The 57671-nt window shown below is 72.5% G+C and carries 53 protein-coding genes, 2 pseudogenes and 2 CRISPR repeat arrays (1 of these 57 running past the window's edge); of the genes and pseudogenes, 21 read left to right on the forward strand and 34 right to left on the reverse strand.

The features are described from left to right. The 8 genes from RKE29_RS01210 to RKE29_RS01245 form a co-directional block, all read left to right on the forward strand. A partial coding sequence (locus RKE29_RS01210; RefSeq protein WP_312003067.1) for a transcriptional regulator occupies positions 1-293 on the forward strand: 293 nt, incomplete at its 5' end. A 2-nt stretch (positions 294-295) separates the two neighbouring features. Continuing rightward, positions 296-1381, forward strand: a complete 1086-nt coding sequence (locus RKE29_RS01215; protein WP_312003069.1) for a hypothetical protein — start codon at positions 296-298, stop codon at positions 1379-1381. Continuing rightward, on the forward strand, positions 1381-2082 hold the full coding sequence (locus tag RKE29_RS01220; RefSeq protein ID WP_312003070.1) for an ATP-binding protein: 702 nt from the start codon (positions 1381-1383) through the stop codon (positions 2080-2082). Before RKE29_RS01215 ends, RKE29_RS01220 begins: the two co-directional genes overlap by 1 nt. A gap of 131 nt (positions 2083-2213) precedes the next feature. After that, positions 2214-2771, forward strand: a complete 558-nt coding sequence (locus tag RKE29_RS01225; protein WP_312003071.1) for a WhiB family transcriptional regulator — start codon at positions 2214-2216, stop codon at positions 2769-2771. Next, positions 2768-3784, forward strand: coding sequence for a DUF2637 domain-containing protein (locus tag RKE29_RS01230; protein ID WP_312003072.1), 1017 nt, complete (start codon positions 2768-2770; stop codon positions 3782-3784). The genes RKE29_RS01225 and RKE29_RS01230 overlap by 4 nt, the downstream gene beginning before the upstream one ends. A gap of 51 nt (positions 3785-3835) precedes the next feature. After that, on the forward strand, positions 3836-4060 hold the full coding sequence (locus RKE29_RS01235; RefSeq protein WP_312003074.1) for a hypothetical protein: 225 nt from the start codon (positions 3836-3838) through the stop codon (positions 4058-4060). Between the two features lie 299 nt (positions 4061-4359). After that, positions 4360-4707: a plasmid mobilization relaxosome protein MobC gene (gene mobC / locus RKE29_RS01240; protein ID WP_312003076.1), complete on the forward strand. Its 348-nt coding sequence runs from the start codon at positions 4360-4362 to the stop codon at positions 4705-4707. Further along, positions 4708-6480 carry a relaxase/mobilization nuclease domain-containing protein gene (locus tag RKE29_RS01245; RefSeq protein ID WP_312003077.1) on the forward strand — a complete coding sequence of 591 codons (1773 nt, stop codon included), beginning with the start codon at positions 4708-4710 and terminating at the stop codon, positions 6478-6480. It abuts the gene before it with no gap. Positions 6481-6535: 55 nt separating this feature from the next. Beyond that, positions 6536-8883: direct repeats of the CRISPR family, unit length 28 nt; unit sequence TGCTACCCCTCGCAGGGGCGATGAGGAC. A 126-nt stretch (positions 8884-9009) separates the two neighbouring features. Here the strand turns inward: RKE29_RS01245 and cas2 are convergent. The 8 genes from cas2 to RKE29_RS01285 form a co-directional block, all read right to left on the reverse strand. After that, positions 9010-9273 carry a CRISPR-associated endonuclease Cas2 gene (gene cas2 / locus RKE29_RS01250; protein ID WP_312003078.1) on the reverse strand — a complete coding sequence of 88 codons (264 nt, stop codon included), beginning with the start codon at positions 9271-9273 and terminating at the stop codon, positions 9010-9012. A gap of 7 nt (positions 9274-9280) precedes the next feature. Beyond that, positions 9281-10261: a CRISPR-associated endonuclease Cas1 gene (gene cas1, locus RKE29_RS01255; protein ID WP_312003080.1), complete on the reverse strand. Its 981-nt coding sequence runs from the start codon at positions 10259-10261 to the stop codon at positions 9281-9283. A 1-nt stretch (position 10262) separates the two neighbouring features. Further along, positions 10263-10760: a CRISPR-associated protein Cas4 gene (locus RKE29_RS01260; RefSeq protein WP_312003082.1), complete on the reverse strand. Its 498-nt coding sequence runs from the start codon at positions 10758-10760 to the stop codon at positions 10263-10265. Between the two features lie 4 nt (positions 10761-10764). Beyond that, positions 10765-13179 (reverse strand): CRISPR-associated helicase Cas3', encoded by a 2415-nt coding sequence (cas3, locus tag RKE29_RS01265; RefSeq protein WP_312003084.1) that lies wholly within the window; start codon positions 13177-13179, stop codon positions 10765-10767. A 64-nt stretch (positions 13180-13243) separates the two neighbouring features. Continuing rightward, entirely contained in the window at positions 13244-13918 is a 675-nt protein-coding gene (gene cas5 / locus RKE29_RS01270) for a CRISPR-associated protein Cas5 (RefSeq protein ID WP_312003086.1), read from the reverse strand. Then, entirely contained in the window at positions 13915-14940 is a 1026-nt protein-coding gene (gene cas7i / locus RKE29_RS01275) for a type I-B CRISPR-associated protein Cas7/Cst2/DevR (RefSeq protein WP_312003088.1), read from the reverse strand. The genes cas5 and cas7i overlap by 4 nt, the downstream gene beginning before the upstream one ends. Further along, on the reverse strand, positions 14937-16415 hold the full coding sequence (locus RKE29_RS01280) for a hypothetical protein (RefSeq protein ID WP_312003089.1): 1479 nt from the start codon (positions 16413-16415) through the stop codon (positions 14937-14939). Before RKE29_RS01280 ends, cas7i begins: the two co-directional genes overlap by 4 nt. Beyond that, positions 16412-17140, reverse strand: coding sequence for a CRISPR-associated endoribonuclease Cas6 (locus tag RKE29_RS01285; RefSeq protein ID WP_312003090.1), 729 nt, complete (start codon positions 17138-17140; stop codon positions 16412-16414). The genes RKE29_RS01280 and RKE29_RS01285 overlap by 4 nt, the downstream gene beginning before the upstream one ends. Before the next feature lie 369 nt (positions 17141-17509). Beyond that, positions 17510-17806: a CRISPR direct-repeat array (repeat unit 30 nt; unit sequence GTCCTCATCGCCCCTGCGAGGGGTCACAAC). A gap of 105 nt (positions 17807-17911) precedes the next feature. On the opposite strand from RKE29_RS01285, the gene fxlM (RKE29_RS01290) reads away from it, so the two are divergent. The 5 genes from fxlM (RKE29_RS01290) (at position 17912) to RKE29_RS01310 (ending at position 27014) form a co-directional block, all read left to right on the forward strand. Then, a complete protein-coding gene (gene fxlM, locus RKE29_RS01290; RefSeq protein WP_312003092.1) occupies positions 17912-19165 on the forward strand; it encodes a methyltransferase, FxLD system in 1254 nt (417 codons plus the stop codon). Between the two features lie 600 nt (positions 19166-19765). Further along, positions 19766-22423: a methyltransferase, FxLD system gene (gene fxlM, locus RKE29_RS01295; protein ID WP_312003094.1), complete on the forward strand. Its 2658-nt coding sequence runs from the start codon at positions 19766-19768 to the stop codon at positions 22421-22423. 87 nt (positions 22424-22510) lie between these two features. Beyond that, positions 22511-22717 (forward strand): hypothetical protein, encoded by a 207-nt coding sequence (locus RKE29_RS01300; RefSeq protein WP_312003096.1) that lies wholly within the window; start codon positions 22511-22513, stop codon positions 22715-22717. Between the two features lie 132 nt (positions 22718-22849). Further along, a complete protein-coding gene (locus RKE29_RS01305) occupies positions 22850-25756 on the forward strand; it encodes a lantibiotic dehydratase (RefSeq protein ID WP_312003097.1) in 2907 nt (968 codons plus the stop codon). Then, the gene (locus tag RKE29_RS01310) at positions 25737-27014 is read left to right on the forward strand and encodes a lanthionine synthetase C family protein (protein ID WP_312003098.1); all 1278 of its coding nucleotides are present in this window, start codon (positions 25737-25739) and stop codon (positions 27012-27014) included. Before RKE29_RS01305 ends, RKE29_RS01310 begins: the two co-directional genes overlap by 20 nt. Before the next feature lie 265 nt (positions 27015-27279). Here the strand turns inward: RKE29_RS01310 and RKE29_RS01315 are convergent, their stop codons facing one another. Both RKE29_RS01315 and RKE29_RS01320 read right to left on the reverse strand, forming a co-directional pair. Then, positions 27280-28167 (reverse strand): DUF1932 domain-containing protein, encoded by an 888-nt coding sequence (locus RKE29_RS01315; RefSeq protein ID WP_312003099.1) that lies wholly within the window; start codon positions 28165-28167, stop codon positions 27280-27282. Beyond that, positions 28164-29537, reverse strand: a complete 1374-nt coding sequence (locus tag RKE29_RS01320) for a hypothetical protein (RefSeq protein WP_312003100.1) — start codon at positions 29535-29537, stop codon at positions 28164-28166. The genes RKE29_RS01315 and RKE29_RS01320 overlap by 4 nt, the downstream gene beginning before the upstream one ends. A gap of 289 nt (positions 29538-29826) precedes the next feature. On the opposite strand from RKE29_RS01320, the gene RKE29_RS01325 reads away from it, so the two are divergent. The 8 genes from RKE29_RS01325 to tgmC all read left to right on the forward strand — a co-directional run bounded on the left by RKE29_RS01325 (position 29827) and on the right by tgmC (position 37324). Next, the gene (locus tag RKE29_RS01325) at positions 29827-30261 is read left to right on the forward strand and encodes an ATP-binding protein (protein ID WP_312003148.1); all 435 of its coding nucleotides are present in this window, start codon (positions 29827-29829) and stop codon (positions 30259-30261) included. A 124-nt stretch (positions 30262-30385) separates the two neighbouring features. Continuing rightward, positions 30386-30781: a DUF3307 domain-containing protein gene (locus RKE29_RS01330; RefSeq protein WP_312003101.1), complete on the forward strand. Its 396-nt coding sequence runs from the start codon at positions 30386-30388 to the stop codon at positions 30779-30781. Between the two features lie 236 nt (positions 30782-31017). After that, positions 31018-31530: a helix-turn-helix transcriptional regulator gene (locus RKE29_RS01335; protein ID WP_312003102.1), complete on the forward strand. Its 513-nt coding sequence runs from the start codon at positions 31018-31020 to the stop codon at positions 31528-31530. Further along, positions 31521-32123 carry an NUDIX hydrolase gene (locus tag RKE29_RS01340; RefSeq protein WP_312003103.1) on the forward strand — a complete coding sequence of 201 codons (603 nt, stop codon included), beginning with the start codon at positions 31521-31523 and terminating at the stop codon, positions 32121-32123. Before RKE29_RS01335 ends, RKE29_RS01340 begins: the two co-directional genes overlap by 10 nt. A gap of 388 nt (positions 32124-32511) precedes the next feature. Beyond that, the gene (locus RKE29_RS01345; protein WP_312003104.1) at positions 32512-33879 is read left to right on the forward strand and encodes a S8 family serine peptidase; all 1368 of its coding nucleotides are present in this window, start codon (positions 32512-32514) and stop codon (positions 33877-33879) included. 127 nt (positions 33880-34006) lie between these two features. Beyond that, positions 34007-35164 (forward strand): hypothetical protein, encoded by a 1158-nt coding sequence (locus RKE29_RS01350; RefSeq protein ID WP_312003105.1) that lies wholly within the window; start codon positions 34007-34009, stop codon positions 35162-35164. An 11-nt stretch (positions 35165-35175) separates the two neighbouring features. Next, positions 35176-35778, forward strand: a complete 603-nt coding sequence (locus RKE29_RS01355) for a GNAT family N-acetyltransferase (RefSeq protein WP_312003106.1) — start codon at positions 35176-35178, stop codon at positions 35776-35778. A gap of 361 nt (positions 35779-36139) precedes the next feature. Beyond that, positions 36140-37324: an ATP-grasp peptide maturase system methyltransferase gene (gene tgmC / locus RKE29_RS01360; RefSeq protein WP_312003107.1), complete on the forward strand. Its 1185-nt coding sequence runs from the start codon at positions 36140-36142 to the stop codon at positions 37322-37324. Between the two features lie 383 nt (positions 37325-37707). Here tgmC and RKE29_RS01365 read toward each other — a convergent pair whose 3' ends face one another. The 24 genes and pseudogenes from RKE29_RS01365 to RKE29_RS01480 form a co-directional block, all read right to left on the reverse strand. Next, a complete protein-coding gene (locus RKE29_RS01365; RefSeq protein ID WP_312003108.1) occupies positions 37708-39111 on the reverse strand; it encodes a tetratricopeptide repeat protein in 1404 nt (467 codons plus the stop codon). A 245-nt stretch (positions 39112-39356) separates the two neighbouring features. Then, positions 39357-39681, reverse strand: a pseudogene (locus RKE29_RS01370) (transposase); the annotation flags it as partial. A 205-nt stretch (positions 39682-39886) separates the two neighbouring features. Continuing rightward, positions 39887-40132 carry a hypothetical protein gene (locus RKE29_RS01375; protein ID WP_312003109.1) on the reverse strand — a complete coding sequence of 82 codons (246 nt, stop codon included), beginning with the start codon at positions 40130-40132 and terminating at the stop codon, positions 39887-39889. Between the two features lie 5 nt (positions 40133-40137). Then, the gene (locus RKE29_RS01380; RefSeq protein WP_312003110.1) at positions 40138-42618 is read right to left on the reverse strand and encodes a site-specific integrase; all 2481 of its coding nucleotides are present in this window, start codon (positions 42616-42618) and stop codon (positions 40138-40140) included. After that, complete coding sequence (locus RKE29_RS01385) at positions 42608-43813, reverse strand: tyrosine-type recombinase/integrase (RefSeq protein ID WP_312003111.1); 1206 nt, start codon at positions 43811-43813, stop codon at positions 42608-42610. Before RKE29_RS01385 ends, RKE29_RS01380 begins: the two co-directional genes overlap by 11 nt. A gap of 481 nt (positions 43814-44294) precedes the next feature. Next, a complete protein-coding gene (locus tag RKE29_RS01390) occupies positions 44295-44840 on the reverse strand; it encodes a DUF317 domain-containing protein (protein WP_312003112.1) in 546 nt (181 codons plus the stop codon). 112 nt (positions 44841-44952) lie between these two features. Next, entirely contained in the window at positions 44953-45330 is a 378-nt protein-coding gene (locus tag RKE29_RS01395) for a DUF317 domain-containing protein (protein ID WP_312003113.1), read from the reverse strand. A gap of 477 nt (positions 45331-45807) precedes the next feature. Beyond that, positions 45808-46743: a DUF317 domain-containing protein gene (locus RKE29_RS01400; protein WP_312003114.1), complete on the reverse strand. Its 936-nt coding sequence runs from the start codon at positions 46741-46743 to the stop codon at positions 45808-45810. A gap of 30 nt (positions 46744-46773) precedes the next feature. Then, on the reverse strand, positions 46774-47601 hold the full coding sequence (locus RKE29_RS01405; protein WP_312003115.1) for a DUF317 domain-containing protein: 828 nt from the start codon (positions 47599-47601) through the stop codon (positions 46774-46776). A gap of 53 nt (positions 47602-47654) precedes the next feature. Beyond that, complete coding sequence (locus RKE29_RS01410; protein WP_312003116.1) at positions 47655-48425, reverse strand: winged helix-turn-helix transcriptional regulator; 771 nt, start codon at positions 48423-48425, stop codon at positions 47655-47657. 31 nt (positions 48426-48456) lie between these two features. Continuing rightward, entirely contained in the window at positions 48457-49005 is a 549-nt protein-coding gene (locus RKE29_RS01415; protein WP_312003117.1) for a hypothetical protein, read from the reverse strand. Beyond that, positions 49002-49832 carry a hypothetical protein gene (locus RKE29_RS01420; RefSeq protein ID WP_312003118.1) on the reverse strand — a complete coding sequence of 277 codons (831 nt, stop codon included), beginning with the start codon at positions 49830-49832 and terminating at the stop codon, positions 49002-49004. Before RKE29_RS01420 ends, RKE29_RS01415 begins: the two co-directional genes overlap by 4 nt. Then, positions 49829-50491, reverse strand: a complete 663-nt coding sequence (locus tag RKE29_RS01425) for a hypothetical protein (RefSeq protein ID WP_312003119.1) — start codon at positions 50489-50491, stop codon at positions 49829-49831. The genes RKE29_RS01420 and RKE29_RS01425 overlap by 4 nt, the downstream gene beginning before the upstream one ends. After that, positions 50488-51000 (reverse strand): hypothetical protein, encoded by a 513-nt coding sequence (locus RKE29_RS01430; RefSeq protein WP_312003120.1) that lies wholly within the window; start codon positions 50998-51000, stop codon positions 50488-50490. The genes RKE29_RS01425 and RKE29_RS01430 overlap by 4 nt, the downstream gene beginning before the upstream one ends. 58 nt (positions 51001-51058) lie before the next feature. Continuing rightward, positions 51059-51664 carry a DUF4913 domain-containing protein gene (locus tag RKE29_RS01435; RefSeq protein ID WP_312003121.1) on the reverse strand — a complete coding sequence of 202 codons (606 nt, stop codon included), beginning with the start codon at positions 51662-51664 and terminating at the stop codon, positions 51059-51061. A gap of 285 nt (positions 51665-51949) precedes the next feature. Further along, on the reverse strand, positions 51950-52255 hold the full coding sequence (locus RKE29_RS01440; protein WP_312003122.1) for a hypothetical protein: 306 nt from the start codon (positions 52253-52255) through the stop codon (positions 51950-51952). Between the two features lie 336 nt (positions 52256-52591). Further along, positions 52592-52825 (reverse strand): annotated as a pseudogene (locus RKE29_RS01445) (C-5 cytosine-specific DNA methylase); the annotation flags it as partial. Positions 52826-52841: 16 nt separating this feature from the next. Next, positions 52842-53171, reverse strand: coding sequence for a DNA cytosine methyltransferase (locus tag RKE29_RS01450; RefSeq protein WP_312003123.1), 330 nt, complete (start codon positions 53169-53171; stop codon positions 52842-52844). 53 nt (positions 53172-53224) lie between these two features. Continuing rightward, a complete protein-coding gene (locus tag RKE29_RS01455; protein ID WP_312003124.1) occupies positions 53225-53830 on the reverse strand; it encodes a hypothetical protein in 606 nt (201 codons plus the stop codon). Beyond that, entirely contained in the window at positions 53827-55071 is a 1245-nt protein-coding gene (locus tag RKE29_RS01460; protein WP_312003125.1) for a DnaB-like helicase N-terminal domain-containing protein, read from the reverse strand. Before RKE29_RS01460 ends, RKE29_RS01455 begins: the two co-directional genes overlap by 4 nt. Continuing rightward, positions 55068-55313, reverse strand: coding sequence for a hypothetical protein (locus tag RKE29_RS01465; RefSeq protein WP_312003126.1), 246 nt, complete (start codon positions 55311-55313; stop codon positions 55068-55070). The genes RKE29_RS01460 and RKE29_RS01465 overlap by 4 nt, the downstream gene beginning before the upstream one ends. Positions 55314-55364: 51 nt before the next feature. Next, positions 55365-56231 carry a hypothetical protein gene (locus RKE29_RS01470; RefSeq protein ID WP_312003149.1) on the reverse strand — a complete coding sequence of 289 codons (867 nt, stop codon included), beginning with the start codon at positions 56229-56231 and terminating at the stop codon, positions 55365-55367. A gap of 240 nt (positions 56232-56471) precedes the next feature. Continuing rightward, positions 56472-57533, reverse strand: a complete 1062-nt coding sequence (locus tag RKE29_RS01475) for a hypothetical protein (protein ID WP_312003127.1) — start codon at positions 57531-57533, stop codon at positions 56472-56474. Further along, positions 57530-57671, reverse strand: partial view of a TraM recognition domain-containing protein gene (locus RKE29_RS01480; protein WP_312003128.1) — the final stretch only. Its footprint extends 1643 nt past the window's final position; the window shows 142 of its 1785 coding nt (coding positions 1644-1785); the start codon falls outside the window, past its right edge; the stop codon is at positions 57530-57532. The genes RKE29_RS01475 and RKE29_RS01480 overlap by 4 nt, the downstream gene beginning before the upstream one ends.

Genomic DNA, 57671 nt, shown 5'->3' on the forward strand with positions numbered 1-57671 from the left:
GATCACGATCTACAGCTGGAGTACTAGCCTGCCTGCTGGTCGGCATGGTCCCCGGGGCCGCCACCTTCCGGGTCACCCCGTGCGACCCCGCCAGGACCTGGCCGTACCCCCACGCCCGCGCCTACGACACGGCCGGTCGGCCGGTACCGCTGAACCGCGCCCAGGCGCTCACCGTCGCCCGCTGGATCCTGCGGGCCCACCCCGAGGCCGCACGGGGCGAGGCGTACGACTTCGACCTCGCCACCGCCCGCCTGCACCGCGCGGCCTCGACCGCCGCGGGCCGGGGGCGCTGACCGTGGCCAGAATCCGCACCATCAAGCCGGAGGCGTTCCACTCCGAGTCGCTTGCCGAGGTGAGCGTGCACGCCGAGCGCACATTCCTCGGCCTGCTGACCCAGGCCGACGACCAGGGGCGCTTCCGCGACAACGCGGCGATCATCAACGGCCTGCTGTGGCCGCTGCGCGCCGAGCACACCGCCGTCCACGCCGAGGACGACCTCCAGCAGCTCGCCGACGCCGGGCTGATCTGCCGCTACACCGGCTGCGACGGCCGCCGCTACCTCCACGTCGTCACCTGGCACGAGCACCAAAAGATCGACAAGCCCTCGCAGTCCCGGCTGCCCGCCTGCCCGGCCCACCACCACGCCACCGATCGGTGCGGCCCGTGCAAGGGTCCCTGCACCGTCACCCCGCCCCAGCTTCGCGAGGACTCCGCCCTTCCGGCCGGAGCCCACCCCGAGGGTGCGCCCACCTCGGCCCGAGGGTTCGGGGAGGGTTCGGCGAACCCTCCCCGAACCCTCGACCGGCCCGCCCCGGCGCCCGTACCGCCCGCTCCGAAGCAGCCCGAGCGAGCCGACGGCCGTATCGACGGCAGCGCCGAGCGCTCCGGAGGCCCGGGGAGGGCTGCCGCGCCCTCTACGCCGACGGATCACGAATCCGCAGGTCGCAGCACATCTCGCGAGACTCCCGGGAACCTTCCCCGAAGCCTCGGGGAGCCCTCGGCGCCTGGATCTAGGATCTTGGATCCTGGATCTGTTAATCCTTCGGGGCGCGAAGCGCCCGCACCGTCACCATCGGCGCGAGCCTTGATCGGCGAGTATGCCGCCGCGTGTGCGACCCGCCCGCCGGAGAAGGTCCTCGGCCACCTCGGGCGGGAGGTGCGGAACCTGCTGGACGAGGGCATCGACCCGCGCCACGTCCGGGCCGGGCTGGAGCGCTTCCGGGCCAAGCCGATGCACCCCTCGGTGCTGGCGAGCCTGGTGAACGAGGCGATGAACGCCCACGGCGGTCGCTTGGTGCGGCCGGAAATCCGGCCTACCGTGCCCGGACACACGGCCTGGACCAACCACGCCGACGCCGCCGCCTACACCGAGGAGCTGTGATGCGCGACCGCCACCACGATCCCCGGTGCCTCGGCGGCGAGGGCACCATGGCCCGCATCGCCCGCATCCTGGCCGCCCGCGCCATCGACCCGGCCACCGTGCCGGTCAGCGATGCCCCGGAGCCGATCGCCGCCCTGGAAGCGGCCGAGGCCCGCATCCCGGCCCGCTACCGCAGCGCGGTCGCCGACCACCCGAAGGCCCAAGACTGGGTACGCGCCGTCGCCGCGCAGGCTGCCGCGCCGTCCAAGGGCGCCCGGCGGCAGGTGCGCACCGGGCCCTCGCTGTTGCTGGTCGGCGGCACGGGCACGGGCAAGACCCACCTTGCCTACGGCGCGCTGCGCAGCCTGGTCGGCGCGGGAGTCGGCGTGCGCTGGCACGCCACCACCGCAGCCGACCTCTACGCCGACCTGCGCCCGCGCGCCGGGGTGGACACCGAGCAGGACCTGCGGGCGGTGGCCCGCATCCCGCTGCTGATCCTGGACGACCTCGGGGCGGCCAAGACGTCGGAGTGGACCGAGGAGATCACCTACCGGCTGGTCAACCACCGGTACAACGAGCTGCTGCCGACCCTGATCACCACCAACCTCCCCATCCGCGACCTGCGGCAGACGGTCGGGGACCGGGTCGCCTCCCGGCTGGCGGAGATGACCGAGCGCGTGGTGCTCACCGGCGCCGACCGCAGACGCGGCACCACCACCTGACACCCGACGCCTCGCGTGGCGCCGACATCCCCGCGCCACCTCCGCCGCCCCGGCGACGCCTCCCCGACCACGTACGCCCCCTTCACCGCCGCCCCGCCGCGGGGTGAAGGGTCGATCGGAGACACCCGCGCATGCCCGACACCGCGACGCCCCCTGCCCGCCGCCCCCGGACCCTGGGCGACCACACCTGGCAGGACCACGCCGCCTGCCGCTCCACCGAGTACCACACCGTCGACCCCGAGCTGTTCTTCCCCCAGCCCGACGACCTCGACACGATCGCCGCCGCCAAGGCGCTGTGCGCCCAGTGCACCGTCCGCGACACCTGCCTGGACGCCGCTCTGGAGAACCTCGACCGCCACGGCATCCGCGGCGGCCTGACCGAGGAGGAACGCCGCGCCCGACACGCCACGTTCCAGCGCCGCCTGGACCGCGCCCGGGTCGACGCCGTACTCGCCGGACGCGATGTCTACCTCACCGAACGGGAACGCGAGGCCGTCGCCCTGGCCGCCTACCGCCAGGGCATGCCCGCCCGGAACCTGGCGCGGCTGCTGAAGGTCAGCCGGGAGCACGCCGAGAAGCTCTACCGGCGCACCCGCCGCCGCCTGCGCGACCGCACCCTGACCACCACCGGCCCCCAGCAGAAGAAGCAGGCCGTACGGTCCCGGGCGAACCTCGGGGAGGCGGCGTGACCACGACCGCGCCCGCACCGGCGCGCATCACCGGCTGGGACCGCGCCACGGTCGTCGCCCTGGGCGCGGCAGCCTCCGCGCTGTCGTACGCCGCCCTCCAGCAGGTCGCCGCCGCCATCCACGTCCGGGGCCTGCTCACCTACCTCTTCCCCCTGGTCATCGACGGATTCATCGCCTACGGGGTCCGCGCCCTGGTCGTCCTGCGCACCGCCCGCTTCGGACCACGGCTGTACGTGTGGACCCTGTTCGGCACCGCGACCGCCGTCAGCGTCTGGGCCAACGCCCTGCATGCCGTACGTATAAACCAGCAACACGCCGCCACCGGAAGCCTCCGGCTGGGAAGCAGCACGGTCGGCATCCTGTCCACCGTCGCCCCGCTCGCCCTCGCCGGAGCGGTCCACCTCTACATCCTCATCGCCCGCCACGCCTCCGAAGACGCCACCGACGGCAACCGCGCCGGGGACCTCCGGTGCGCACGCGCGGCGGCGCACGCACCCGCGGACACCACCGACCTCAGCTCAACCGACCCCGGACACCGCTTCGTCGCCCTGTCCCGGACACCCGGGCCCGCCGACGGCCACGCGCCGGTCACCGGGGACAAGCCCGGTCGCTCCCCCAGAACCCAGACCGGCCCGAGAACCACCGACCACGCTCCCTCCCCGGTCCCCGGCACGGAACAGCAGGAGGAGCGGCAACCGACCCGTGATCTGCGCGCAAGCGACACCGAGGGGACGCTCGGCGACGGACCCCCGTCCGGTGGCCGGTCGGAGATGCCCGCTCCGGTCACCTGTCCGAGGACGCTGACCGACGCTGACCGGCAGGCCGACACGATCACCGAACAGCTCCTGCCCATCGCCCGGAAGGCGGTCGCTGACACCGGCCGCACCACCCGCGCGGTGGTCGCCCAGGCCATTCGGGGACAGGGCCTGCCGCTGTCCAACGACCGGCTGACCGAGCTGATGCGCACTCTCCGGGACGACCCGGGACAACCGACCGGTCACCACACAGCCTGACAGCCCGCCTTCCACCTCACGTTCGTCCCTCAGCGACAGGAGACGCCCCCCATGCGCACCATCCCCGCCACCGCCGCCGAAGCCGACGCCTGGCTGACTGTCCTGCACACCCGAGGCCACCTGCACCGCCTCCACACCGGACCCGACGGTGCGTGGACCGTGCACCGCACGCCCGACTCCCCGCCCTGGACCCTGCACGACCCGGTCCTCGCGATGGACTACGTCGCCGCCATCCTGCGCGACGTCCGCCGCCGCAGCACGCCGGCCAGCCGATGACGACCGCCGACACGGCGGGCACCCCTTCCCCAGGGGAGCCGCAGGCTCCCACGGCCACCGGCCGAGCAAGCTGTTGCCGTGGATATCCCAACGGGGAATCCACGGCGCCCGCCCCAGCCCCGGGCAGCGAGGACGGGCCGGTTGCCTCCCGAGCGAGGGCGCACGGGAGGCAACCGGACCTGCGGCACCAGGGGGCGCCACAGGAGGAGGAACGACGAGCCGACCGCACCGCCGCGGCGAGTCCGCTGCCCGAGCGCCGCCCGCGCCGCCGCGCCTACCAGCCCTCCCACCGCGAAGACGTGATCGCCGTCCGCTTCACCACCGAAGAGAAAACCGAGATCATCACCGCCGCCGCCCACCGGCACCTGTACGCCTCCGGCTTCCTCGCCACCGCCGGCCTCGCCGTCGCCCGCGGCTCCGCCACACCCCTGGACACCGACGACCGCCTCGACGCCGCCATTGACGAGCTGGCCGCCCTGCGCGCGCAGATCTCCCGCGTCGGCAACAACATCAACCAGATCGCCTACGTCTACAACACCGGCGGCCAGCCCCGCCCCGGCCACCTCGACCACGCCCTCACGATCCTCGTGCACACCCTCGCCCAGGTCGACGCCGCCGCCCACGACCTCACGCGCCAGCGCACGTAGATGGTCCCCGATATCAGCCGGGGATCGCGCACGTACGGGCTGCTGGCCTACCTGTACGGGCCCGGCAAGCGCGACGAGCACACCGACCCGCACCAGGTCGCCTCCTTCGACGGCTTCGCCCCCGACCCCGGCCGCAACCCCCACGCCACCCTCACCGACCTCACCCGCGTCCTGGACCTGCGCGTCAACCAGCTCGGCCACCGCGCACCCAAGGAACACGTCTGGCACTGCTCGGTCCGCACCGCCCCCGGCGACCGCCACCTCACCGACGCCGAATGGGGACAGATCGCCCGCCGCATCGTCCACGCCACCGGCATCGCCGAAGACGGAGACCCCGACGGATGCCGGTGGGTGGCCGTACGCCACGCCGACGACCACATCCACATCGTTGCCACCACCGTCCGAGGCGACCTGCGCCAACCCCGCAACTCCTACGACTTCACACGCTCCCAGGCCGAATGCCGCCGCATCGAAAAGGAACTCGGCCTGCGCCAACTCAACCCCGGCGACGGCACCGCCGCCCCCAACCCCACCAGCGCCGAACGCTTCAAAGCCGAACGCACCGGCCGCGACCGCACCCCGCGCGAAATCCTGCGCGAGACCGTCCGCCAAGCCGTCGCCGGAGCCGCCGACGAAACCGAGTTCTTCACCCGCCTCACCCAGGCCGGACTACGCGTCAACAAGCGCATCGCCCCCTCCGGCGACACCCTCGGCTACACCGTCGCCCTCCCCGGCGACCGCAACCGCGACGGACAGCCCATCTGGTTCCCCGGCTCCAAACTCGCCCCCGACCTCTCCCTGCCGAAGATCCGCAAACGCCTCGCCGCCGGACCCATCGACCACAACGAGGAGCCCGACGCCACCAGCGCCCCCGGCCCGCACCGCCCGCCCGCACAGCGGTCGAAGCCCGCGCAGACACGCCGCCGAGCCGCCCTCGCCGCCGAACGCGCCACCACCGCCCTCGAAGAAGACGACGACGAAGACGCCGCCGCCCAACTCCTCGGCGCAGGCGAACTCCTCGACGCCCTCGCCGCCACCTCAGCCCCCCACACCCGTACCCACCTCCGCGAAGCCGCCCGCGCCTTCGAGCGCGCCACCCGCTCCCACATCCGCGCCGAACACGCCGACAACCGCGCAGCACGCGCCGCCGCCCGCAGCATCCTCCGCGCCGGCGGAGCCCTCGGCCGAGGCGAAGACGGCGCCACCACCGCCATGGTCCTGTCCACCCTCGTCCTCCTGGCCGTCGCCGCCGCCCGCTGGCACTCCGCCCGCGGCCACGCCCAGCAAGCCGCCGCCTCCGCCCAAGCCGCCCACCACCTCCGCGCCGCCTACCGCCAGGCAGCCGCCGCACCCCTGGCCACCCTGATCGACCACGGCCGCGCCCTGCCCGAGCCCGAACGCGGCAAGCACCAGGCGACCATCCGAGCCGCCCTGCCGGACCATCTCCTGCCACCCGGCACCGACCCGAACCACGAGGCCCTGACCGCCACCCTTGCCCAAGCCGAACGAGCAGGCCACCACCCGGAGACACTCCTACGCCAGGCCATCGCAATGCGCGAACTGGACACCGCCGAGGACATCGACGGAGTCCTGGTATGGCGTCTACGCCGCCTCGCCCACCTCCCGGCCCACCCCAGCGGAGCCCCGCGACGCTTCCAGCCGAGCACCAGCCGCTCCGCCACCCCGACTCTCTCGACCGGTATTCGGCCTGCGCCAACGACAACCGGGCGCGCTGAACCTCCTGACCGGCACAATCGACCACCGCGCCGCTGACAAGCAGCCAGTGAGGACCGTTCAGGCGACCGGGCCGAACAGGCACGGCGTGGGTTGCTACCCCTCGCAGGGGCGATGAGGACCGGTGGGAGGGCCTGGCCGACTACCGGCCGCGCGAGCAGTTGCTACCCCTCGCAGGGGCGATGAGGACCCGGGAGGCGGTGGGGAACTGGGAGACCGGGAAGACGTTGCTACCCCTCGCAGGGGCGCTGAGGACCCGGCCCGCCCGCGCCTGCCCGGTTCGCCGCATCGGGTGCTACCCCTCGCAGGGGCGCTGAGGACCCGGCCCGCCCGCGCCTGCCCGGTTCGCCGCATCGGGTGCTACCCCTCGCAGGGGCGCTGAGGACCCGGCCCGCCCGCGCCTGCCCGGTTCGCCGCATCGGGTGCTACCCCTCGCAGGGGCGAGGAGGACCCGGGAGGGGGTGGGGAACTGGGAGACCGGGAAGACGTTGCTACCCCTCGCAGGGGCGATGAGGACGCCGCCGGTGACGGCCGCGCGTGGCTGCTGGTGATGTTGCTACCCCTCGCAGGGGCGATGAGGACCCGGGCGTCCCGGAGCACGGCCAGGGTGCTGGTCCGGAGTTGCTACCTCTCGCAGGGGCGATGAGGACTCCGCCATCGCGGCCTCGTCCACGACCAGGACGTGTTGCTACCCCTCGCAGGGGCGATGAGGACGTGCCCTACCAGCAGGGCGTAGCCGCGGTCGGGGTGTTGCTACCCCTCGCAGGGGCGATGAGGACAGCGGGGCGATGCGCTCAGCCCACAGCGTCTTGGCGTGTTGCTACCCCTCGCAGGGGCGATGAGGACCGGCTATACCCGCGACGGCGAAGTCGAGGAGCTGGTGTTGCTACCCCTCGCAGGGGCGATGAGGAGAGCGGGGCGATGCGCGCAGCCCACAGCGTCTTGGCGTGTGGCTACCCCTCGCAGGGGCGGTGAGGACCCGGGCGTCCCGGAGCGCGGCCAGGGTGCGGGTCCGGAGTTGCTACCTCTCGCAGGGGCGATGAGGAGAGCGGGGCGATGCGCGCAGCCCACAGCGTCTTGGCGTGTGGCTACCCCTCGCAGGGGCGGTGAGGACCCGGGCGTCCCGGAGCGCGGCCAGGGTGCGGGTCCGGAGTTGCTACCTCTCGCAGGGGCGATGAGGACCCGCTACCTGCGGGAGATCTGCGGTCAGACGCTACGGTTGCTACCCCTCGCAGGGGCGATGAGGACGCACATCGGCGGCTCGCAGCCCCAGGCAGAGCCCGCGTTGCTACCCCTCGCAGGGGCGATGAGGACGATGCCGATGGAGGCGTACTTGCCGTCCAGCACCCGCGTTGCTACCCCTCGCAGGGGCGATGAGGACCAGAACCGTCCTGAGAGGGAATTCCGGCGCGTCGGCGTTGCTACCCCTCGCAGGGGCGATGAGGACACCGATGCGCACACGCACCCTGAGCGAACTGACCGCGTTGCTACCCCTCGCAGGGGCGATGAGGACCCCGGTCGGCCAGGCCGGCGGCCAGGATTTCCACGCGTTGCTACCCCTCGCAGGGGCGATGAGGACACCGATGCGCACACGCACCCTGAGCGAACTGACCGCGTTGCTACCCCTCGCAGGGGCGATGAGGACCCCGGTCGGCCAGGCCGGCGGCCAGGATTTCCACGCGTTGCTACCCCTCGCAGGGGCGATGAGGACTTCAGGATGCGGCGGATCGCGGCGTTCTGGTGCGGCGTTGCTACCCCTCGCAGGGGCGATGAGGACTGTCCGCCAGGCGCAGCATGAGCCGCGCGTCCGTAGGTTGCTACCCCTCGCAGGGGCGATGAGGACTCGACGCGCGCACCGGTGAAACGGTGCATACCTTGTTGCTACCCCTCGCAGGGGCGATGAGGACTGCACGACGTCGCGCCGGGTGCAGGGCCCGAGGAGCGGTTGCTACCCCTCGCAGGGGCGATGAGGACCCTGGCGTGGGCCGCGCGGGAGCTGGAGCTGCCCGTGTTGCTACCCCTCGCAGGGGCGATGAGGACCTGCAAGGGGGAGAAGTGCCGGTGGGAGTGGGACTAGTTGCTACCCCTCGCAGGGGCGATGAGGACCGCAGGTCTTCGCCCTGGCCAAGGACCTGGCCAAGCTGTTGCTACCCCTCGCAGGGGCGATGAGGACGCAGTGGATGGAGCGGGAGGCGGATCTCTTCTTCGCGTTGCTACCCCTCGCAGGGGCGATGAGGACCCGAGGATCATGGACACGCCGCCCATGCCCGCGCTGCGTTGCTACCCCTCGCAGGGGCGATGAGGACGCCGTGGTCGCCGGGAACGTGATCTATCCCGCGTTCACGTTGCTACCCCTCGCAGGGGCGATGAGGACGCCGTGGTCGCCGGGAACGTGATCTATCCCGCGTTCACGTTGCTACCCCTCGCAGGGGCGATGCCCACGGTAAAGCCGCAGGTCGTCGGCAGTCCTGGACGAGCGTCGAGGCTTGATTCTTCAGCGACCCTCCGGTCGTGCGGCCGGGCCCGGCGTGGCGCTGAAATGGGCGGGCTGCGGCTGCGACGAGGGGGCTACAGGACATCCGTCGGGGCGGGTTCGGTGGCGCCCCAGGCGTGGCGGATTGGGGTGGTGCCCGGGGGGAAGGTGTAGACGATGACGTTGTCGTAGCTGAGGTCGAGCAGGGTTTCGACGTCGGCCTGGAAGCGGCGGAGTTGGGCCTGGCTGAGTTGGCCTTCGAAGACGCTGCGTTGCACGTGGTGGAGGTATTTGCGGCAGGTGCGCAGGATGCGGGGGTTGCGTTCGGCGGCGGTGTCGTAGACGACGATGACGTGCACGGGTCGGTTACCACCAGATGCGGAAGGGCTTGTACGGGGTGCCTTCGAGGCAGTGGCGGGTGAGGGCCAGGGCGTCGAGGTAGAGGAGTTCGTCGTAGGCGACGGGGCGGCCGAGGCTGCGGTGGGCGACGGTTACGGCGAATTCGTCGCGGACGGTCTGGACGACGAGTTTGCGTCCGGTGTCGCTGAGCATGGCCTGGTTGGTGTCGCGGTCGAAGTGGTGTTCTTTGAGCTGGCCGCGCTTGGCCATGCGTAGGAGGAGTCGTTCGGCGAACAGGGGTTTGAACGCTTCGGAGAGGTCGAGGACCAGTGAGTGGCGCTGGCGTTCCATGCTGCTGTGGAGGAAGGCGATGCCGGTGTGGAGGGGGGTCAGGCGCAGGGCGGTGAGGACGCGGGCGTAGACGATTCCGTTGACGTAGCTGATGAAGGCGTTTCCGGCGTTTTTGGGCGGTCGGCGGCTGCGGCCGTCGAGTTGGAGCCAGTCGGGGAGGTGGGTGTCCAGGACTTCCCAGGCGGAGCGGCGGAAGGTGCCTTCGATGCCCATGAGGTGGGCGGGGGTTTCGGCGGTTTCGAGAGCGTCCTGGAGGACGGTGTACGGGCGGGTGAGGAGTTTGCGGTCTACGACGCGCCGTACGTTGAAGGCGGTGGCGTCCACGATGGCGCGTGCGATGGCGAGGGCGGATTCGGGTTGCTGGGCGATGCGGGCCTGGGCGAGGACCGTGCTGCCGGAGGTGCTGGTGTCGGAGGTGAGGAGTGAGCCGGCGTAGTCGCCGTAGTAGCTGAGCAGGTGGACGTTGATGCGGTGGCGGTTGAGGAGCGAGACGACGGCCGTGTTGATGTCGACCTCGGCGCAGGCGACGATGTCGCGGACGTCGGTGACGGGGATGTGGACGTTGGGTGCGGTTTCGCGCTCGATGACCAGGGACTGGTCTTTGCGGCGGATGCGGCTGGGGCTGGTGAGCCAGTAGGTGCGGGTGGCGGCGGGCACGTCATTCCGTCCAGCAGTAGTCGGTGTAGCTGCATCCGCGGCATCGGCTGCGGGGCAGTCGGTCGGGCGAGGCGGGGGCCTGGGCGACGGCGAGGACGGTGGCGATGTCGGTTTCCGCCTGGCGGGCGGCGTCGTCGGTGTAGGGGTGGCGCTGGGTGCGGCGGGTTTTGGGGTAGTGGAGGATGGCGCCTTGGACGTCGACGCCGAGTCGGCGTAGCCGGTGGCAGTAGTGGCGGCCTTGGGCGGCGTCGGCTTCGCTGGGGCGGGTGGCCGACTTCACCTCGTGCACCCATCGCTGCCCGTCAACGAAGTCGATCTGCGCCGCTCCCAGGTCGACCGGGCTGTTGCGGGTGTAGCTGGTGTCGTGGACGGCCTCGCCGAACTGGACGGTGGCGCTGAGGTGTTCGGGTCGGATGCCGCGCAGGTAGAGCCACAGCTGGCGGTGGCAGTGGTAGAGGTACTTGACGTGCACGCCGCCGACGTCGTCTTCGCTGATCACAGGGTTACAGGACCTCTCCGGGCTGGTAGACCTGCTGGGGCAGGCCGCGGACGGCGGTCAGGCCGTATTCGGGGGTGTAGTCGCCGTCGATGACCCGGATGCGGAGCCGACGGTCGTAGGTGGTGAGCGCTCCGGCCCAGTGGGGCATGGGGATGAGGTGTTCGTCGGCGAGCAGGCGTCCGGCCCGGCCGGGTGCCTGTGCGAGCGCGTCCTCGTAGGTGCCGCGGTCTTCGGCGAGGATCGCCTCGGTGCCCTCGAACATCTCATCGAAGGTCTCCGCGAGCGGGGCCCGGTCGTCGAAGGGGTCGTCGAAGGTGAGGAAGGCTCGGATGAAGTCCTCTTGGAACCGGGTCACCTCCTGCTGCCAGTGCTCTCCCCAGTCCCCGCTGTAGACGGTGTTCAGCCAGTCGGTGGCGTCGTCCTCGTCCAGCGTCCGGCCGTCGTGCGCGGTCAGGATGTCCCAGCCGGCTTCGACCGGCGCGCGGTCGTAGATGCCGTCGGCGTACTCACCGCTGTGGCCGCGTCGGGTGGTCCACACGGGCCGGTGGACGATGACGTCGGTCGGCGGTCGGGCGGCGACGCGGTTGACGCGGCCGAAGCGCTGCAGCAGCGACTCCAGGGGCGCGGCGGCGGTGAACAGCACGTCGAAGTCCACGTCCAACGAGACTTCGACCACCTGGGTGGCGACCAGCAGGCCGGGGCGGCGGGTTTTCCTGGTGCCGTACCGTTCGGTGATCCGGCTTTCGATGCCTGTCCGGTCGCCGCGTTTGAAGCGGGAGTGCAGCAGAAGGGCGGCGTCGGGGCCGTGCCGCTCCCGGACGGCGGGGGCGAGGGTGTCGTAGAGCGCGATGGCGTGGGCGACGTTGTTGGCCACGACGAGTACGGACTCGTCGCGTGCCAGGCGTCGCTCGATCTCTGCTGCCGCCTCGGGGTCGGTCAGGTGGTGGTCGCGGGTGCGCAGCCGGTGCCGAGCGGCTGTGACGGGTGCCTTCTGCTCCAGCGGCCGTACGTGCAGGTGCTCGGCGAGGAGTGCCGAGAGTCGGTCCGAGAGGGTCGCGGACAGCACGGCGACCCGGCCGCCGAGCCGCTGCCACAGGCGGGCCGTGGCGATGAGGTAGCCGAGGCGGCGTGGGTCGAAGGCGTGCAGCTCGTCCAGGATGAAGACGGAGTTGGCGGCGTCCAGCAGGATTCCCGAGTGCGCCGGGCCGGCGAGTGCCGCGCGCAGGAGCTGGTAGGGGGTGCCGACGCGCAGCGTCTCGTGGAACATGCGGGTGGCCGCGGCGCGCGAGACGGCCTTTGCGGCGGCGTCCGCCCGGCAGGGCTCGTCGTCCGCGTCGGATGCCTGACCGGTGTCCGCGTCCTCGGGGGCGATGGCCCGGGCGAGGTGGTAGGAGGCGGCACGCGAGTGGGCCACGCCGACCGCGTCGCGGTCGCCCAGCAGGGCGCCGAGGCGGTCGGCCATGGCGTTGATGGACGCCAGGTAGGGCAGGACGTAGAAGACGCGAGGCACGCCGCCGGTCCGCTCGGCGATGTCGGCGACCTGGGTGGCCGCCCACAGCAGGGCCGCCTCCGTCTTGCCGCTGCCGGTCGGGGCGCGCAGTAGCAGGTCCCCGGTGATCTCCGCGGCGGCCCGCTGGTGGGAGCGCAGGGCAGCGGAACCGCCGCCCAGGTGCCTCTCCAGCCGGGGCCGGAATGCGGCGTCGAGGGGCTGGGCGGGGCGCAGGTGGCGGTGGGCGGAGGACAGGTGGTCGGCCATGGTCACCCCGCCTTGCAGGAGCACCGCCGCCAGGCCGTCGTCCGGCTCCGCGCCGCCCGTCCAGCGGGCCAGGAGGTCGGTCAGCAGCCGGTGGGACGTCTCCACCAGGGGCTGGAGCGCGTGGCCGTCGGCGGGCAGGGGAGCGAGGGGGAGGCTGTCGGCGGCGGCGGTGGACCGCAGCCAGTCCAGCAGTGCTGCGACAGCGGTTTCGGAGGCGGTGCCGAAGCGGTCGTTCAGTTCGTCCTGGTCGGCGTAGGCGTAGAGCGTCTCCAGGTCCTCTGCCTTCTCGCCGGTGAGGGCCCGGTGGTGGGTGGCCACCCCGGTCGCGACCCAGGGCAGCAGGTCAGGGGGGATGAGGCGGGGCAGGAAGCCCAGGGAGAGGACCTCGTGCCGCTCGCCCCAGCGGCGCGTGCGGCCGGCCACCATGTCCTGGAAGCCGTCAGCGACTTTCCCCGCGTCGTGCGCCAGCCCGGCCAGCGCCACCGCCTCCCAGAAGCGACGGTCGATCGCCGCGTCGGCCACTTCGATCCGGCCGACCCTCCGCCGTACCTCCCGGGCCGCTCGCAAGGTGGCCTCCAGGTGCACGGTCAGACGCTCCGGCGTCCCAGCCCGGCCTCGCGAGACGCCGGCACTCTTGGCGAGCAGCGCGGACAGCGGATCCAAGGGTGCTCTCCTCAACGGTCGGTGCAGCGGCAGGTGGCGATCGGCAGCCGGGACGACGGCGGCGTCAGGCCGGGGCGCGGACGACGGTGTCCGGGTGCGGTGAGGGCAGCCGCACCAGGGCCTGGCCCTCAGCGGTGGACCGGCTCCCGGGCACGGGCACGGCCGTGCGGCCGGTCGCGTCGAAGCGGTACGTGCCCCACCGGGTGGCGGCGCGGTCGAGGGCCACCGCCGTCGGAAGCCGCAGCAGCGTCCCCGCCGCGGCCGCGTCCGGCACCACCGCCGAACGCTGCGCACCGGGCTCCTCCCGTACGGCGGCCGTACGCAGGGCGAGGCCGACCAGGTCCTGGCTGCGGCCCAGCCGCAGGGGCCAACGCGGGCGGCGCAGCCGACGGCGCCACAGCTCCAGGTCCTCAAAGAGCCAGATCCGCAGGGTGGCGAAGGCCAGGAAGTCCCGGTTACGGGGCGCGGGGTCCGTCTTGCGGCCCGAGGCGTCCAGCGGGTGGTACGTCTCCAGGTCCGTGCCCCGGCCGCGCGCGTGGAACGCCATGGCGAAGGCCAGGCCGGGATCCACCTGATCCCACCCCCCGGCCGCGGCGGCGAGCAGCCCGCCGACCGTTGCGGGTGACGGGCACGGCAAGGTGACCTGCACCCCCGAGTACAGCGGGTCGCGGAAGGAGACGACCGGCGCGGTGACCGTTACCTCCAGCGCCTCAACCGACCCCGCGCTCGTACCGCTCACGCCCGTACGTCCTCGAACCAGCCGTCCCGCACGCTGCCCTCGATCTCCGTCGCGAGGTCGGTGAGGATCTTCCGCGGGTGGCCGAAGACCACCTTCTCACCCTTGATCAAGTCCTCCAGTTCGTGGCGCGCACGCTCCCGCTGGTCGCCGAGGAAGCCCGGGGCCCAGCCGAGTCGCACCGGGCCGTCCAGCTCGTCCTGCCACACCTCCAGTTCCTCCCGCAGGACGTCAGGGAGGAAGACCGGCTTGCCGTCCCGGGCGCCGACCACGCGGGTGAACGGGTTGACCCCGCCGTACATCGGTGCCAGCAGCACCAGCGCGGGCGTCCGGTCGCCGTAGTGCAGGGCCTGCTTGGCCCCGCCGCGCAGCGCGGCCAGCGTGCGCAGCAGGACCGCCACGCGGCGGCGGCGCTCCGCCATCGGAAGCACGAGCGCCGGGACGTTACGGAAGGTGACCTCCTCGGCCCCGGCAGCCAGGATCTCCTTGGCGACGGCCGGGCTCACCGCCACCCGCAGCCCGCTGCCGCCGGTCTCGAAAACGCCGACCCGGGGCAGGTCCAACAGGAGGTCACCGGCGAGCACCGCCGAGTACAGCTCGTGCTGGTGGATCACCGGGTGCTCGCCGGCCGGGAAATCGCGGCTCATCGTGCCGAAATCGAGCGCGGGACGCTGCGGCGCCACGGCCACCAGGGTGCCAGTGGCCAGCACCGTGTCCCGCTGATAGTTCTCCTTCTTCACCGCCACCATATAGCCGAACAAGTCGTCGTCCAGGAAACGGTCGGGCCGGCCGGCGGTGTACGCCTGCTGGTTCTTCCCCGCTCCGGACCGGGTGACCTCGGAGCGGGGCTCGCCGGCCGGCAGCGAGTCGCGCCACCAGCGCCGCAGCGCCTGAGCGGATACGTACGGATACCGGTCGCGGCCGACGCTCAGCGACTTCACCCGGGCGACGTTGTCCTCGCCCTCGCCGTTGTTGGGCGCTCCGGCGACCACGTCCTGCACGATCTTCCCGGCCAGAAAGGTCACTGGTCGGCCTCCTCTTCCTCAGCTTCGGTCTCGTTGCCCAGGTATTCGCGGTCGTCGGCGTCCAGCGCGGTGAGGAGTTCACCGACCGGCTCGGGCTCGGGGAGCCGCCACCCCCGCCGGGCCAGTTCCTCCAGCACGCCGACCAGCAGCAGGTTGCGGTGGAACCACCCGGGATTGTCCTCCCCGGGATCGAAGAGCAGGACGAACGCGCGCTCGGAGACCAGCGGCCCCGCCTCGCTGTCCTTGTGATCCCGCCCGGCCCAGGCCACGGCGCACCTCGTCAGCCACTGCCGGAGCCGGACCGGATTGTTCACCATGGACCGCAGGTGCTTGAGCGGCCCCGCGGACGTCGCCTCGAAGAGCAGCGTCCCGGTCTTCCGCGCGGTGGCGCGAATCTCCGCAAGATCCTTCTCATCCATCTGCATCACCTCGGTCGCGAACCTCATCAACAGGTCAGCCAGTGCGTGGGCTTCGTCGTGGTCCGGGATACGGCGCACGGACAGCCCGGTCAGGTAACGGACGCCGGTGGAGACGACCCGGGCCGGCTCGCGGAACGCATTCCGCGCCAGGCCCACCACGCCCGGAGAACTCGCCGTAGCGTGCGCCCACAGCAGCGCGGCGAACCCCCTGCGGCGGCCGGGCATCCGACTGGACTTGCGCAACCACTCCGCCAGCGGCTGCTCCAGGCTGTGGCGTTCCAGGAGCTGCCCGCGGTTGTTGTTGTTGAAGACCAGCAGTTGTAGCCCGGCGACGAGACGCTCGCCGTACGCGCGCAGGGCATGGAGAGCGACGACCTCCTTCACCTCGCTGCCCCGCTCCGCCGCCTGCCCCGTCATGGCAAGACGCTGCGATCGCCTGACGCGGCGCGCCACGGCAGCGGTGGCGAACGCGTCGTCCCAGCTGTGCAGGGCGGCCGAGGAACCCCCTGTCAACTGGCAGCCGAACGGCAACGCGTAGAAGCAGCACAGGCAGGGCCAGCACAACGCCATGCCCTCGTGGCCTCGCGGCGTCGTGTTGCGGTAGGCGTCGCTCGCCGCCAGGACGACGTCCCGCTTGCCGTAGAAGCCGACGCTCCGGCGCCCGCACAGGACGCAGCCGACGCCGGGCCAGTCGGCCGGGTCGGGCTGGCGAAGCCAGGCCCGCACGGCGGCCTGCACATCCGCATCCGACTTCGGCCGCCCCTCAGCCGTCTTGCCCTTGCGGCGGCCCGGATGGTTCATCGGAGAGTTGGGGAAGAACGACAGGCTCACCTTCTGCCAGAACCCGTCCGCGTCCTTGCTCTCCCGGACCGACGCGCTGACGGCGGCCCGGACGACCACGTCCATGGCCCGGTCAAGGTCGCCCGGTCCCAGCACCGGATCACGCTGGCCGACCAGGGCGGCAAGGGCGAACGCGCCGACGCGCTGCAAGGGGTGCGCGGTCAGGACGACCCCGGCCGCGCTCCCTTCCGCGGTCTCGGCGGCTCGCGCGGTCACGCGGCCACCCAGCCGAACCCCGCAGCATTCGCCTGGCCCAAACCCCAGCTCCACAAGGCACGCAGCGTCTCCGGCGGCCCGGACAACTCCACCTCGACCGGGGCCCCGGGCTTCGCCCCCTCACCCACCCGGAAGGACCGCTTCGGCCCGACCCAGGTCACCGCCTCCAGCTCCACGCTCGGGTCCAGCCCCAGTGTTTCCGCCTTCCGCCGCAGATTGCCCTGGAAGTACACGGGCCACTCCGGCTCCGAGGGCAGCACCCACGCCTGCCGCGTCGTCCGCACCCCCGACTCGTCCCGCCCCGACCCCTTCATCACCACCGGCGTGACCGTCCGCCAGCGCACCCGACCCGAAGCACACTCCGGCGGCTCGACCGGCGTCAACCCGGTCACCCGAAGGGCGACACCGCCCCAGTCCAGCAACTCCCGCTGCCGTAAACCGCCGGCCAGCGCCTCCACCACCTCCGGCAGCGGACTGCCGAACTCCACCGCCCCACGCCCGCCGACCGAGTACCGCCCACGCCGACGGCGCACCCCGGCGAACACCGGCGCGCCGTAACCGAACGGCGCCATCCCGTGCGGACCCACACCACCGTCGTGCACCCGCTGGCCGAGCGCCGGAGCGTAGCGGCCCATCGCGTCGTAGGCCACGCCGCGCCCGGGCGCCAACACCGCCCCCCACGGCAGTTCCGACGCCGAGGTCACAACACCCAGTCGCAGCCGCATCCCGCCTCCGAGTAGATCTTTCCTACGCGCCGTCATGCGTCATGACGACAAGTGAAGGTGAGCGTAGAGCAGGGCACTGACAACCGACCGGCGATGCGACAGAACGAGCAATCTTCGCCAGAATCGGTCAGATCCGCTCTCAAAGCGCTCCGAATCTGACCGTCGACTCTGGCCCGGACAACCGCGTAACCTGCGACCAGTCGGCATCCGGCACACGACATCGGGCAGCGCTTCGCCGCCATGGGGGGTCCGGGGGTGGGGCAGCTTTTCAGCGCCACGCCGGGCCCACACGCACAACCGGAGGATCGCTGAAGAACTGGACCTCTGAGCCCTTCCAGGAGTGCCGGCGACCTGCGGCTTTACCGTGGGGTCCTCATCGCCCCTGCGAGGGGTCACAACCTTTTACTCGACCCCGAAGGGAGATCCGTGGACGAGAGTCCTCATCGCCCCTGCGAGGGGTCACAACCCCGCCAACCTACCAGAGGGAGACGTCCGCGATCCCGTCCTCATCGCCCCTGCGAGGGGTCACAACACGACGACCAGGAGGACGACGACCAGGAGCTGGTCCTGTCCTCATCGCCCCTGCGAGGGGTCACAACACCGGGGCGATGAGGCCCTTCTTGCGGTGCCAGAGGGGTCCTCACCGACCCTGAGACGGGTCACAACCGGGGGGAATCGGGATTGCCGTGCGTTGGCGAGCCGCGTCTTTCCATGCCGCCGAACGGCCGGATTCCTCCGGCGCCGTCTCCGACATCACTAGGGTCCCGTGAAATGACCACCGCGACGAACGACAGCCCCTCCTCTTTCGCATCTGCCGCCGAACTCCGCGGCAAGCTGGCCGACCGCCTGCGCGGCCAGCCCGTCCGTACGCCCGCAGTGGAGGCCGCCCTCCGCGGCGTACCCCGGCACCTGTTCCTGCCCGGCGTCCCGCTGGAGGCCGCGTACGCGGACGAGCCGGTCTACACCAAGCAGGACGGCAGCGGCGCGTCCATCAGCGCCGCATCCCAGCCGCGGATCGTCGCGATGATGCTGGAGCAACTCCAGCTCGGCCCTGGCCATCGCGTACTGGAACTGGGCGCCGGCACCGGCTACAACGCCGCCCTCATGGCGGCCATCGCCGGGGAGACGGGGCGCGTCACCACCGTCGACGTGGACGAGGACCTGGTCGAGGGCGCCCGCAAGAACCTGGCCGCCGCCGGAGTCGCCACCGTGGACGTCGTCCTCGGCGACGGCGCCCACGGCCACCCCGAGGCGGCCCCGTACGACCGGATCATCGCCACCGTCGGGGCATACGAGACACCCATGGCCTGGCTGGACCAGCTCGCCCCGGACGGGCGCCTGGTGGTCCCCCTGCGCCTGGCTGGCGCCGCCTCCCGCAGCATCGCCTTCGAACGCGGCCCGGACGGGTGGACCAGCCGGGGCAGCGAGATGTGCACCTTCATGCCCCTGCGCGGCATCGCGGACGACTCGCGCGGCAGCATCGACCTCACCGGCACCGGCGAGGTCACCCTGCAAACCCACAAGGACAACAACGACGCCACCGACCAGCAGGCACTCACCGGGGTCCTGGACACCCCGCGCCGCGAGGCGTGGACCGGTGTGCTGTTCGCCTCCATGGAGTCCTTCGAGTGGCTGTACCTGTGGCTGGCCTGCCGCCTGGCCAACCCGATCATGCGCATGAACGTCGAGCGCGCCGCCAAGGAGCGCGGCCTGGTCTCGCCGATGTCCCCCACCGTGGCCATGTCCACCACCACCGCCGACGGCAGCCTCGCCTACCTCACCATCCGCCCCGCCGAACCCGCCGAGGACGGCGGGAAGCGGTTCGAGGTCGGCGTCATCGGCCACGGGCCGACCGGGCAGCAGCTCGCCGACCACGTCGGACAGGAGATCAGCACCTGGGACCGGGGCTTCCGGGCCCGCGCCGTCCATTTCGCCATCCCGCACACGCCACCGGCAGCGGACCCCGACGCCGGGCGGTTCGTCCTGCCACGCCCCCACCACCCCGTCACCGTCACCTGGGAATGACCGGCGTGGACCCCACCGGGCTGATAGCGCGCCGATTCCCCGAACCACCGTGCCACGACCACTACACCAGGGGCTGCTGGGCATGGCGACCTTCCAAGAATCCCGCCACGACTCCTGCTCACCCCGCCCGCTGGAGCAGCGTCCGCGACGGCCGAGGCGTTGCCCGGTTACCAGCTCCTGGCCGTGATCGTCGGAACGTCAGGGAAGGTTTTCGGCCGTCCCTCAGCCTGGAGGGGGCAATTGCGAGCAGCTCAAGGCCGTCGAAAGCAGCCCTGGCGAGACCGTTTTTGTGTACCCGGACTGTAGCTATTCGACTACAGTCCGGTCGGTGGGTGCTGCTCTCCAGGAGACTGCCGGAAGACGCGCGGCGACAGCCTTGCTGGGGCTGCCTTCCGGTGGACGCGCTGGGGGCGAGCGGCCAAGGGTGACCAGCTTCCGAGATCGCGCGCGTCGTCCGCGGGGTTCCACAGTGGCGGTCGGGGGATCTGGTAGCCGCGCAGTGCCAGGTCGACGACCACCGCCGACGTCAAACGCGTCGGTTGGCCAAGACCGATCAGCAGGTGAGAAAGCACCATCGCGGTGCAAGAAGGGGAACGTCCTGTGACTGATCCGACCAGCGACTCCGAGCGTGCCGCCGCCCTGCGGGGGAAGCTCGCGGACGACCTCGTGGCCAAGGGCACGATCGTGTCCAAGGAGGTCGAGGCCGCCTTCCGCACGGTGCCGAGGCACCTGTTCGCGCCGGAGGCGACGCTGGAGGCGGCGTACGCGCAGGCCATCGTGGTCACCAAGCGGGACGAGCACGGCACCACGATCAGCTCGGTGTCGGCGCCGGGCATCCAGGCCATGATGCTGGAGCAGGCCGGGCTCCGCCCGGGAATGCGCGTGCTGGAGATCGGATCCGGCGGCTACAACGCGGCGCTGATCGCGGAACTGGTCGGCGAGCACGGTGAGGTGACGACCGTCGACATCGACCCCGAGGTGGTCACCCGGGCCCGCGACTGCCTGGCGACGGCCGGGTACCCGAGGGTCCGCGTCGCACTGGCCGACGCCGAACTCGGCGTGCCGGAGCACGCCCCGTACGACCGGATCATCGTCACCGTCGGCGCCTGGGACATCCCGCCGGCATGGACGGACCAGCTTGCCTCCGGTGGACGGGTCATCGTCCCGCTGCGCGCGCGGGGCCTGACCCGGTCGGTCGTGCTGGAGGACGAGGGCGGGCACCTGACCAGCCGGGGCTACGAGCTGTGCGGCTTCGTACCGATGCAGGGCGCCGGTGAGAACCGGGTACGGCTGGCCGTACTGCACGACGAGAAGGACGAGGAGGTCGGTCTGCGGCTGGACGACGGGCAGCAGGCCGACATCGACCGGCTGCGCGCGGCCCTGACCCAGCCGCGGGCGGAGGCGTGGCCCGGGGTCACCATCGGGGGCTCCGTCCCCTTCAGCGACCTGGACCTGTGGCTGGCCACGGCATTGCCGCACTACGCCCTGCTCGTCGGCACCCGGAAGGCCCGCGAACGTGGCATCGTCGCCACCGCGTCGCCGCTGGGCACCTCCACACTCATCGACGGCGGCAGCTTCGCCTACCGGGTCGGGCGGCCGGTGCCCGGCGAGGAGGACCTGTACGAGTTCGGCGCCTACGCCCACGGGCCGGACGCGGAGAAAGCCGCGCACCGCCTGGTGGAGGAGATCCGCACCTGGGACCGCGAGCACCGCGCCGACCATGCCACGTACCGGGTGTATCCGGCCGACACCCCCGGCGACCGGCTCCCGGCGGGGCTGGTGCTTGCCAAGCGGCACCGGATCGTCACGATCTCCTGGTCAGCGCCCGACAGCCGATCGGAAGCCAGGAACTGCGCGAGCAGATCCGCTGGCCAACGGGAGGTACGAGAGGGAAGCCGCGGTACCAGCGGTAAGCAGCCCAGCGACCGGGCCGACGCCCGCCAAGATCTGGCGAAAGTGAAAAATCAACGCAAGACGATCACCTGTGGTGACGCTCTCGAACCCACGACTACACTCACAGTTATGAACGCTGAGACGACCGACGAGACAGCACACGCCACGGTGTTACGGGAAAAGCTGCTGGAGCAGCTGCGTGAGCGAGGGGATGTCCTCAGCGACCGGGTCGCGGCGGCCTTCGCCACGGTGCCGCGGCACCATTTCCTTCCCGGTGCCTCACTGGAAGAGGCGTATGTCAACGATGCTGTCGTTACGAAGCGGAATGACCGGGGCCACGCTGTCAGTTCTGTGTCTGCTCCGTGGGTTCAGGCCCAGATGCTGGAGTTGTCGCGGCTCGGCCCTGGGATGCGGGCACTGGAGATCGGGTCCGGCGGTTACAACGCCGCGCTGATGTCTGAGCTGGTCGGCGAGCACGGTGAGGTCGTATCAGTCGATATCGATCCGGAGGTGGTCGGCCGGGCCCGTAGGCTGCTTGCCGAGTCGGGGTACGGCAACGTGCGGGTGGTGTGCGGGGACGGAACGTACGGGGCCGGTGACTTAGCGCCTGACGGCGGCTTCGATGCTGTCCTGGTGACCGCTCAGGCGCCCGATATCCCGCCCGCCTGGAGCGGTCAGCTCGCCGCGCGGGGGCGGCTGGTGGTCCCGCTCAGTTTCCGGGGTATCCACCAGATCTTCGCCTTCGCGCGCGAGGAGGGGCATCTGCGCAGCCGCGGGCAGACCAGGTGCGGGTTCGTCGGGATGCAGGGCGACAACCGACACGGTGGCCGGACCCTCGACCTCCTCGGCGGCGACCTGCGGCTGGGCCTGAACGATGACCAGCAGGCCGACGCCGAGTCGCTGCGTGCGGCGGTCGCCTCCTCTGCGCGGAGTACCGTGTGGACCGGGGTGGTCCTGCGCGGCAGCGAGGGCGTGCTGCCTTCCCTCGACCTGTACCTGGTCAGCACCCTCGTGCCGTGCGCGAGGATCTACGCCAGCTCCCGGGCCGTCGAGCGCGGCCTGTCCGGCTGGACCATCGCCGCCGCGGCCACGTGGGAAGCCGGCTCAATCGCGTTCACCACCATCCGCCCAGACGCCGGGAGCGGCGCGGACGCCTTCGAGCTGGGGGTGCACGCCTACGGCCCTGACCGCGATCTGCTCGCTGCACGGCTCGCGGACGGCATCCGCGCCTGGGACAGCGGCGGCCACCGAGGCTCGGTGGAGCCGACCGTGCGCGCCTACCCGGCCGCCACCCCGGATGACCAACTCGCTTCGGGGCAGGTCATCACCAACCGCTACTCCCGGCTGGTGATCTCCCTGCTCTGACGTCCGGTGCTTCCACACCGGGCCGGCTTCCCGGCCTGTGCGCCGGGGATATCCCCGTCCATCCACCACGAGGAGCTGCGGACAGCCATGACGCCTCAGAGCACCGCCCTGGACGACGTCTTCGACCTCGACGTTCAGACCACGGACCTGTCCACCATCCGCTCCGGGCTCCGTGCGGATTCCGAGCCGTGCACCGCCGACGGATGCGGCCAGTCGCCGACCACCGGCCACACCACGGGCTGCGCGGTGCCGGACGGCCCGGTGGTGCCGTTAGGCGGCTGCGACGCCGTGTAGGTCCCGCCCGCCACGCCACCCCGCAGGGGAACACCCGGCACTGACGGGCCTGCGGGGTGGACGTGCCTGTCCAAAGCCTCGGAGACGGCTTCCGCGCCGCCCCCGGGGTGATCCGACGCTGGGAAGGGCGTGATGGTCCGCAGCCTGTTCAGCCACCAGCCGGTGGCGATGGCCCGCATTCCTCTTCGCCCGGCCGTCTCCGGGCCGGCCGACCACAGTGCGGGCCTGCTGGTCGAGGGCGTGTTCCTGGCGAGCCGGTCCGCCTCGCAGGCCGCCTACACAGCATCGTCAGATCCGCGGAGCGCGGCCACCTGGCGTGCCTACGACCTCCGTTCCCGCACTCGCGCCACTCCGCACGGCGTGTTCTCCGGCGTCGCGCCCGCCACTTTCACCGGCCAGGCCCCCGCGCTTCGCCTTGGCTCTCGGCACCGGGCCGTCACCACCCCGAGCCCGGCGTGGCTGACCGCCGTGGCGGAGCAGCTCCTGGACTCCGGGGAAGTACTGCCGAGCCTGATCTTGACCGCCAACAACCTGGTGCAGCAGCGCGGCGTACGCCTGGAAGCCGAGCACCCGGAACCTGGTGGAAGCACCGCCCAGGTCAGCAGCATCCGCGCGACCGACGTCTCCCGGTGGCTCCTGGACGCCTGCCAGGGCGGAGCCCGCGCGGCGCAGGTGCTCGCCGACCTGGCCGCCCGCTATCCGGCGGCCGGGGCGGCAGCGGCTGCGGCGGTACGGCAGATGATCCGCGCCGGCTTTCTCCTGACCGACCTGCTTCCCCACCATGTGCGGGACGACCCGCTGGGTCACCTCCTTGCCCGGCTCCCGGCGGATGCGGCGCTGCGGCCCGCCCTGGAACGGCTGCGGGACCTGCTGGCGCGGGCCGACGAGATACCGCCGGGCCTGCCGGAACGGCGCGACCTGCTACACGCCGCACAGCAGACGGCGGACGAGGTCGTACGGGTCGAACGGCCGCTGACCGCCGACACGCTGGCCGATGCCACCCTCGCCCTGCCCCGCGCGGTCGGAGAGCAGGCCGCGCAGGCGGCCAGTGTGCTGTGGCAGGTCAGCCAGCTCACCGGCCCCACCACCGGCTACCACGACACGTTCGTCCGCGCCTACGGGCGTCACCGGATGGTGCCGCTGCTGGAGGTCATCGACCCCGTCACGGGTATCGGGCCACCCGCCGACGCCGACGACATCGGAGCCCAGGACGACATCGGCCCTCGCCGGGCGGCCCGGCTGGCCCGCCTGCTGGCCGAGGCCACCGTCCGGGGACAGGCCGAAATCGCCGTGGACGACGCCCTGGTGCAGCAGTTGGCACACGGCGGGGCTCTCCCGCCGCCGACCGCGGAGATCCATGTGCGGCTGCTGCGCCACGGCGACGAACTGCGGGTGGCGGTCTGCCCGGACGGAGGCTCCCAGGAAGCCGGAGCGGCGTGTGGCCGCTTCGCCCGGTGGCTGCCCGAACTCGCCCCTCAGACCGCCGAAGCCGCAGGCCAGGACGGGCCGCTGGTCGCCGAGATCGTCTGCCGCCCGCGCACCGGGCCGACCGCCGCCCTCGCGGTCGAAACCGGCTTCGCCCCCTACCGCATCCCCCTCGGCGTCCCGCCGCGCGAGGGCGACCTGACGCCGGACGACCTGCTGGTCACCAGCGCCCACGGCCACCTGACGGTGTGGTCCGCCCGGCACCAGCGGCCTGTCCGCCCCGTCTTGTTCAGCCGCCTGGCACCGGACCTGCTGCCCCCCGCCGCGCGCGCCCTGCGTCTGATCGGCCACGCCGGAACCCGCCCGTGGCACACCTGGTCGTGGGGACCGGCAGGGTACGCCCCCTACACCCCCCGCGTCCGCTACCAGAACATCATCCTCGCCCCCGCTCGGTGGAGGCTTCCCGATGAACTGACCGACGCCGCGGCCGACCGCCGCCCTTGGGACAAGGCGCTGGCCGCATGGCGCACCGACGCCGTCCCCACGCCCCCGAAGGTGGCGGTGGTCGAGGAAGCCGACCGCCGCATCCCCCTGGACCTACAGCGGGACGACGACCGGGAGCTGCTGCGCCGCAGCGTACGTCGCGGCGCGCGAACCGTCACCGAACCCCTCGGCGACGGCCCCGGCACGCACGACGCGATCCTCCCCGGGCCAAGCGGAGAGCACGTGGTGGAGCTGGTGGTGAACCTGACCCGTCGTACCGCCCCTGACCCGCCGCGCCCGGATCCCCGCACGGCCGTCTGCCACCACCGCGAGCAACGCCACCACCGTCCTGGAGGAGCCTGGCTCTCAGCCGCCCTCCCGGTCCCCGCCGCCCACCAGGACGCCGTCCTTCGGCAGCTCCCCGACGTCCTCGCGCCCGCGGCCGAGCACATCGACCGCTGGTTCTGGCTGCGCTACCACACCCCGGCCCTCGGCGAGCACCTGCGCATCCGCGCCCACGGCGACCCGAGCGCCCTCGCAGCCCGCGCCCTGCCGCTGCTGTCCGACTGGTCCGCCGCGCTGTACGACCAACGGCTCGCCGGCGGGCTGACACTGGAACCCTACGAGCCGGAAACCGCGCGCTACGGCGGGCCGAAGGCGATCAGCGCCGCCGAAGAGGTCTTCGCCGCCGACAGCCTGTTCACCGCCCGCTTCCTCGCTCTCACCGCAGCGAGAGACGACCGGCTGCTGGCCGCGGCCGTCGCCGCGGCGGACATCGCCTGCACCGTGTCCCCCCGCCCCCGCGAGGCGCTGCGCGGTCGGCCCCTGGCCGCACCTGACCGGCGCGCCCGCGACGCGCTGCGACCCCGCCTGCGCTCCGCCGCGCACGAGCCCACCACCCTCATCCCCGAACCCCTCACCACTTCCTGGGCCGCCCGGCACACGGCGCTATGCGCCTACCAGGCGGCGCTCCCCGACCCGCACACCGCCATCCTGTGCGCGTCAGACATGATCCACATGCACAGCAACCGACTGCTCGGCACCGACCCGGCGCAGGAGAGCATCGCCCGGTCGCTGGCCACCGACCTCCTCCACCTCCAGGCTCAGGCCCATGCCGCCCATCAGCGCTGACACCCTGGCTGGACAGGCGATGGCGGTGGCCCGCGCCCTGCTCGACCCCCAACGGGTCGCTGCGGCGCTCACCCCGTCGGCCGCCGCGACACTGAGCGACGGGCTCGCCGGGACCGCGCTCCTGCACGCCTGCCTCTCGCACACCGGCCCCGAGTTCGCCACCGCCGCCGCACACCACTGGGAAGCCGCCGCCCGCCTGTGCGACCGCACACCACCGGACGGCATCTACACCGGCCCCGGCGGCCTGGCCGCCTCCCTGATCATCGGCTCCGGCTACCTTCCCCACACAGACCGGTACCGCGACACCGCCCGCCGCGCCACCGCCTGGCTCTCCGCCCGCGCCCAAGGACTCGCCCGCCACCAGCAACACCGCACCCAAGCCCGCCGCCCCGGCGCGCCCTGGGCGGTGTACGACACGATCAGGGGCCTGGCCGGCATCGGCCGCGTCCTCCTGGCCGCCCACACCGCCGGACACCAAGAAGCGGCCGACCCCGGACTCACCGCCGCGCTGACCACCCTCACAGCACTCATCCGAACCCAGCACGGCACCCGCCCCGGCTGGTGGCTTCCCGCCGACGAACACCCGCCGACCGTCACCGTCCACGCCTCCGGCGCCGCCACCACGGGCCTGGCCCACGGCATCGCCGGCCCCCTCGCCTTCCTCGCGACCGCCCACCTCACAGGCCGCACAGTCCCCGGGCAAGCCGAAGCGATCCACACCGCCGCGTCCTGGCTGCTCACCTGGCAAGAACCCGCCGCTTCCTGGCCGACGTCCATCAACGGCAACGACCTCGACAACCCACCCACACGGCGACCACACCCCCGGCCGCCCGGCAGGCGCGACGCCTGGTGCTACGGCACCCCCGGCATCGGCAGCGCCCTCACCCTCGCAGGACAGGCCCTGGCCGACCCCGACCTCAGCCGCACCGGCCGGACCGCCATCACCACCCTGGCCGACCGAGCACCCCACCAGTGGGACACCGACGGCCCCGCACTCTGCCACGGAGCAGCAGGAGTCCTCCAAACCGCCTCCAGAACCACATGCGCGGCCGTAGCCCAACAGGCCGCCGGACACACCGTCTCCTTCCACGACCCCGGGCGACCATTCGGCTTCCCCCAAACCGAGGCCGGAACCGCCTACGACAACCCCGGATTCCTCACCGGCGCCGCCGGGACCGCCCTCGCCCTCGCCGACTACGCCGGCCTCCTCCCGCCCGACCCACCCGCGCCCTGGGACTGCCTGCTGCTCCTCGCCTGAGATTCCCTAACGCACAAGGTGGCATCGGCCTGACGGCCTGGTCCGCATAAGCTGTTGCGCACAGATTGCGGCGTGAGCGCCGGGCTGTGCATGGTGTCGGGATGCGAGCTACCCCGGGCTTCCTGCTCGGCAGTGGCCCGTGCGCTTGGAGTACTAAGAGCCGAGGTCATGCGCCCCCAGCCTTGATCTGCTACGCGCGACTGGGCGCAGGCTGTCCGAACTGTTCATGTGCTGCCGCGCTCGGCCGTTCCCAGACCTGGAACCGCTATCGGAGTGACCCGGTCGGTCCCGAATCGCCTTCCACCCCGTCTGTCGAACCGGTCGTTCGCAGGCGCTCCAGCACCTGATCCAGCGGAATGTCGAAGCGATCTTTGTCCTTCTCCCAGGAGCGCATCACGGTGGCCGTGGCCCGCGCGAGGTCGTCCGGCAGACCGGCTGCGTCGAGCGTGGCGGCGATCTCTTCCATCTCCGGAATCCACCGCCAGGCCCGAGCCGCGACGCTGGGCAGGTAGCCGGGGTCCGACAGGATCTCCGAGACCATGACCTCGGCCTCCCGATTCAGCGCGTCACCGACCCCGTGAGCCGCCGCCAGGGCGTGCGCGACCGCCGTGAGCGTCCGCGCGGACCTCTGGAAGCTGGTGAAGGCCATCTTCAGCGCCGAGGCCGTACCGATCGGACCGTCCAGCGGGCGGACGTCGACGTTCGTACCGTCGAACGCGGCGCCGAGCACCGCGGTGTCGTCCGGGTCGCCCGCGACGTAGAGCCGGGCCCGCCGCTCGCCGGTCGGCGGCGCGCCGAAGATCACCCCGTCCACCATCGGTGTGCCACGGCGCCGGAAGATCTCGCTGAAGCGCAGGGCGCGCTGCGGGCTGACGGCGTTGGCGTCCACGAAGACGCCGCCGAACGGCTGCCCGGCGACCTGGAGAGCGATGTCCTCCGCGGCCTGGGAAGGGCAGACGGAGATGACGAGGTCACTGTCCAGCAGGGCCTCCGCCAGGCTCGCCCGGCCTTCCAGTCCGCTTCTCTCCGCCCGCTCCGCCGTGGCCGCGCTGCGGCCCGTCGGCACCCACAGGACGCGCGCGCCGCCGCGAACGGCCTGCGCGCCGACGGCGGCCCCCATGGAGCCCGGGTGGAGAAGGGTGATCACGGTCACGAGGCCGCTCCCGGGGGCAGCGCCGCCGCGTGCCCGCGGGCGTTGTGCGAGATGATCGCCTCCCTCAGCCCGAGCGCCGCCTGGGACGAGGCCGCGGGATGCACGGCCAGGTATCGCCCGAACTGCTCGATCCGCTTGGACACGCTCTCGATGCGGCGGCGGGCGGCGACGCCCAGCACCGTGTGGACCTGTACGGCCGTGCCTTCGAGATCGCCTCTGCCGAGCCGGGCCACGGCCAGGTCCATGCGGGCGAGGGAGAGTTCACCGAGGCGGCGCTGCTCGGGAGCGTCGGCCTCGAACAGGGCCACCGCCTCTTCCGCGTGCCCTTCAGCGTCGATCAGGCTCTGGCGCCCGCCGAGCCACAGGTGGGTGGTGCTGGCGCAGTACAGCTGTTTGGCCAGCGGAAACGACATCATGCCGCCGGGGATGTCCGGGCCGTCGGCCCGCTCGCGCAGCTCCTCCGCCCTGCGCAGGCTGGAAAGCGCCTCGTCGGCGTTGTTCATCTGCCCGTGCGCACGGGCCTCGATGCTGGCGAGCCGGATGTGGGCCGTCCCCTCCTCGGGGACGAAGTCGCGTCCGGCGGCGGCGAGCCGTACGGCGTCCTGGGGCCGCCCGTCCCAGTAAGCGATCAGCGCCTGCAAGCCGCGCACCCATGCCCGGAGGCCGTTGTGGCCGGCGAGTTCGCCGCACAGGAACGCGGCACGAGCCTGCGTCTCGGCCGCGTCGTAGCGGCCCAGGTCGAAACTCGCGTTCGCGAGGACCCCGCACAGCGTGCCCGCCGCGAGGTACAGGTCCTTCGTGTACTGCGGAGGCTGCTTTCCCTCCAGCAGCTCGAAGGCGCGGTCCCGAAGTTCTTTCACTTCCAAGAACAGTGGGCCGACGGGCCGATTCGGATACGTGGTCACTATCCGCCGGATGTCGGCGCCGAGCTGTTCCAGGGTGTGCGGGCCGACGTTACTGCGTTCGGCCCTGGCGGCGAAGCGCGCTGATTCGTGAGCAGCTTCCATCACCATGTCCTTGGTCGCGAACGGTGCTTGCCCTGTGGGGCCGGGATGTTCCGTGCCGTCCGGTGCCGGTGCCGCCTCGGGGTCTCCTACCGCGACTTCCTGGATCGGCCGGAACAGCGCTGCCACCGGCATCTGGAACAAGTACTCCAGAATCCGGCGGGCGTCGGACCTCGGCGTGCCTTCCAACTCGCCATGTGCCCACCGGAGGAACTGGCGCTTGCCGATGGTGCAGGTGGCCAGGGACGGCGGGCCCTCCAAGCGGGCCAGCTCCTTGGCCGCTGCCTCGTACCGGCGCCGGAAGACCTCGTAGTCGCCCCAGTGCCGTTCGCCGAGCAGCTTCTGAAAGAGGACTGGTCGCTGCATCACCGCTCCTGTGGTAGTGCCCTGGCCTTGCCCACCGTAGGAGCAAGTACCCCCATCGCGCCGCAGGCGACGTCCAGCCGTCCACCTTCGACGGCCAAGTGACACAACGAAGGCATCAAGTGTCACGACACGTCACTCCCATGTCACTGGTGAAGGCATCGGTCTCCGCTGGAAGCTGCCGTGCACCACGGAGACCGCATGAGGCGGTCACTCCACGTGCCGGATCGGGCGAGGGCCTGGCTACGAAGGGACGGCCATGGGTGCCATATCGGATCGGAGATTGACGACGGTGAAGCCCCACGGCACCTTCGCGCGCGATTCGCGGCCCGGCGAGCCGCCGAGCCGCCTTCACCTGTCGTTCGTGCGCGAGCCCGAGCAGGTCCACCGCCTTCGCGCTATCGGCGCCGCCCAACTACGCCACTGGCACCTCGGCCGGTACGTCGATACGGCGACGTTGCTGATCAGCGAGCTGGCCACGAACGCGATCCAGTACGGCGACTCCGACGATGTCGAACTCTGCATCTCTTACCTGGAGGACACGGCGGAAGTACGCGTCGAAGTGGACGACAAGACCTCCGGCGATCCGAAAGTCAGACATCCGGGCACCGATGAGGAGAACGGGCGCGGCCTGATCATCGTCGAGGCGCTGGCCGACCGCTGGGGCCGGAACGGTACGAGCACCTGGTGCTGTTTCGCGGTCGTACTGGACGGAGCCGCGGGGTGACGCGTCAGAACGAGCGCGTCGGCGCTTACCGACTGTCCGGCATCGGCGGCCAGGCTGATGACGAGACGTTAGGCCGCTTAATGGGAGCGGGATACTTCTACCGGTCTCGGGCGGTGGCAGCCTGATGCGCGTCTTCGAGGGCCTGCTGGCTCATCTGATCGGCGATTTCGTGCTCCAGTCGGAGTGGCTGGCGGCGGAGAAGGTCAAGCGCTGGTGGCCGGCGGTCCTGCACGGCCTGCTGTACGGGCTGCCCTTCCTGTTCATCACCCGGTCGCTGATCGCGTTGGCGCTGATCGTCGGGACGCACATCGTGCTGGACCGCTACCGGGCCGCGAAGTACCTGGTGTGGTTCCGGAATCTTCTCGCCCCGGCGGGGCGGCGCCCGGCGTGGGCGGAGGCGCGGACGAACTACGGCTCGCCGCGGAACGTCTCCCGGGGCCTGGCACTCGGGCTGCTCATCGTCACGGACAACACCGTGCACCTGTCGATCAACTTCGTGGCCCTGGCGTGGTGGGGATGACGACCGGTCCTCGGCCTCGGGCCGATCGCACGACCTCCCGCTTCCCGGTGGGGGACGGCTGGCACGGCGCGGCCCCTGCCCGTGCCACGACCTCCCACCGGGACGGGCGGCGGCCTCCGTACGCGCCGCCGCCGACCGGCTCCCGGCAGTCCAACCGGCCGGGGACCGGCCCACCATCCCACCCGTCCCACGCCGCTGCGGCGGCCGGTGCCCGCCACGACCTGGAGGAGGACAGCGTGACGGCCCGCGACGCCACCCCGACGGCCGCGGTCCCGCTCTCGGCACGCCAGAGGGAGGTGCTCGCGCTGGTCGCCCAGGGCAGCACTCCCACCGAAGCCGCCGCCGCGCTCGGCCTGTCGGACAACACGGTCTACAGCTACCTGCGCCTGAGCGCGGAGAAGCTCGGCGCCCCGGAGCGGCCGGGCCTGGTGCACGCCGCCTACACCTCCGGACAGCTCCCCCCGCCGCCCGGCGACGAACAGATGCGGCCGGAGATCCCCGCGCGGCAACGGGCGCTGTTGGACCTTCTCGCGGACGGGTTGAAGGTGCGGCAGGCAGCCGCCCGGCTGGGTACCTCCTCGCGCCGCGCGCGCCGCGAGATCAGCGCCCTGTGCGCGGTGCTGGGCGCCCGTACCGCCGCGCACGCCGTCACCCGCGGCTGGCAGCTCGGCCTCCTCGGCACACCCAGCCGACAGCCCGGCGCCGCGACGCCGGACGCGGACGCTGGGAAGGAGGCGTCATGCCGCTGACGGATGTGACGCCGTACGGGCGGCGGGACTGGCCGCGCCGCGCGCTCGGCTCCCTCGCCCTGCTGCACGACCACCAGGAACGCCTGGTCCTGGTGGAACCCGCGTACGGCCCGACGACGGCCGCAGCCTGGACGCCGGGTCGGCGGACAGAGCGCGCCGGGGCGGGCGGGGACGACCGGCCGTTGAAGCTCGTGGGCGGCGCGATCGAGGCCGGCGAGGACCCGCGCCACGCGCTGACCCGGGAGGTCTGGGAGGAACTCGGGCTGCCCCGTGCAGTCACCGCGGAGGACCTGCTGGTGTGCGAGTACGTCCCCGCCCAGCCCGAGCGGGGAAAGCCCGACGGCCTCAACCTCCTGTGGCGCCTCGACCCGGTCGCCCCGCAGGAGTGGCACCGGATCCGCTTGCCGCCGGAGGAACTGCGTGGCGTCCACGCCGTGCCGCTGGACCAGCTCGACCGCAGGACCGCCCCCGCACTGGCGCGCCGCATCCGCGCCGCCCACACCGCGCTGTCCAGCGGCGTGCCCGTCTTCCTGCCCCCGCCACCGCCCGACGGCCATCCCCCGGGACGGCACGGCGCGGAAGCCAGGAGATGACCGTGCGGCCAACGAGCCCGCTGGACGGCGCACCTGTCCGAAGCGGCGGCAGCACGCGCGGCGCTGCCCGCTCCCGGACGGTGAGCCCGGCCGCCTGAGACCGGGCGGGCCCGTCGGCCGGGGACTCCGGCGGACCCGCCCTTCGACCGGCCCGGCCGGGCCCCGGGGTCTGGGACATCCCACCCGGCCGGGCCACCGCCGACGACCACCCCAGCAGGCCGGCCCTGCGCCGCCCTGAGCGCGCGGTCTCCGTCGCCGCGCCTGCTCGCCGCGCGGCCGTACGACCACCGCCTTCCCCTGTACTCCCGTGCCGACCGGGCGCGGGCCCGGGGCCGTCTGCCGTCGGCCCCTTGATTCCGACACCGATATCCGACGACGAGAGAGCCACGTGATCCACCGCTCCCGCGCTGCGACCAGCGCCATCGCCGCCAGCCTGGCCTCCACCGCCCTGCTGGCCGCCGCCACCCTCCCCCTGCCCAAAACCGCCGCCAGCAGCACGCCCAGCGCGCCGACCACCTTCCTGCCGCTGAACGACGGGACGACTGCACGCACCGCTTCAAAAGTCACGGCGGCGCGCGCGGCTGCCCGTACCGCCCCGTGGAGCCCGGCGGAGTGCCGGGCCGCCTTCGGCCACCCCTGCTACGGGCCCACCGAGCTTCACCGCCTGTACGGCGTCGACAAGCTGCACGAGCGCGGCATCGACGGCGCCGGGCAGACCATCGCGGTCGTCATGCCGATGCGCAACAAGTTCGCCCAGGACGACCTGGACCGCTTCAGCGACGGCACGGGCCTGCCGCGCACCCGGATCGAGGTGATCGAGCGGGGAGACGTCCCCGACCCGGACCCCAGCGACCCGGTCCAGGGCCAGAACGTCGAGGAAACCAACATCGACCTGGCACTGATCCACGCCATGGCGCCCGGCGCGCACCTGATCCTGGTGAGCACGCCGGTCAACATCACCAGCGGCGCGGCGGGGTGGAAGGAGGTGTCCGAGGCCGTCGACTGGCTCACCCGCACCCGGCACATCACCGCCATCAACTTCAGCTACGGGGTGTACGAGCAGCAGCTGGCCGAGGATGTCCACCGGCCCGGGGACTACCGGGCGTTGTACCGGCTGCGCCAGGGCCTGGCGGCGGCTTCGGCCCGGGGCACGACCCTGGTGGCCGCGACCGGTGACACCGGGCCCACCGGCCCGAACCTGGCCGGGACCGCGCTGTACCCGGAGCGGGCCGTGCCCTGGCCCGCATCCGACCCGGTCGTCACCGGCGTCGGCGGGAGCGAGCTGCACGCCGACGACCAGGGCTACCGCACCGCACCCGACACGCTGTGGACCGCGAACGGCACCTACAACGCCACCGGCGCCGGCACATCCCGCGCCTTCTGGCCCGCGCGCTCGACCACGGACATCACCATGGCCGCCAGCCCGCGCAACCGCGTGCTCGCCTACAGCAGCGTCAACGTCCTCCCCGGCCAGGAGCCGGGCTGGATCCGCGTGGCGGGCACCAGCGCCGCCGCGCCGCTGTTCGCCGGGCTCGTGGCCCTGGCCGCCCAGCAGGCCGGTCACCCCCTCGGCCGCCTCGACGCCGCCCTCGCCCGCATCACCCCGGGCAGCCACGGAACGCAGGACGTCACGGACGGCTGCAACGACATCCCCGACGTGACCGGCTACTGCGCCCACCCGGGCCGGGACATCGCCTCGGGTGTCGGCACCGTGCGCGACGCCGCCGCTTTCACCCGAGCGCTCGCCAGGCGCTGACACCAGCCAGGCCGGGCCCGGTCGGCCGTACCGCCGACCGGGCCCGGCCCCCGGCCACCGATCCCTCCCGCACCCGACGGCCCCCGAGGCCGTCCCACCCGCACTTCTCCGAAAGGCCCCTGTCGAGTTGACCGAGTCGACCACTCCGACGACCGCTCTGCGGGTCCGGGCGGCGGGCACCGCCGCCGTGACCGTGCGCAGCTCCAGCCCCGCGGTGCTGGACCTGGTCCGCCGCGATCTGGGCTCCTGGTGGACCGTTCACGAGATCCCGGACACGCCGGCCCCGGCGGGGTGGGTGGTAGAGGCGGAGGTCAGCCGTCCCCGGCACGTCCAGCTGGCCACGGCCGCCTTCCGGGGCATGAGCACCACCGTCGTCTACGCGGGGGAGAAGACCTTCGTCGGCCGCAGCGGGACGGGCAGCCAGACGGCGACCGTGGCCGTCTCTCCGCACGCCAAGCTCGCCTACCGCCGCAGCGGTCCCGACGTGGAGATCGCCGGGGCCCGCGAGTCCCAGGTGGCTGTGGCCGCCTGCCGGATCGCCCGCCAGGCCGTCCACGGACAGCTGCTGCGCGCGGGCTGGACCCTCCTGCACGCCGCAGCCGCGGTACGCGGAAACCAGGGCGTGCTCATCCCCGGCCCGCCCGGGTCCGGGAAGACGGCCACGGCCCTGCTGCTGGCAGGTCGCCACGGGTGGGACCTGCTGGCCGACAGCGCGGTGTACTGCCGCGCCGAGCCGGGCACCGGGCAGGTCCGCCTGCTGCCCTGGCCCGCCCCGGTCACCGTGGGCCTGGGCCTGCTGCACGCCCTGAACTGGTCCGTGATCGTCCGCGACCGGCTGAAGAACGGACGCAACCCGCACCCCGCCCAGGACGACACGTCCACCGCCGCCCTCACCGACGACCGGTACACCCCGGTACGGATGGGAGGCCGGGAGATCACAGCGGTCCTCGGCCCCGACCAGGTCACCGAATGGGTCGGAGTCCCCCTGGCCCGCAGCGGCCGGGCCACCGCGATCATCCGCCCGCGCCTGAAACCCAAGATCCCGCCAGCCATCACCGGCCACCACCCCCAGCTGACCGAGAAAGACCTCACCCGCGGCCCCGACCCGGACATCCTCGGCCTCCTCGACCCCGACCCGGACGCCCCCGCCGCCGGCAGCCCGGCCGGAGTCCTGACCGCGCTCAACCGCCTGCCCGGCTGGCGCCTGACAGCCAGCCACGACACCCACAGCACCCTCCACCTCCTGCACGAAGCCGTCTCCGCGCGCGACGGCGCCTGTTCGTAAGGAAGGCCAGCGTGTACCAGATGCGTCCCGCGTCCGAGCGGGACCTGACCGCGATGGGCGAGCTGATCGACGCCAGGATGCGGTGGATGAGCACCCAGGGCATCCCCATCACCGAGGGACCGCTGGCCACGACCCTGGTCGGGCAGCGCGAGGACGATAGACGGCCCTTGGTGTGGGTGCTGGTCGAGGACGGGCGGCTCATCGGCTGCACCGTCCTGCTGAACAACACCCAGGGCTGGGGATGGGCGGACGAGCAGCGCGCCGAGCCTGCCCTGACCATGCTCAGCACCTACACCCACCCCGCCTTCCGGCACGACCGTCCGGCGCGGCTGATGGCCTGGTGGATCCTCGACTTCGCCGCGCACCTCGGCCGCCCCCGCTGGGTCCGCCGCGCGGTCCCCGGCGAGAAGCTGATGCGGCACTACCGGGACACCCACCGCTGGAATCTGGTCGACACCGTGCTCCGCAACGGCCGCCGCGCCTACCTCATGCAACGCACCTCCGAGAAGATGACGGGAATCAACGCTCTCGTCGGACCGCCCGCCACCCGGTACCTCGCGCAGAAAGCCGGTCGGAAGAAGGCACGCCGACCAGCGGAAGCACCGAAGGCTTAACCCGCAAGCCCCCGTTCCGGCCGGGTGCCGCACCCGGGCGGAACGGGACCAGCGTCCCTCGGTGGGCTGGTCGAGACGGGATGGCCACGTCCCAGGCTCCCACCCACTCACCCATGGCCGTGTCTGGTAGGCGCGGCGGCCCTGGGTGCTGCCACCTGCGCAGGCGGTGAGGGACGGGAGGGTGCCGACGCGGTGGGGTAGAAGGGCGCCCCGTCGGCACTCGGCCCCGCCCGCCTGAAGCGAGCAGGCGGGCGGGGCACCACACCCCGCGCGAACGTACAGGGCCTGGCCTTCGGCCTTCGGAGCCCGAGCCAGGCGTCGCCACCGCCATGGCCGACCTGCTGCGGAAAGGACTGCCCGCGTGATCCACATTCCCGAGATCGACGCCGAGACGGCCGCGAGGCTGTGCAGGCGCCTCGCCGAGCGGCTGCGGGCCGACGGCGACCTGCGGTCCGCCGCCTGGCAGGTGTGCGTCGAGGGCGTGCCCCGGCACCGCTTCGTACCGTCCTTCTTCCACCGGGACGGCGACCGGTGGACGCCGGTAACCCCGGAGCGCACGGGCACGGCCGCCTGGCTGGAGCTGGCGTACGCCAACGAGTCGCTGGTGACCCTCATCGACGGCCACCTGCGGCCCGAGGACGCCGACGGGCCCGTGACCGGCTCCCCGTCCTCTTCCTCCACCCTGCCGGGCCTCGTGGTGCGGATGCTGGAGGACCTGGACGTGGCCGACGGGCACCAGGTGCTGGAGATCGGCACCGGCACCGGCTACTCCACCGCCCTGCTGTGCCGCCGCCTCGGCGACGGCCACGTCACCTCCGTGGAGATCGACCCGGGCGTCGCCGGGCGCGCCGCCACCGCCCTGCGGGGCCTGGGCCACCACCCGGCGCTCGTCGTCGGCGACGGGCTCGCCGGGGTGCCCGCGAACGCGCCGTACGACCGCCTCATCGCCACCTGCTCGGTGCGCACCGTGCCCCGGCCCTGGCTGGAGCAGACCCGGCCGGGCGGGGTCGTGCTGGCCACGCTCCAGGGGCGGCTGGCGGCCTCCGGCCTGGCCCGGCTGACGGTGCACGGGCCCGCGCGGGCCGAAGGCCGCTTCCTGCCCGGCACGGTCTCCTTCATGATCGCCCGTACCGACGCGCCACCGGAGCTGGGCGACGTCTCCGAGGTCGTCGCCCAGCCTGGCCAGGAGCGGGAGACTGCCGTGGGCGCGGACGTCTGCCACGACTGGACGGGCAACTTCGTCGCCCAGCTCGGCGCCCCGGAGATCCAGTGGATCGGCTACTCCGTGGACAAGGGCCCCTACCGCGACTACTTCATCGACCCCAAGACCAGCTCGTACGCGCTGCTGCTGCCGGGCGACGACGGCACCTGGCGCGTCCGCCAGGGCGGCCCCCGGCGGGTGTGGGACGGCGTGGAGGCCGCAGTCGAGACCTGGCGCGCGGCGGGCAGCCCGGGGCAGACGGCCTTCGGCCTGAGCGTCGCACCACACGGCCAGTACGTGTGGCTGACCGACCCGCAGGGCCCCCGGTGGGAGCTGACCCTGTGAGCACGCGGCGGGCCGGACCCCGCCGGGCGCGCCGTCTGACCGGTTGGCGTACGCCCGGCCGCGACACCTGGTGGACGGCTCCCGGATGCTGGCCCGGGCTGCGTGGTAGCACGTGGGGCATGCTGACGATGCCCGCGGAGCCGATACTGGCCGCCGTCCCCTCGCCGACCAGGGGCTTGAGGAACATCGGAACGAAAACCGGCGCTAAGCCTCCGTCCCCGCTGGTGGGGGCTGGCGGCCGGGCGGCGGCGGGTCGTCACCTGCGGTGACGTTCCTCAGGCCGTAGGTGAAGCGACCCTGTTATCTGTGGCAAGCGCGACAGGACACGTCGTCCGGATCGGCCCTGGCGAGCGCTGTGGGCGATGGAGTCGTTCAGCAGGTCATCAGCCCTGAGCCAGCAGTTCGGCCAGGTGACGGAGGTAACGGGAATGCTGGAACTCGATGCGTTTGACCTGCGGTGCGCTTGAACCGTCGCCGTACTGCACCGTAAGGGTGGGCTTCTTCGCGTTGTTGTCGACTGTGTGGGTGATCCCTGCACGATCAAACGCGAAGTACTCGAATGCCGGCAGCGGGCCGTCCGCGCGGCAGGCACGGTTATCGGGGTAGTGGAAGTCGTTCAGCATGAGAAGCCGCTGGTTGGTCAGGATCAGGTAACCATCCCGGAACCCGGGCTGGTGTCTGGCCCAGATGACATCTTCGACGATTTCGCCATGGCGCAGGACGGACACGACATGCGGCGCGAATTCCCGCGAGCGCACGTGAGTGTAGCTGTGTCCGATATCTTCAAGAGCGCCTGCAAGCTTCACCCGCACGTTCCGGTGGGCGCGTGCCGCCCGCGCGCCCACCTCGTCGCCCTGGGCTTCGAGCAGGTCGGCCAGCCGTTCCGATGCATCAGTCGTCCGCCGCTCGCATCCCAGCCGGATCGCCGTCCGGTATGCGGCGATGGCGCCTGTGGTGTCCCCCAGGCGGTCCAGCAGTCCGCCCAGGGACTCGGCTGCTGCCGGCGCGCTGCTGCGGTCGCCGATTTCGATGCAACGCTGGTACGTGGCGATGGCGCCTGTGGTGTCCCCCAAGCGGTCCAGCAGTCCGCCCAGGGACTCGGCTGCCCTTGAGGCGGTGCTGCGGTCGCCGATTTCGATGCAACGCTGGTAGGCAGCGACGGCGCCTGCGGTGTCCCCCAGGTAGTCCAGCAGTCCGCCCAGGGACTCGGCTGCCCTTGAGGCGGTGCTGCGGTCGCCGATTTCGATGCAACGCTGGTAGGCAGCGACGGCGCCTGCGGTGTCCCCCAGGTAGTCCAGCAGTCCGCCCAGGGACTCGGCTGCCCTTGAGGCGGTGCTGCGGTCGCCGATTTCGATGCAACGCTGGTAGGCAGCGACGGCGCCTGCGGTGTCCCCCAGGTAGTCCAGCAGTCCGCCCAGGGACTCGGCTGCCCTTGAGGCGGTGCTGCGGTCGCCGATTTCGATGCAACGCTGGTAGGCAGCGACGGCGCCTGCGGTGTCCCCCAGGTAGTCCAGCAGTCCGCCCAGGGACTCGGCTGCCCTTGAGGCGGTGCTGCGGTCGCCGATTTCGATGCAACGCTGGTAGGCAGCGACGGCGCCTGCGGTGTCCCCCAGGTAGTCCAGCAGTCCGCCCAGGGACTCGGCTGCCCTTGAGGCGGTGCTGCGGTCGCCGATTTCGATGCAACGCTGGTAGGCAGCGACGGCGCCTGCGGTGTCCCCCAACTCGTGCAGTCCCTCGGCCTGGCATCGACTCGCGAAACCCTGCCAGAACCGATCACCATGCACCACCGCCCACCGATAGGCCCGGCACGCCCCGGCGACGTCGCCCCGCCCCCATTTCCAGCGGGCCCTTAACATGATCACGCGGGTGATTCGCGATTTGAGACCACGACGCCGCAAGGACGTGACCGGGGGGACGTGCGTCGAGTAGGGCGGCGTTCGTGGATGGGGCATGGAAAGCACCTCTCAGGGGTCGCGGGACCGGCAAGCTGACCGACGCTGTCGTGGTCCTCTTACCCTACTGAGGAGCTGTGTCAGGTCGTCAGCGCGAGCTGGTTCGTGGTCGTCACCACAGCCACGATTCGGCGGGCCGGCCGACGGGTGAGGCGGCGGGTCATGAGGGTGATGGCTGCCCAGGTGATCAGGGTTTCGGAGTGCTGGACGAGGCGTTCGTAGTCCCTCGCGTGCCGGCGGGCGTGCATGATCCAGGCGAGGGTCCTCTCGACCACCCAGAAGGCGGAGCAGGACGACGAAGCCGGTGGTGTCGCGGGGGCGGCTGACGGTCTTGATGGTCAGGTTCAGGTGCTGTTTGGCCCAGGTCACGAGCCTGCCCGCGTAGACGGAGTCGGCCCAGACGAGGGGGTACGGGCCCGTGCGCGGGCCACCGAGTCGGCCACGGGTTATCTGGCCAGTTTGACCAGACAGCGGAGCGGCCGCCGGTTTTCGTTCCGATGTTCCTCAGCCCCCTACCCTCCGGGAAGGCGACTGGGCCGACTTGAGCTGTCGCGGGCGGAAGTCCGCGCGGTAGATCGTCTGGCAGAGCGGACGTCCCGCTGTTTTCAGGTCAGGAGCAGCGTCGGATGCGGTCGAGGTCTGCGTCGAGAACGACCAGGTCGGGGTGGTCGCGGAGTTGCTGTTCGCGCGCCCATTCGGCCAGGTCGGCTTTGTGGGCAGCCCGCACGGCGTCGAAGCTGGCGCCGGTGAGGGTGGCGAGAAGGCCCATGTCGATGTCACCGAGGCCGTTGTACCGGTTGGCCGGCGCGTAACTCCGAGCGGCGTCGGCTGCGTGCTCTTCTCTGCACTTCGTCAAGTGGGTCATGACGGGTTTTCGGGTCGGGGCCGAGGAAGACCGAGGTGGACGGGTGCTCGCCTGGTGAGTCGGGCTGCTTCGGCTTGCTTGGTGCGGAGGAAGGTCAGTGTGAGTTCGATGCCTTCGATCTCGCCGAGCCACTGCTCTGCGTGGGCTCGTTTGCGGCGGGCCAGCAGCTCTGTCTCCAGCTCGGCCAGTCGGGACAGCATCTTGGGGTTGACCTGGAGCATTGGGCAGCGGATGCAGGCGTGCTCGTGTTGGCAGCTGGTGCCGTAGGGCCGTGCGCAGTTGCCCAGTTCGACCTTGCGTTTGTCGAAATGCTTCTCGAACTCCTTCCATTCCTCGGAGGCGACGTCGGGGTATTCGAACTCGGGGCGCATGCTGCGGCGGTGGTTGAGGAACTGCTGGTAGTGGCCGACGACGTCCTCGGCGAACACGGCGACGTAGCCCTGGAGGGTTTGCAGGTTGAGGTGGCCGAGCAGGGCTGCGCCGATGTGGATGGGCAGGCCGCCGTTGACGATCTCGGTGGCGAACAGCCTTCGGAAGTCGTGGGGTGTGAAGGACAGGCCGGCGAAGGCCGGGTTGGTCTGTCCGATCTCCGCGCAGGTTCGCTTGAGCACGTTCAGCACGGTGCCCGGTGCCAGGACGCCGCGGACCGCTCCGACCTGCCGTTGCAGCAGGAACGGCATCGGTTCGGACCATGTCTTGTCGGTGCTGTCGTGGCGGCTGAGCAGGGGGATGCTGGCACCCCCGCGTGTCTGCCTGCGGACTATCTGGGCGACGGCGTGGAACAGGTCGGCGGACATCGGGATGACCCGCTCACGCTCGCTCTTGGACGGCGCGATGACCAGGAGCGCGATCACCTCGCCGTTCGGTCGCTGATACTGCCGGATGCTCAGATGGGTGAGCTCGCAGAGCTCTTCGACGCGGATGCCGCTGTGCCGCAAGATCTCCACGCAGGCCCAGTTCCAGAACGCAGCATCCTCGGCCATCGTGACGTTGACGGTCTGGCCGGTGCCCTGGTCGGTGACCCGGACCGGGACGCGGCCTGTGGTCTGTGCCTGGGCCCGGTCGCTGCGGGAGTCGGTGCGCCGGTAGCGGGTGCCGCCGTGCTCGAAGACCCCGCCCGGCGGAGTGTCGGCCGCGGTCTCCAGCAGCGCCGCCAGTTGCTCGTGCCGCTGCTCGACGTGGCTGACCAGGGCCGGCAGCAGAGGCTGCCGGACGCGGGTGCGGTCGGCCATCCGCTGGTAGACCTCCCGGCGGCGTCGGCCGAAGCCCTTCAAATCCTGCGGGCGGATCGGGCAGGGAACACTCCAGGGGCCCCAGCGTTCGGGTTCCTCGATCGCCCAGCTGTGCAGGTCGAGGTAGAGGCAGCGGACGGCCAGCAGGATCTGGGCGGTGCTCTTGCGCCGCTTGGTCTTGTCATGGCTCCAGTGCTGGACCTCCGCCAGCCACTGGTCATAGAGGTCCAGCCCGAGCGCGAGGTCCCGCTGGCCGGGGTTGAGCCGTTCGACGGCCGACCAGAAGATCCCCGCCAGGTTCCGGGCCAGACCCTCGATGGTGCTGTAGTCGCTGTCCGCGCGGCGGCGGATCAGATAGTCGATCAGCAGCTGGCGCACGCCCTGGTGGCGGATGTGGTAGCGGTCGACGAGCTCTTCGATGCTGCGCTGGCCGTTGTAGATGAACCTCCGCAAGGCCGGGGGCGTCTGGTGCGGGAAGTGCCCCATGTTGTGCAAGGTCTCCCAGGCGGCCAGGGCCGCGAAGCGGGTGGTGTCCCTGGCCGCCCCGGTGGTCAGCCCCAGCCGCTTGCTCTCCAGGGAGTAGTGCAGCAACGCGGACGGGGTCAGATGCTCCAAAGCGATGCCCTGGGTGGTCAGCGCGCACGTCAGGTCGAACTTGGCGCGGTGCCGGTAGTCCGCACTCAGCCGCGGGTCGGCGTCCACCGCGGCGAAGAACGCATCCAGCCCCGCATCACCCTGCAACTGGCGGAACGGCTCGGCGTAGTCCTTGAACCTCATGGCCCAAAACCCCGGCAGCGACGGCTGGATGACGCGCATGCCGAAGGCCATCTTCACCGCGGCGGCCAGGGTGCTGCTGTCCGCCGTCACGTGTCCGCGCGCCAGGGACCGGACCGTGGGACCCTCGGCGTCGTCGAAGCCGGCGGCCTGCCAGCGCTCCTGCCAGCTGGACCCGGGGAAGGTCTCCAGGTGCCCGAACAGCCTGCGTATCCCCCATCGGCGCTTTTGAACCTTGGAGTCGGTGGCCGTGGCCAGGGCCCGGGACGCGACCGCGCACAACTCGGCGACCGGGGCGAGCGACAGGTCCCCGAAGGGAGCCGGCGGCACCGGTGGCCGAGGCGCCGCAGCCGCCTCCACCTGCACCGATGCGAAGTGCGCGGGCAGCGTCTCCCGGCTCTCTTCATAGTCCTGCCGCCGGTTGCGGTTGCGGGTCGTGTAGGTCTCGGCGACCGTCTGCTCAGCTTCCACCGAACACCGCCTTGAAGTCCTCCGGGTCGTAGCCGGGCGCGATGGTCCGCTCGACGCGCGGCCGGTTGTAGTGCTCCTGGAGCGCGTCGAAGAGATCCTCGACGCGCGTGCGCAGGTAGCGGCCGGTCGTCGCGAGATCCGTGTGCCGCATGATCACGCGGACCTGGGAGAGCGTGAGGTTCGGGTCGTTGGCCATGCGCTCCGCCGCCGTGTGCCTCATGTCGTGCAGGGACCAGTTGGTGCCGAGCTTGTCGTTGGCGCGCTGGACGGTGCGGCGCATCGCCCAGTAGGTCAGCGGCCGGTCCGGGCCCCGACGGGTGCGGAAGACCGGCTCGTGGGCCGGCGGCATCCCGGCCTTGTCGAGATAGACCGCCAGCACCACCAGGGCCTGCGGGCTGGCCGGCACCGGCTCGCGCTGGTCGCCGCCCTTGGACACGACGTAGAACCTCTGGCGGGGCCAGTCGATATCGTCGGGGGTGACGCCCAGCAGTTCACTGGCGCGCGAACCGCTGGAGACGTAGAGCAAGACCGCGGCCCGGTCCCGGTCGCAGGTCATCGCCTGGAAGAACTCGTCCCACATGGCGTCCGGGATGGCGCGCGGCTCGGCCTGCGGGACGCGCTGGCGCAGACGGGCCCGCCGGAAGCGCGGAGGCGGGTCCATCGGATTGTGGTGGGCCAGCGCGCGTCGACGCGCGGGCGAGTCGGGCACCGGGTTGACCAGCGGTCCGCGGCTGTGGTGCGTGTGGAAGGCGTAGAAGCAGCTCACGACGGTGAGTGCGTGGTTGATCGTGCTGGGTGCGTATCCCGCCTTCAAATAGGGCTTGCCCGTACGGAGATTGACCGATCCGGGCGGCGGAGAGGTCGGATCGTTGCGTCGCCGCTGAGGGTTGGGCGCGGTGCGGAGCCACCCCACCAGCACCGCGGCCTCGGCCTCAGTCACCTTGTCCCACGGCAGGTCCAGCCGCCACAGCAGACGGAACCAACGCAGCAGATCGTAGGCATAGCTCCGGCTGGTCAGCGGACGGTTGTCGCTGATCGAGAGATGGCGCAGATAGGTCGTTACCGGGTCGACCGAGACTCCCTGCTGGTCAACGACGGTGAAGGGCGGATGGACTGTCGCCAGACCGATCACTGAGCCGACGCGCGGCACGCTCGCCCGCCCCTCGATCAGCTGGCGGCGCAAATCCTGAGTCACAAGGCACTCCCTGAATCGACGGTGCATCAACGTGCTCACCGAACCCGAGAAAGTGCAGTCAACACAGCACATCCGGCTGCGGTGAGTTTTTCGTACAGCCAGCGCCGGAACGGGGTGTCCTGGTTTTCCCAGGCGGGGCCCAGTTGTCGTTCTCGGCATCGTCGGGGCCGGGGCTGATGACGGGCATGGGTGGTCTCTTTCCAAAGCTCAAATGGGGTGGGGGTCTGCTGGGTCGCGGCATTCCGATCGTTCCCCCAGTGGACTGGCAGGGGCTCGGCGTTCGCGGACGGTTCGTGGTGGACCAGGGTGCCGCGTACGCCGTCGGGTATCGGCGGGGTGCTCACGGATGAGAGGGGTAGGGCAGGCGTTGGGGTGGTGGTGTGTGACGGGTGTAGTGGGTGTCTCCGGGCGGTGCTGGTCATGGAAGCGGCCCGCCCCGCGTGGACTGGTGTCCGTGCGGAGCGGGCCGTGAAGGGGGTTGTCAGACGGTGGGTTCGGGGCCCAGGAGTGTGGTGAGGAAGGCTTTGATGGCGGTGGGTGGGACGGCTGGGTCGAAGTGGGCTTCCCATGCGGTTGCGCCGTCGGGTGTGCGGTGGTGGGCTGCCAGGGACCAGCCGCTGGGGGCGAGCCGGACGGTCAGGTGTGCGCCTGGTGAGGTGTACACGGTTTCGGTGGCGTATTCCTCGGTGGTCCAGCCGGGGTGGTGGTCGAGGAGTTCGGTGACGAGGTGTGCGGCGTCCTGCCCGTCGAGGAACCACGGTTCCCCGTCCTCCGTAGGGGAGTCGTCGCGGGGTTCGGTGGCGTCTGTGGGCCATCCCAGGGCGTCGGCGACCGGGGGCGGTAGGTAGCCTTCCTGCCCGTCTTCGGCGATGTAGGCGGTCGGCCCGCTGGGGCCTGGTCCTTCCAGGACTAGGCCGAGGAAGTGGCTGAAGGGCCAGTCGGGGGCGATGGCCAGGCGGACGTGGTGGTCGGGGTCGAGGGGTTGGAGCTGGTGGATGAGCTGGCCGACGGTCAGCGATCTGGGCACGGCGATTCTCCGAAGCAGGGGGTGTGGGGCGAGCAGCGCGCGTCCTGGACGGCGTCGAGGCCAGGGGCGGAGCCGCGTGCGGGCCTGGCCGGTGTGCGGGGCCGGTGCCGCGTCAGTCGCGGGCGCGGCGGGGGGTGGTGATCAGGGCGGTGAGGAATCCAGCGATGGCTTCGGCGGGGGTGTTGCTGCCGAAGGTCTGGGTCCAGCCGGTGCTGCCGTCCGGGGCGTTGACGGTGACGCGCCAGAGCACGCCGTGCCGGTGGTGGTCGGGTGTTTCGGGCAGGAAGCCGACGTAGGCCCTTCCGTCGGGGCTGGCGCAGTGGACGTTGGCCAGGTCGTCGCTCACGACGGCCCAGCCGTGGTCGTGCAGGACGGCGAGGACCGGCTCGCCGCAGCCGTCGCCGAGCAGCCAGCCGCGTTCATCGGCAGGGGCGGGCGGAGCGGCGCCGGGGGCCGAGGTGGTCGGCGGGAGGTGGGTGGTGCTCGTCACGGGCAGAGATCCCTTCCTTGACCGGCGGGTTTTCCGGGCGGTCGTACGTTCCCTTGGGGTGCGCCGCGGGCTCAAGGGCCGAAAGCCCGGTTGGTGTCTGCCGTGGGCGAACTGCGGGCAGCGGGAGGAAGCCGGGGCCGACGGCGTTCCGCCACCGGCGCCATCCGGTGTCAAGCCGTCCGGGAGCGGCCGAGTGTGTGATCGGAGCCGGTGGGCGGTGCGTCCTGCGTCCCGTCAGGGCTGTCGGCCGGAGCCGTGCGGAGGCGTCCGGACATCGGATGCGGGGAGGGTGCGATCGGTGGGGTTGGGCACGGTGGTCTCCGGGGGACGGTCGGGAAGGCCGACGAAGCGGTGGCTCATCACGGGGCGCCGGATCGCTGGAGCCTAGGGGGCGCTGGCCGGTGGCAGGGGCCGCTGTGCCGTGCGACGGAACAGCGGGGCGTCAGGGAGCGCAGGGCGCGGACAGGGTGTCGGCGGTCAGCGGCGGATGCCGGGCCGCGTCGGCGAAGGTAGCGGGCTGGCTGCCACGCCGGACGGCGGCGTGGCGTCGGCGCGGGCCGGGCTGGTGTGGAGCGTGGTGGTGCGGGCGCGGGCGGCCAGGGTGCGGTCGCTGTGGGGTGGGGTGGGGGTGGCGCGGTGGAGGGCTTGGGTGACGGCGGTGCGGCGGACGTCGAGCGGGGTGGGGACCGGGCGGGCCGGGGTGGGGGCGGGTTGTTCGGGGAGTGGGGTGAGGTGGACCAGGCCGAGCAGTTCGCGCGCGATGTGGTGGCGGCAGCGGATGACCGGGGCGGGGTCGGCCATGGCGACGGCGGTCGCGGCGATCAGGTGGTCGGGGGTGGCGCGGGTGAAGCGGCCCTCGGCGCGGGTTGCCCAGCCGGGCGGTCCGGCCCACAGCTCCCAGCTCTCCTCGCTGGTGTCCTTGATGCGGTTGTCGATGAACAGGCCGGCTTCCCGGTCCGGGGAGAGGAGTTCCACGGTGCCGAACTCGGCGCCGCCGTAGCGTTTCCATCCGGCGTCGAACAGGGGCCGGACGCGGTCTGCCCAGGACCGCGAGGTGCGGGCGAGGAAGCGGTCGTTGCCGTCCTGGTAGTCGTGGGCGAGGGCGGTGGTCAGTCCGGCGACGATCTCGGTCGGCATGGTGTGGTTGAAGGTGGCCCTCCAGCGGGGCGCGGAGAAGGGGTCGTCGTAGGCGGCGATCCTCCACAGGAGGTGGTCGTCGCCGAACCAGCCCACCTTGAGGCGGTGGTCGGGCGAGGTGAGGACGATGCTGCCCCAGTCGTCGTTGTCCTGGCGGTGCCAGTCCAGGGCCAGCAGCGGGCGGAGGGCCGGGTCGCCAGTGCCGCCTGATCCGGCGAGGTAGCGGGGTGTGACGTGGTACTCGCGCCAGTACGCCTCGTCGTCGGGGGTGTTCATGCTCGGGGCTCCGGAGGGGACGGGACGGGATCAGCGGCGCGTACGCCGGGGGTTGGCGATACCGGGGTGGGCTGCTGGTGTCCGGGGTGGTGTGGTGGCCGTGGCCGGTGCGCGGGTGGTGGTGCGGGCGCGGGCGGCTTCGGCGCGCGGGTGGGCGGCGGGGCGGGTGGTGAGGTAGGGCAGGTGGCGTTCGGGGAGCTGGCTCCAACGACGTCGGACGGGGTCCGGACTGGAGAAGGCGTCGACGGCGGCGGTGACCAGGTGCGGTGGGGTGCGGGAGGTGAACTGCGCGTGCCAGCGGGGGCCGTTGGCGGCTTGGATGGCGACGTACATGGTGCGGTGGACGGGGACGGCGCCGACGAGTTCGAGGTATTGGTCTTCCTCGTCGCCGCGGTCGTAGCCAAGGCGGGTGCCGAAGTGGGCGTGCTGGCCGGGCGCGACGTGATATTCGACGTATTCCGTGGTCTCGGTCTGCCAGCCGCGTGCGGCCAGGACGGAGCCGGGGCTGCCGCGCTCGTCGTCCTCGGCGCCGGCTGCCAGGGGGGTGGTGAAGGCGGCCACGATTTCGGCGGGGGTGTCGCGGCTGAAGGTGGCGCTCCAGACCGGGACGTCAAGGGGCTTTTCGGAGTGGGTGACCTTCCAGCCCCCGTGGGGGGACTTGGGCAGACGGGCGATCTGCGTGCGCAGGCAGGGGCTGGTGAACAGGTGCCCGGCAGGAGTGTGATCCTCGGCCCAGCTGGTTGCCGCGCGCAGGGGTTCGGTGATCAGGGCCGGGTTTCCGGGGCCGACGAGGTAGACCGGCCCGGCCAGCAGCTCGGTGTCCGCGGGGCGGTGCGGGTGGTCGTCGTTGGGGGACATGGAAGGCGGGGCCCTTCAGGTGGGTGCGGAGCGGCGGCGCGGAGGCAGGTGGTTCACCGGGAGCGCCGGGGTGGGGAGGCGGCGGCGCGTGGGGTGGGGACGGCCGGTTGCGGGTGCGGGGCGTGGGAGAACAGGCCGTTGAGGCTGGTTGTCGTGCGGCTCTGGGCTGCTGAGGCGCGCGCGTGGGCCGTACGGGCCGCTGGGGCCAGGGCGGCCGGGTTCGCCGGTTCGGTGGCGGGGCGCGGGGACCAGGCGTGGAGCGCGTGGTAGACGGGGCCGAGGGCGGCGCCGGGTCGGGTGAGTTCGTACCGGCCGTAGTGGGTGCGCACCAGCAGGGCGTCCGTCTGCATGCGCTGGAGGCGGGCGTAGGCGGAGCCGGGGGCGCCGACGCTGCGCTGGAGCTGGGAGAAGGTCGCTGTCGGGTGCTGGGCGAGGTAGGCCAGGACCGGTGTGGTGCCCCGGCCGCGCAGCCGGGCGAGGGCGGTTTCTATCTGCTCGGCCTGGGCGGTGGGCTGCTGGGCCGGGTAGTGGGTGTGGGACCAGGCGCTGAGCGCCTGGAAGACGGGTTCCAGCCGCCGGGCGGTATCGGTGAGCCGGTACTGGCCGAAGCCCACTCGGTCGATCAGGCCCTGGTACTGCAGGCGGAGCACCTGCTGGCACAGGTTGGTGTACGACACCCACGGCACGGCTTCGCTGAGTTCGCCCATGCGGAGCTGGTCGTGCTGTCGCAGGGTCAGCAGCGTCCATGCGGTCCAGCGCGGGGCGAGACGGCTGATGGTCTGCTCAAGGTGTCCGGGGTCGGCGGTGGACGGCCATCCGGTCATGGCGGTTGCTCCTGGTCGGTGTCGGGGAAGGTCAGGCGGCGGCGTGGAGGGTCTCGGCGCGCAGGTGGTGCAGGAGGGCGCCCAGGCGCTGGTTGCTGACCCGGATGCCGCGGGCGCGCAGCGCCGCGCCCAGCTCGGTACGGGTCAGGTGTGGGTGGTTGGCGGCGATGCGGCGGGCGAGGGGCAGCAGGGGCGTGAGGTCGTCGTCGTTCGCGCCGGTGGCGGCCGGGGCGCTCGGCGGAGGTTGGTGGTCGCCGAGGAGGTCGGCCAGGACGCGGACCTGGGTGGTGTGCCGGGTGGTAAGCGCGTGGAGGTCCTGGGCCAGATGCAGCAGCCGGGCGGTGCCCTCGACAGTGCTGTCCTGGCCGGTGTCGAGCAGTCGGCGTAGGGCCTGCCGGGTGTCGGCGGCTTCGGCTTGGGTGTGGTGGATCTGCTGGTAGAGGTGCACCACGGCGTCCAGCACCGGGTCGTGGTCCCGGCCGGGTCGGGGCAGGGCGTGTCGGGCCAGGTGCTGGAAGGGCTGTCCGTACCGCCGTTCAATCAGGCGGCGCGTGGCGTCCAAGGAGGTGGCGTCGGTCATGAGCGGGGCTTCCGGTGCGGCGGGACGTGGGCGGGGGGTCCGGCAGGGGTGGGCTGGGGCGCCGGGGCGAGTGCGGAGGGCGGGAGCGTGCTGGTGGGGGTGGTGGTCCGGGCGCGGGCGGCTTCGGCGCGGGCGGGGGTGCGGCGGCGGTGTTCGGCCAGCGCGCGTTCCCCTTGTTCGGTGAGGGCCAGCCGCTGACCGCGGAACAGCGAGGTGCTGCGGTCCCGGTCGGCGAGGCCCTTGTCGACCAGCGCGTCCACGGTGGCCGGGTACAGCCGCGCGCCACGGGGGCTGACGACGAACCGGCCACGGCCCACCCTGATCTCCTGGAGTGCCACACCGCCTCGCGCGATCTCCTCCAGCGCAGCGACCTGGGCCGCAGACAGCCGCACCGCCCTGGAGTGGCGGGCGGCGACCTGCCGAGGGGCGAGTTCCTCGGCGCGCACGGGCGCCGGGCTGTTGCCGTCGGCGGTGATCAGGGCATTTTGGTAAGTGGTCAGGAGGCGTCGCAGGTGGTCGGTCGCCTGGCTTCGGCGGGCGGCCAGAATGTCGACGTCCGATGCCGCCAGGCGCGGCAGGGCGTGCAGGTCGCTGTGTCGACCACCGGTGAAGCGACGCAGGTCCTCGGCGGCGGAGGCGGCAGCGCGTCCGAGCCGCTCGTCCAGGTCGTCGGTCGTCAGCGCGGCGTGGACCAGCAGGCGTGCGAGCACGCCCGGGACGCTGTCCGCCGGGTGGCGCGCCAGCAACTCCTCGGCGCTGTCGAGGCCGAGGGCGGCGGTGAGCGTGCGGGTGCCGAAGCGCGGGTCGGGAACGGCAGGACTGCTCACGCGGCGCCGCCCTGGCCGTCCTGGTCGCCGAGCAGCCGCCGGACGCGCCGGGAGTCGATGGCGAGGCGGGCGTCGGTATCCGTTCCGGAGCGCAGGTACGCGGCGTCGGACAGCAGCCCGTCGCGGATTTCGCGGCACAGGGCGGCGAAGCGCAGCAAGGCCGATTCGGTGATGGCGGCCACCGCGACGAAGTCGTCAGGCTCCAGCCCTGCTCGCCGCGCGGCCCGCTGGATCTCCTCCCACTCCTCCTCGGTGAATGCGACGTCGACCTCGATGTAGTCCTCGGCGTCCTCGCCGGCGGGCGGCTGCCGGTCCGGCTCGGAGCCGGTGCCGAGACGGACGCAGAGGGATTCGATCGCGCTGATGATGAACTCGCCGGTGGCGTCCAGGAGCTGGCAGGTCGCCGAGACCAGAGACGCGAAGGTGGACAGCCCGGCCGGAGACTTGGACTGGGGGCCGTCGACGCAGGCGTCGAGCTGGCTGGACAGAGCCTTCAGAACAGGCATGGTGGCGCGCAGCGAGCCCAGAAGCGGCGTGAGGAACGGCCCGGCGGGAGCACCGGGAGCGGGCACCTGGGCCGTGAGGAGGGTGCCTACCTGCTGGGCGGCGTCGGTGAGCAGGTCGGCCAGGGCGTCACGGGTGGTGGGCAGGGCGGTCATGAGCGGATTCCTTTGCGTGTGGACGACGGAACGGGCATGAGCAGGTGAGAGTCGGCGGGGCGTGGCGGTGCGGCGCGGGTGGGGGTGGTGCGCAGGTACGGGGAGCGGGCGCGGGCGGCTTCGGCGCGCGGGCGCAGCGCGGAAGGTTCGGTGGACTGCGCGGCCTGGGTGGTGCGGTGGGTGTGGAGGCGCTGGGCGGCGAGGGTGTAGACGGCGGCGTCGCGGCGGGGCCCGGCGGCGATGAGGTAGATCTCGCGGCGGTGCTCGCTGCCGGCGGGCGCGGGGCGCTCCTGGTAGACCAGCCGCCACTGGACCGCGGGGTCGACGTAGAGCTTGCGGGCGCCGTGGAGCGGTCGGCCGGGACGGTCTTCCAGGGCCTGCCCGCGCTGGTCGGCGTGGACGAGCTGCTGCAGGCCGAGGAGGGCCAGGTGCTGGATGTCCTTCGGCAGGCGCCGCAGGTCCTCCAGCGCGTCGGGGTGGGCCGCGAAGGCGAACCGCGCCCGGCTCACCCCCTGCCTCCCCGGAGGAGTACGGCGGCGGCCGGGGTCCGGTTGGGTGCGGGCATGGTCAGGCTCCGGGGGTGGTCGGTTCGGGGGCGGGGGTGGGCAGGAGCCGGTGGTGGGGCCGGTTGGCGTTGGTGGTGCAGGCGGCGAACGGACCGTCGGCGGCGCGCAACTGCTGCCAGGCGGGGTCGAGGTGGTCGCGGTGCCACAGGGACGGGCCGGCGAGCCCGGCCTCGACGGCGGTGAGCTGCTGCCAGGCCAGCCACAGGCCGTGCAGGCGGGCGACGGCCTCGGGGTGCTCGTGCCACTGGGCGCACCAGGGGCGGGTGGTGGTGATCTCCCGCCCGTAGACGGGCAGCAGCAGGTGATCGACCCAGGCGGTCAACGCGTGGAGTTCGACGGCGTACGCGTCGTCGTCCAGCGCGAGTATGAACACCGACTCCGGGCCCCCGTCCCCCGCACCGCCCTGCCCGGCCGGCCCCGGGGCCGTGTCGCCTTCGGCGTCGGTGTCGGGGGTGGTGGTCTGGGAGGTTTCGCGGAGGTGGTCGATCATCTGGCCCTGGGCTTCGGTGCGGTTGACCAGCCGTTCCACGGTCGCGACGAGGTCATCGAGGTTGTGGTCGGGCACCCGTACGGGCTCGGACGTGCCGTCAGCGGCGGGTTCGTTCACGGGGGATGTCCCTTCGGGGAAAGGCGGCGGGGCGGTGGGGATTCGGCCGGGTGCGGCGTACGGCCGGGTCCGGCGCGGCGGAAGGCCGGGGAGGGTCTGATGCCGGGCATGGGGCGGAGGTCCTTTCGGGGGCTGGTTTGGCTGCCGGGGAACGAGAATCCGGGGAAACCCGGATTTGGTACGGCCGGGAATTCCGCGATACGGGGCCCCACCCGGCCGCCGCCCGCGCAGGCAAGAGCCGGATTCCGGCCCTGGCCGTATGCGGGAAGGGCGGGGAGAGGTCCGCTACGGCGGGGTGCAACGCGGGCAGCCGGAGAACGGCGGGGCCAGCAACCGCACGGCGTGTTCGGCTTGTTGGGGGATGACGCCGTTGCCCAGGGCGGTGAGCTGGGCGGGGCGGGAGAGGCCGGGGGTGGCGGTCACCCAGCCGGGCGGGAGTCCTTGCATCCACTCCACGAAGTCCGCGCGCAGGCGCCCGGCCGCGTTGGTGGGCGGCGGCGCCGGGCGGGTGAGCGTCTCCCACCGGGCGACGGCGGCGGCGAACCGGCCCCACCGCCGCTCACCTCCCCGCCCGGGTTCCCGTCGTCCCACAGCGGCAGGACCACCGCCGTCCGGGCCGGTGGCGGCCGGTGGGTGTCGCTCGCCGGGGAGGGCGGGAGCAGTGACGCTGCTGCCGAGGGCAGGGTGAGGTCGCCGTTGCCGTGCCGCTGGCGGGGGCTGCCCTTGGTCCCGTCGGAGGCTTTCGGGGTGGGCAGGAGGTGTTCCACCTCGTCGGCCAGGTTCGGGCCGTGGCCGCCCTGCTTGCGCTTGGCCGGGTGCTGGGAGCCGCCGTTGGACCCGAGGTTGCTGGTCGGGGTCTTCAACAGCGGTCCGCCGGGCGGGCCAGGAGGTGAGGAAGACGCGCTCGCGGCGGTGGGGCGCGCCGATGTCGCTGGCGCGTAGCACGCACCAGTTCGCATCGTGCCCGAGGTCGGCCAAGCCGCCGAGTACGGCACCCAGTGCCCGCACAGCAGGCTGGCCTGCGGTGTCTCCCAGACACCACGGGCAGGATTCCACCGCGCCAGGGGAGGTGGCGGGGGAGGTGAGCAGTCCGCGGACGTTTTCGATCACCACCAGGCAGGGGTCGAGGACGGAGATCGCGCGGGCGATGTGGTGCCACAGCCCCGAGCGCGTGCCTTCAGCAAGCCCGGCGCGTCGGCCGGCGACGGAGACGTCTTTGACAGGGGAAACCCGCGGTCAGCACGCACACCCGCGGCACGCGCGCCCAGTCGAGCGTGGTGATGTCGCCCAGGTTGGGCACGCCGGGCCAGTGGCGGGCCAGGACGCGGGCGGCGCCCGGATCGGTCTCGGCGTGCCAGACGACGGTGCCGCCGAGGGCGGCTTGGACGCCCAGGTCGAGGCCGCCGTAGCCGGAACACAGGCTCCCGATGGTCATCTCGGACGCCGGGCCGGGGGCGGCGGAGTCGGCGGCGTTCAGGTGGGGAGGAGCAGGCGCGGCTTCGAGCACGGTGGGGACCGTGGCGGCCGGAGGTGGTGTCGCGGCCGGGCGTATCGGCGGACTCACCGGCTGCGCCGAGGCGGGGTATCCGGCCCATGGGGAGCGCGCGCGGGTGCGTCGCTCGAAGAGGCCGTGGCGCCGGAGGGGTGGGCGAGGGCGGAGCGGGTCCGGGCGGCGGTTGTACGGGCGGAGCGGATGCCGGAGCGGTCGGCTGCCCGGGTCAGGACGGCGGAGGTCTCCCGTAGTTCGGTCCGGGCCTGGTCGAGTCGGCCGCTGATGACGTGCACCGCCCTTTGGCGCAGGTCGGTCAGCTCCGGGTCGTCGGGGGTGTCGGCGTACAGGCAGAGGACGCCGATCTGGTGGTACGCCTCGGCGAAGTGCTCCAGCGCGCGGGCAGCCGGGGCCGCTGCTGCCGCCAGGGTGGCGACAGTCTGGCGTTCCTGGCCTGTGGCACCGGGACCGGTGTGGCTGCCGCGCAGCACGACCTCTCCGGTGAGGTCGCTGAAGACCTGTCCGAGGTAATGGAGTTGGTAGGCGGCCGAGGCGAGGGTCGGCAGGCCGCCGGGGGTGCGGCGTGACTGGTCGAGGTGTCGGCGGGCGGCGGCGAACTCGCCGGCCAGCAGATACATGGTGCGTGCGTCGTCGGCGGTGGGCGGGGGCGGGGTCATGCGGGTCCTCGACGGGGTGAGCGGGCAGCAGGGACGGCGGCGAGAGGGGGGTCGGATGGTGTGGGTGGTGTGGGGTGGTGACGGCTGCGGGCGCGGGCGGCTTCGGCGCGCTCGGGCCGGACGCGCGCGGCCGGCGGCGGCACCGGCCGGGCGGATGGCGCCAGGGACGGGTCGGCGGCGGACTGCAGGCGGCGGCGCAGATCATCCACGGGGGCCAGGACGTGGAGGGCGTAGCTGATCAGGCGGCCGGGTGCCAGGGCCGGGTCGTCGGCCAGCGCCCGTATCTGGCGGGCCGCGTCGGCGGCGGTGCGGGCCAGGGCGGCGGTGAGGACCTTCTCGCCGAGGAAGTCCGGGTCGCCGACGGCGGCCGACGTGGCGCACAGGCGCAGGACGTCGTCGGGGGTGAGGGTGTGGTCGGTCAGGGCGCCGCGCCGCTGGGCCTCCCACAGCACGGTGACCTCATCGACCGGCTCGCCCCGGTGGTGCAGGGCGCCCAGGCACCGGTAGATCCCGGCGTGCACCGGGTCGGCGAAGTCCTCCGGCCGCAGCCAGCCCACCACCGCGCCCAGGCCGTCGGGCCGGGCGGTGAGGACGGCCAGGAGGTACTGCTCGTCGGCCAGCACCCGCTCCGGCACCACCGGCCGCTCCCCGGCCGGAGACGTGGGTGCGGGTGGTGGCGCGGGGCGGGGGTCGGTGCCCCAGCGGCGGGCGACGTCGTCCAGCACCTGGTTGAGGACCTGGAGCTGGTGGAGGGTGTCTTCGGCGGCGCCGCGTGCGGTGTCGGTGCGGGCGGTGTGGTGCAGGCGGGTGGCGTGTTCGGCGACCGCGCGGTGGATGGCGCCTTCCAGCACCATCCGCCCGTACACCGCCGCGTGCGCCGGGCGGGGGCAGGAGGCGATCAGGGTGTGCAGGTAGGACACCGTCAGCCCCCTCACCTCGGTGTTCGCCTTGGTGAGCGCGGCGTCCATCCACGCCAGGCGGCCGTCGCGCTGCGCCTCGGCGTCGGCCTGCGGGACGGCGGGCCACGCGCCCGGCTTCCGGCCGGTGGCCGGAGGGCCGGACGGCGGAGAGGTGCCCGGGTGTTCGGCGGCGTGGAGGTCGCGCAGTGCGCGGTACAGCGTGGCGTGGGCGGGGCGGTAGAAGTGCTCCGGGCGCAGCCAGCCGGACAGGCGGGGCAGTTGGCCGGGGTCGAGCAGGACGGCGCCGAGCACCGCCTGCTCGGCATGCAACAACGCCGTCACCGCCGCCCCCGATCCCGGGCCCGCTGCACCTCGGGCTCGGCGAGGGCATCGGCGACGCAGCGGTCCGCGGCGGCCAAGTCCGCGGCGAACCGGTCCAGCACGCCGGAGAAGGCCGGGTCGTTGACGGGCAGCGAGCCACTGGCGGCGACCAGCCACCAGCGGGCGTCGCGCCGTACGACCGGAGCACCGGCCAGCCGCCGGTTCGCATACGAGACGGCGGGGGTGGGGTTCTGCGGGGACATGACGCTCCAGACGGGAGGAGGGCAGGGAGAGAAGAAGGGGACGGCCCGGTGCTACGCGGCGATGTCGAAGTCGTCGCGGACCGAGGCGCCGGAGCGGCACGACCACGGCGAGCAGCCCTCCACCGCGCCCTCTTCGAGCACCTGCTGCGCCTCGGCGTCATCGAAGGCGGACTGCCGCTGCGCCCATTCCCGGGCGGTGACGTGGTCGATGGGGGCCTGGTCCAGCGGCACGCGGGAGCGGTGCAAGAACGCCTGGCCCAGCAGCGGTCGGCCGTCAGCGTTCGCACGGGCGTTGCCCGCCCGGATCGCGGCGTCGAACTCCACCACGTCCCGCCACTCGCCGGGCGCCTGGTCGCGCAGGGCCCGCCACTGGGCGTTGCCGTGGTACGGGCAGCCCAGGCACGCGGACTTCGGCGTCGAGCCGAACCCCCGCTCGCGCAGCAGCCGTACGCAGTCCGACCGCGTCAGGCCCAGGTCGATCAGCGGGAACACGTTGCGCATGTAGGCGACGTCGGCGTCCTTGGCGCGGTGGAACTCATCGGTGCTGATACCGATCCACTGCTCCACGAAGACGCCCTTGGGAATCCGCGCGGGGTAGGGGTAGCCCAGCAGCGCGCGGATCTGCTTCTTGATCGGCTTGATCTTGTACTCGCCCGTGCACTGGCGCCGGGTCATCCCCTCGCTGCCGTCAGGGTTGCGGATGTACAGCGGCATGCTGGCGAAGCGGTGCGCCGGATCCAGCGCGTCATCGCGGATGTTGCCCGAGGACACCCGCAGGACCGGTATCCCCGCGGGCCGGGCGATCTCCCGTTCGAGACGGTCGAGGTGCGCGTAGACCGCGCCCGGTTCCCAGCCGGTGTCGGCGAAGACGGCGCAGTCCAGCCGGGGCAGGCGGCCCTCGGCCGCCAGGACCAGCAGCGTGGAGGACTGCACACCGGCGCCGAGCGACAGCACCCGCAAGGCCGGGCCCGTCGGGCTCGCCTCGGCAGGCCCGGAAGAGGCGCTGCGCGCGAGGCGGTCGCCGGGAGCGGGCGGGTTGGCGGCGGGCACAGGGGTGGCGTCGGAGGCGGCGGAAGACATGGCGAAGTCCTTGTGGTGCAGGGCGAAGAAGAAGTGGGAGAGGTACGGCGCGGCAGGCGCGCCGCTGGGCCTGACGGGCTACCGGCTGCGGCGCGTCGAGGCGCCGGGCTCCGGGCGGGCAGCGGCCGGCGCGGGGGTGGGGCCGGTGGTGGGGGTGCCGGGTGGCCGGGCCGGGGACGTCGCGGTGGCCGCGCGGGCCCGGGCGTCACCGGGCGCGGGCGGTGACGGCGCGCCGGAGGCTGGTGCCGGGTGGTCGGCGGCGTGGTGGATGGCGTGGGCGGTGGTGGTGAAGCGGCGCCAGGCGTAGTCGGTGCGGTCGCGGGCCCATGCGTCGGCGCGGGCGGTCAGGGCGGGGGCGAGGTCGGCGATGTCGGTGGCGGGTGCGGTGCCGTAGGCGAGCAGGATGCCGTCGGCGGAGTACAGGTCGACGTACCAGTCGTCGCCGACCGGGTACGCCTTCACGTGGGCGCCGGTGTCCTGGGGTTGGTAGGCCCACAGGCCGCCCAGGTCGCTCCAGCCGGGGCCGGCGAACGGCGGGTCGGGCGGGGGCGGGACCGGCTTGGGCGTGCCGCGGTCGGCGACGTCGTAGACGCTGATAGGCGGCCAGCCCGCGAGCGTGTCTTTGATCAGCTGCAGCACCTCGTCGCCGTCCAGCCCTTCACGCTCGTCTAGGACGCCGACGACGTGGCGCAGGGTGCGCAGCGCGTGCCCGGCCCCGTCGGGCTCCACCACGCGCTCCGGGTGCTGGTCGGTGTACCGGAGTTGGGTGCGCAGGGACTCAGCCGCCGCGCGCAGGCCCTGCACCTGCCGGGGAACAGGGCGGTCAGACAGTTGCTGGATGCGGTTGAGCAGCGCGGAGTACTGGCCGACGTACCGTGCCACGGCATAGCGGGCGTAGTGGTCGGCCTGGTCGGCGGCGGTGCGCGCGGCGGCGGCGCGTACCGCTTCTTCGTGGCGGCGGCGGCCGGTGAGCAGGCCCTGGTAGCGGTCGCGGAGGCCGATCCTTTCCCGCAGCACCGCCTCGTACTCCGCGTTGAGCACGTCCAGGTCCGACAGGCCGTCCAGCGGCTGGCCGGTGGCGGCGGCGTGCTCCCGCAAAGCGACCACCCGGTCCGCGGCCGGCCTGTTCCACACGCTCATGCCGCCACCTCAGCGTCGTCACGGCCGAGGGACTTGGCCAGGGCGCGGGCGGTGATGGCCTGGGTCGCCTGGGCCGAAGCTTCCGCCAACGGCCCGGCGCCGGGCTCGGCGTACCAGGGCTTGAGATCCAGCAGGGCG

Source organism: Streptomyces sp. B1866, assembly GCF_031932565.1.
Taxonomy (GTDB): Bacteria; Actinomycetota; Actinomycetes; order Streptomycetales; family Streptomycetaceae; genus Streptomyces.

Bases quoted from the DNA above. Each gene is read 5' to 3' on its own strand.
- RKE29_RS01455 (WP_312003124.1), bottom strand. From the start codon at position 53,830: ATGACCCCGCCCCCGCCCACCGCCGACGACGCACGCACCATGTATCTG.
- RKE29_RS01285 (WP_312003090.1), bottom strand. From the start codon at position 17,140: ATGCGGCTGCGACTGGGTGTTGTGACCTCGGCGTCGGAACTGCCGTGG.
- RKE29_RS01220 (WP_312003070.1), top strand. From the start codon at position 1,381: ATGCGCGACCGCCACCACGATCCCCGGTGCCTCGGCGGCGAGGGCACC.
- RKE29_RS01310 (WP_312003098.1), top strand. From the start codon at position 25,737: ATGCCGCCCATCAGCGCTGACACCCTGGCTGGACAGGCGATGGCGGTG.
- RKE29_RS01305 (WP_312003097.1), top strand. From the start codon at position 22,850: ATGGTCCGCAGCCTGTTCAGCCACCAGCCGGTGGCGATGGCCCGCATT.
- RKE29_RS01415 (WP_312003117.1), bottom strand. From the start codon at position 49,005: ATGACCGACGCCACCTCCTTGGACGCCACGCGCCGCCTGATTGAACGG.
- RKE29_RS01330 (WP_312003101.1), top strand. From the start codon at position 30,386: ATGCGCGTCTTCGAGGGCCTGCTGGCTCATCTGATCGGCGATTTCGTG.
- RKE29_RS01405 (WP_312003115.1), bottom strand. From the start codon at position 47,601: ATGTCCCCCAACGACGACCACCCGCACCGCCCCGCGGACACCGAGCTG.
- RKE29_RS01320 (WP_312003100.1), bottom strand. From the start codon at position 29,537: ATGCAGCGACCAGTCCTCTTTCAGAAGCTGCTCGGCGAACGGCACTGG.
- RKE29_RS01425 (WP_312003119.1), bottom strand. From the start codon at position 50,491: ATGACCGCCCTGCCCACCACCCGTGACGCCCTGGCCGACCTGCTCACC.
- RKE29_RS01235 (WP_312003074.1), top strand. From the start codon at position 3,836: ATGCGCACCATCCCCGCCACCGCCGCCGAAGCCGACGCCTGGCTGACT.
- RKE29_RS01225 (WP_312003071.1), top strand. From the start codon at position 2,214: ATGCCCGACACCGCGACGCCCCCTGCCCGCCGCCCCCGGACCCTGGGC.
- RKE29_RS01410 (WP_312003116.1), bottom strand. From the start codon at position 48,425: ATGACCGGATGGCCGTCCACCGCCGACCCCGGACACCTTGAGCAGACC.
- RKE29_RS01245 (WP_312003077.1), top strand. From the start codon at position 4,708: ATGGTCCCCGATATCAGCCGGGGATCGCGCACGTACGGGCTGCTGGCC.
- RKE29_RS01400 (WP_312003114.1), bottom strand. From the start codon at position 46,743: ATGAACACCCCCGACGACGAGGCGTACTGGCGCGAGTACCACGTCACA.
- RKE29_RS01340 (WP_312003103.1), top strand. From the start codon at position 31,521: ATGCCGCTGACGGATGTGACGCCGTACGGGCGGCGGGACTGGCCGCGC.
- RKE29_RS01465 (WP_312003126.1), bottom strand. From the start codon at position 55,313: ATGTCCCCGCAGAACCCCACCCCCGCCGTCTCGTATGCGAACCGGCGG.
- fxlM (WP_312003092.1), top strand. From the start codon at position 17,912: ATGACCACCGCGACGAACGACAGCCCCTCCTCTTTCGCATCTGCCGCC.
- RKE29_RS01300 (WP_312003096.1), top strand. From the start codon at position 22,511: ATGACGCCTCAGAGCACCGCCCTGGACGACGTCTTCGACCTCGACGTT.
- RKE29_RS01475 (WP_312003127.1), bottom strand. From the start codon at position 57,533: ATGAGCGTGTGGAACAGGCCGGCCGCGGACCGGGTGGTCGCTTTGCGG.